This window comes from Streptomyces sp. NPDC002133 (genome assembly GCF_040296405.1).
GTDB lineage: Bacteria > Actinomycetota > Actinomycetes > Streptomycetales > Streptomycetaceae > Streptomyces.
Genome location: NZ_JBEOXF010000010.1, coordinates 1 through 57359 on the forward strand (window position 1 = coordinate 1; position 57359 = coordinate 57359).

General features: G+C 70.6%; 50 protein-coding genes and 4 pseudogenes (1 of these 54 running past the window's edge). 25 read left to right on the forward strand and 29 right to left on the reverse strand.

The annotated features are described in order from the left end of the window. Window positions 1-645: 645 nt before the first annotated feature. From ABT078_RS13670 to ABT078_RS42670, 14 genes and pseudogenes are all read right to left on the reverse strand, one after another. On the reverse strand, window positions 646-3189 hold the full coding sequence (locus tag ABT078_RS13670) for a polysaccharide lyase family 8 super-sandwich domain-containing protein (RefSeq protein ID WP_351227442.1): 2544 nt from the start codon (window positions 3187-3189) through the stop codon (window positions 646-648). A gap of 100 nt (window positions 3190-3289) precedes the next feature. Next, window positions 3290-4267 carry a sugar kinase gene (locus ABT078_RS13675; protein WP_351227142.1) on the reverse strand — a complete coding sequence of 326 codons (978 nt, stop codon included), beginning with the start codon at window positions 4265-4267 and terminating at the stop codon, window positions 3290-3292. Between the two features lie 9 nt (window positions 4268-4276). Continuing rightward, on the reverse strand, window positions 4277-5218 hold the full coding sequence (locus tag ABT078_RS13680; RefSeq protein ID WP_351227144.1) for an SMP-30/gluconolactonase/LRE family protein: 942 nt from the start codon (window positions 5216-5218) through the stop codon (window positions 4277-4279). After that, a complete protein-coding gene (locus tag ABT078_RS13685) occupies window positions 5215-5850 on the reverse strand; it encodes a bifunctional 4-hydroxy-2-oxoglutarate aldolase/2-dehydro-3-deoxy-phosphogluconate aldolase (protein ID WP_351227146.1) in 636 nt (211 codons plus the stop codon). The genes ABT078_RS13680 and ABT078_RS13685 overlap by 4 nt, the downstream gene beginning before the upstream one ends. A 29-nt stretch (window positions 5851-5879) precedes the next feature. Continuing rightward, on the reverse strand, window positions 5880-6677 hold the full coding sequence (locus tag ABT078_RS13690) for a hypothetical protein (protein ID WP_351227148.1): 798 nt from the start codon (window positions 6675-6677) through the stop codon (window positions 5880-5882). Further along, the gene (gene dgoD / locus ABT078_RS13695; protein ID WP_351227150.1) at window positions 6671-7816 is read right to left on the reverse strand and encodes a galactonate dehydratase; all 1146 of its coding nucleotides are present in this window, start codon (window positions 7814-7816) and stop codon (window positions 6671-6673) included. The genes ABT078_RS13690 and dgoD overlap by 7 nt, the downstream gene beginning before the upstream one ends. After that, on the reverse strand, window positions 7813-8574 hold the full coding sequence (locus tag ABT078_RS13700; RefSeq protein WP_351227152.1) for a FadR/GntR family transcriptional regulator: 762 nt from the start codon (window positions 8572-8574) through the stop codon (window positions 7813-7815). The genes dgoD and ABT078_RS13700 overlap by 4 nt, the downstream gene beginning before the upstream one ends. A gap of 49 nt (window positions 8575-8623) precedes the next feature. After that, window positions 8624-9382, reverse strand: a complete 759-nt coding sequence (locus ABT078_RS13705; RefSeq protein WP_351227154.1) for an SDR family NAD(P)-dependent oxidoreductase — start codon at window positions 9380-9382, stop codon at window positions 8624-8626. Between the two features lie 53 nt (window positions 9383-9435). Further along, window positions 9436-11547 carry an alpha-galactosidase gene (locus ABT078_RS13710; protein WP_351227156.1) on the reverse strand — a complete coding sequence of 704 codons (2112 nt, stop codon included), beginning with the start codon at window positions 11545-11547 and terminating at the stop codon, window positions 9436-9438. After that, on the reverse strand, window positions 11544-12470 hold the full coding sequence (locus ABT078_RS13715; RefSeq protein ID WP_351227158.1) for a carbohydrate ABC transporter permease: 927 nt from the start codon (window positions 12468-12470) through the stop codon (window positions 11544-11546). The genes ABT078_RS13710 and ABT078_RS13715 overlap by 4 nt, the downstream gene beginning before the upstream one ends. Continuing rightward, window positions 12470-13366: a carbohydrate ABC transporter permease gene (locus tag ABT078_RS13720; protein WP_351227160.1), complete on the reverse strand. Its 897-nt coding sequence runs from the start codon at window positions 13364-13366 to the stop codon at window positions 12470-12472. The genes ABT078_RS13715 and ABT078_RS13720 overlap by 1 nt, the downstream gene beginning before the upstream one ends. Before the next feature lie 2 nt (window positions 13367-13368). Further along, on the reverse strand, window positions 13369-14661 hold the full coding sequence (locus ABT078_RS13725; protein ID WP_351227162.1) for an ABC transporter substrate-binding protein: 1293 nt from the start codon (window positions 14659-14661) through the stop codon (window positions 13369-13371). Between the two features lie 209 nt (window positions 14662-14870). Next, on the reverse strand, window positions 14871-15365 hold the full coding sequence (locus ABT078_RS42665) for an alpha-amylase family protein (RefSeq protein WP_502981213.1): 495 nt from the start codon (window positions 15363-15365) through the stop codon (window positions 14871-14873). 56 nt (window positions 15366-15421) lie between these two features. Then, window positions 15422-15646 (reverse strand): annotated as a pseudogene (locus ABT078_RS42670) (glycoside hydrolase family 27 protein); the annotation flags it as partial. Window positions 15647-16210: 564 nt separating this feature from the next. Between ABT078_RS42670 and ABT078_RS13735 the strand changes: the two are divergent. From ABT078_RS13735 to ABT078_RS13745, 3 genes are read left to right on the forward strand one after another with little or no spacing between them, the layout of a single operon-like run. Beyond that, window positions 16211-16810, forward strand: coding sequence for a molybdopterin-dependent oxidoreductase (locus ABT078_RS13735; RefSeq protein ID WP_351227164.1), 600 nt, complete (start codon window positions 16211-16213; stop codon window positions 16808-16810). After that, complete coding sequence (locus tag ABT078_RS13740) at window positions 16780-17535, forward strand: ferredoxin reductase (RefSeq protein ID WP_351227166.1); 756 nt, start codon at window positions 16780-16782, stop codon at window positions 17533-17535. The genes ABT078_RS13735 and ABT078_RS13740 overlap by 31 nt, the downstream gene beginning before the upstream one ends. A 1-nt stretch (window position 17536) precedes the next feature. Beyond that, a complete protein-coding gene (locus ABT078_RS13745; protein ID WP_351227168.1) occupies window positions 17537-17839 on the forward strand; it encodes a DUF6510 family protein in 303 nt (100 codons plus the stop codon). A 76-nt stretch (window positions 17840-17915) separates the two neighbouring features. On the opposite strand, the gene ABT078_RS13750 is transcribed toward ABT078_RS13745, so the two are convergent. After that, a complete protein-coding gene (locus tag ABT078_RS13750; protein ID WP_351227170.1) occupies window positions 17916-18866 on the reverse strand; it encodes an AraC family transcriptional regulator in 951 nt (316 codons plus the stop codon). 876 nt (window positions 18867-19742) lie between these two features. Between ABT078_RS13750 and ABT078_RS13755 the strand changes: the two genes are divergently transcribed. Then, a complete protein-coding gene (locus tag ABT078_RS13755) occupies window positions 19743-20648 on the forward strand; it encodes an SDR family NAD(P)-dependent oxidoreductase (RefSeq protein WP_351227444.1) in 906 nt (301 codons plus the stop codon). 91 nt (window positions 20649-20739) lie between these two features. Here the strand turns inward: ABT078_RS13755 and ABT078_RS13760 are convergent, their stop codons facing one another. Then, on the reverse strand, window positions 20740-21258 hold the full coding sequence (locus ABT078_RS13760; RefSeq protein ID WP_351227172.1) for a hypothetical protein: 519 nt from the start codon (window positions 21256-21258) through the stop codon (window positions 20740-20742). A gap of 728 nt (window positions 21259-21986) precedes the next feature. Between ABT078_RS13760 and ABT078_RS13765 the strand changes: the two genes are divergently transcribed. Next, window positions 21987-22415, forward strand: a complete 429-nt coding sequence (locus ABT078_RS13765) for a TIGR03668 family PPOX class F420-dependent oxidoreductase (protein ID WP_351227174.1) — start codon at window positions 21987-21989, stop codon at window positions 22413-22415. Between the two features lie 812 nt (window positions 22416-23227). Here ABT078_RS13765 and ABT078_RS13770 read toward each other — a convergent pair. The 4 genes and pseudogenes from ABT078_RS13770 to ABT078_RS13785 all read right to left on the reverse strand — a co-directional run. Further along, a complete protein-coding gene (locus ABT078_RS13770) occupies window positions 23228-25105 on the reverse strand; it encodes a LamG-like jellyroll fold domain-containing protein (protein WP_351227176.1) in 1878 nt (625 codons plus the stop codon). Window positions 25106-25510: 405 nt separating this feature from the next. Further along, complete coding sequence (locus tag ABT078_RS13775) at window positions 25511-26404, reverse strand: S1 family peptidase (protein WP_351227178.1); 894 nt, start codon at window positions 26402-26404, stop codon at window positions 25511-25513. A 1207-nt stretch (window positions 26405-27611) separates the two neighbouring features. After that, a complete protein-coding gene (locus ABT078_RS13780; protein ID WP_351227180.1) occupies window positions 27612-28313 on the reverse strand; it encodes a type 1 glutamine amidotransferase domain-containing protein in 702 nt (233 codons plus the stop codon). 529 nt (window positions 28314-28842) lie between these two features. Then, window positions 28843-29130, reverse strand: a pseudogene (locus ABT078_RS13785) (flavoprotein); the annotation flags it as partial. A 195-nt stretch (window positions 29131-29325) separates the two neighbouring features. Here ABT078_RS13785 and ABT078_RS13790 point away from each other — a divergent pair. Beyond that, a complete protein-coding gene (locus ABT078_RS13790) occupies window positions 29326-29706 on the forward strand; it encodes an ArsR/SmtB family transcription factor (RefSeq protein ID WP_351227182.1) in 381 nt (126 codons plus the stop codon). A gap of 358 nt (window positions 29707-30064) precedes the next feature. Then, the gene (gene pstS, locus ABT078_RS13795; RefSeq protein ID WP_351227184.1) at window positions 30065-31210 is read left to right on the forward strand and encodes a phosphate ABC transporter substrate-binding protein PstS; all 1146 of its coding nucleotides are present in this window, start codon (window positions 30065-30067) and stop codon (window positions 31208-31210) included. Between the two features lie 177 nt (window positions 31211-31387). Here the strand turns inward: pstS and ABT078_RS13800 are convergent. Both ABT078_RS13800 and ABT078_RS13805 read right to left on the reverse strand, forming a co-directional pair. Further along, window positions 31388-31621, reverse strand: a pseudogene (locus ABT078_RS13800) (aquaporin family protein); the annotation flags it as partial. Window positions 31622-31706: 85 nt separating this feature from the next. Then, a complete protein-coding gene (locus ABT078_RS13805; RefSeq protein WP_351227446.1) occupies window positions 31707-32693 on the reverse strand; it encodes a LacI family DNA-binding transcriptional regulator in 987 nt (328 codons plus the stop codon). Window positions 32694-32913: 220 nt separating this feature from the next. Between ABT078_RS13805 and iolC the strand changes: the two genes are divergently transcribed. From iolC to ABT078_RS42675, 12 genes and pseudogenes are all read left to right on the forward strand, one after another. Then, window positions 32914-33858 carry a 5-dehydro-2-deoxygluconokinase gene (gene iolC, locus ABT078_RS13810; protein WP_351227186.1) on the forward strand — a complete coding sequence of 315 codons (945 nt, stop codon included), beginning with the start codon at window positions 32914-32916 and terminating at the stop codon, window positions 33856-33858. Beyond that, the gene (locus tag ABT078_RS13815; protein WP_351227188.1) at window positions 33852-34733 is read left to right on the forward strand and encodes a Cgl0159 family (beta/alpha)8-fold protein; all 882 of its coding nucleotides are present in this window, start codon (window positions 33852-33854) and stop codon (window positions 34731-34733) included. The genes iolC and ABT078_RS13815 overlap by 7 nt, the downstream gene beginning before the upstream one ends. Beyond that, window positions 34730-35587 (forward strand): 5-deoxy-glucuronate isomerase, encoded by an 858-nt coding sequence (iolB, locus tag ABT078_RS13820; RefSeq protein WP_351227190.1) that lies wholly within the window; start codon window positions 34730-34732, stop codon window positions 35585-35587. Before ABT078_RS13815 ends, iolB begins: the two co-directional genes overlap by 4 nt. 16 nt (window positions 35588-35603) lie before the next feature. Beyond that, window positions 35604-37460 (forward strand): 3D-(3,5/4)-trihydroxycyclohexane-1,2-dione acylhydrolase (decyclizing), encoded by a 1857-nt coding sequence (gene iolD, locus ABT078_RS13825; RefSeq protein ID WP_351227192.1) that lies wholly within the window; start codon window positions 35604-35606, stop codon window positions 37458-37460. Between the two features lie 60 nt (window positions 37461-37520). Next, entirely contained in the window at window positions 37521-38462 is a 942-nt protein-coding gene (locus tag ABT078_RS13830; RefSeq protein ID WP_351227194.1) for a TIM barrel protein, read from the forward strand. Window positions 38463-38499: 37 nt separating this feature from the next. After that, window positions 38500-39507, forward strand: a complete 1008-nt coding sequence (locus tag ABT078_RS13835) for a Gfo/Idh/MocA family protein (RefSeq protein WP_351227196.1) — start codon at window positions 38500-38502, stop codon at window positions 39505-39507. 47 nt (window positions 39508-39554) lie between these two features. Beyond that, a pseudogene (locus ABT078_RS13840) lies at window positions 39555-39797 on the forward strand (chitinase); the annotation flags it as partial. Between the two features lie 279 nt (window positions 39798-40076). Beyond that, window positions 40077-40565 (forward strand): hypothetical protein, encoded by a 489-nt coding sequence (locus ABT078_RS13845; protein WP_351227198.1) that lies wholly within the window; start codon window positions 40077-40079, stop codon window positions 40563-40565. Between the two features lie 142 nt (window positions 40566-40707). Then, entirely contained in the window at window positions 40708-40914 is a 207-nt protein-coding gene (locus ABT078_RS13850) for a hypothetical protein (RefSeq protein WP_351227200.1), read from the forward strand. After that, window positions 40898-41422, forward strand: a complete 525-nt coding sequence (locus tag ABT078_RS13855) for a DUF6879 family protein (protein ID WP_351227202.1) — start codon at window positions 40898-40900, stop codon at window positions 41420-41422. Before ABT078_RS13850 ends, ABT078_RS13855 begins: the two co-directional genes overlap by 17 nt. Continuing rightward, window positions 41412-42254: a helix-turn-helix domain-containing protein gene (locus ABT078_RS13860; protein WP_351227204.1), complete on the forward strand. Its 843-nt coding sequence runs from the start codon at window positions 41412-41414 to the stop codon at window positions 42252-42254. The genes ABT078_RS13855 and ABT078_RS13860 overlap by 11 nt, the downstream gene beginning before the upstream one ends. Before the next feature lie 278 nt (window positions 42255-42532). Then, window positions 42533-42760, forward strand: coding sequence for a DUF7848 domain-containing protein (locus ABT078_RS42675; protein WP_502981214.1), 228 nt, complete (start codon window positions 42533-42535; stop codon window positions 42758-42760). 42 nt (window positions 42761-42802) lie between these two features. Here the strand turns inward: ABT078_RS42675 and ABT078_RS13865 are convergent, their stop codons facing one another. Then, the gene (locus tag ABT078_RS13865; protein WP_351227206.1) at window positions 42803-43255 is read right to left on the reverse strand and encodes a hypothetical protein; all 453 of its coding nucleotides are present in this window, start codon (window positions 43253-43255) and stop codon (window positions 42803-42805) included. Window positions 43256-43451: 196 nt separating this feature from the next. Here ABT078_RS13865 and ABT078_RS13870 point away from each other — a divergent pair, with 196 nt between their 5' ends. The 3 genes from ABT078_RS13870 to ABT078_RS13880 all read left to right on the forward strand — a co-directional run bounded on the left by ABT078_RS13870 (window position 43452) and on the right by ABT078_RS13880 (window position 45218). Further along, the gene (locus ABT078_RS13870) at window positions 43452-44240 is read left to right on the forward strand and encodes a hypothetical protein (RefSeq protein ID WP_351227208.1); all 789 of its coding nucleotides are present in this window, start codon (window positions 43452-43454) and stop codon (window positions 44238-44240) included. Window positions 44241-44411: 171 nt separating this feature from the next. Then, window positions 44412-44723, forward strand: a complete 312-nt coding sequence (locus ABT078_RS13875) for a site-specific integrase (protein ID WP_351227209.1) — start codon at window positions 44412-44414, stop codon at window positions 44721-44723. Between the two features lie 6 nt (window positions 44724-44729). Continuing rightward, window positions 44730-45218 carry a site-specific integrase gene (locus ABT078_RS13880; protein WP_351227211.1) on the forward strand — a complete coding sequence of 163 codons (489 nt, stop codon included), beginning with the start codon at window positions 44730-44732 and terminating at the stop codon, window positions 45216-45218. Between the two features lie 36 nt (window positions 45219-45254). On the opposite strand, the gene ABT078_RS13885 is transcribed toward ABT078_RS13880, so the two are convergent. From ABT078_RS13885 to ABT078_RS13910, 6 genes are all read right to left on the reverse strand, one after another. Further along, the gene (locus tag ABT078_RS13885; protein WP_351227213.1) at window positions 45255-46523 is read right to left on the reverse strand and encodes an alpha-L-fucosidase; all 1269 of its coding nucleotides are present in this window, start codon (window positions 46521-46523) and stop codon (window positions 45255-45257) included. Between the two features lie 18 nt (window positions 46524-46541). Next, window positions 46542-49538 carry a glycoside hydrolase family 2 TIM barrel-domain containing protein gene (locus ABT078_RS13890; protein WP_351227215.1) on the reverse strand — a complete coding sequence of 999 codons (2997 nt, stop codon included), beginning with the start codon at window positions 49536-49538 and terminating at the stop codon, window positions 46542-46544. Further along, window positions 49538-50389 (reverse strand): carbohydrate ABC transporter permease, encoded by an 852-nt coding sequence (locus ABT078_RS13895; protein WP_502981215.1) that lies wholly within the window; start codon window positions 50387-50389, stop codon window positions 49538-49540. The genes ABT078_RS13890 and ABT078_RS13895 overlap by 1 nt, the downstream gene beginning before the upstream one ends. Window positions 50390-50398: 9 nt before the next feature. Further along, window positions 50399-51370, reverse strand: coding sequence for a carbohydrate ABC transporter permease (locus tag ABT078_RS13900; protein ID WP_351227217.1), 972 nt, complete (start codon window positions 51368-51370; stop codon window positions 50399-50401). 3 nt (window positions 51371-51373) lie between these two features. Beyond that, window positions 51374-52654 carry an ABC transporter substrate-binding protein gene (locus tag ABT078_RS13905; protein WP_351227450.1) on the reverse strand — a complete coding sequence of 427 codons (1281 nt, stop codon included), beginning with the start codon at window positions 52652-52654 and terminating at the stop codon, window positions 51374-51376. A 94-nt stretch (window positions 52655-52748) separates the two neighbouring features. After that, on the reverse strand, window positions 52749-53834 hold the full coding sequence (locus ABT078_RS13910) for a carbohydrate kinase family protein (RefSeq protein ID WP_351227219.1): 1086 nt from the start codon (window positions 53832-53834) through the stop codon (window positions 52749-52751). A gap of 125 nt (window positions 53835-53959) precedes the next feature. Between ABT078_RS13910 and ABT078_RS13915 the strand changes: the two genes are divergently transcribed. The 3 genes from ABT078_RS13915 to ABT078_RS13925 form a co-directional block, all read left to right on the forward strand. Further along, window positions 53960-54709: a DeoR/GlpR family DNA-binding transcription regulator gene (locus tag ABT078_RS13915; protein ID WP_351227221.1), complete on the forward strand. Its 750-nt coding sequence runs from the start codon at window positions 53960-53962 to the stop codon at window positions 54707-54709. Further along, window positions 54706-56052: a 6-phospho-beta-glucosidase gene (locus ABT078_RS13920; RefSeq protein WP_351227223.1), complete on the forward strand. Its 1347-nt coding sequence runs from the start codon at window positions 54706-54708 to the stop codon at window positions 56050-56052. The genes ABT078_RS13915 and ABT078_RS13920 overlap by 4 nt, the downstream gene beginning before the upstream one ends. 65 nt (window positions 56053-56117) lie before the next feature. Then, window positions 56118-57359: the beginning of an alpha-mannosidase gene (locus ABT078_RS13925; RefSeq protein WP_351227225.1), read on the forward strand. It continues 1866 nt past the right edge of the window; 1242 of the gene's 3108 nt are visible here — the first part of the coding sequence; it begins with the start codon at window positions 56118-56120; its stop codon lies beyond the right edge, outside the window.

Here is a 57359-nt window from a genome sequence, read left to right on the forward strand (position 1 = left end):
GCAACACGCACACCAAGACCGTGTACCGGCCAAACCGGCTGGCAATGTGCCCACGCCCCCCCGCGGGAACCCCGGGGCGCCACCGGCCGGACCATCGCGGCGGGTGCCGGGGGACAACCCCCGGCACCCGCCGTTTCGTCGCATGCCCATCCAACCCCTCCGGGCTCCGCCCTCCAGGGCCGACTCCCACACACGCCTGGTCAGCTGCCGAAGAATGCTTCCGGGGCGGCCGTGCCGGCCACCGCGGCAGACGGCGCCCAGCGCTGGATTCCTCGGAATCAGTACCCGTACCCGTGGCGTAGGCGCCGGTGAGCGGTGCTGGTCCGCCCCGAATCCATGGGTGGGCGCGGGCGTTGAGCTGAGATGTTGCGAGTCGTGTGGGTTGGCCGATCTCGGGGGTGCGGCGCCCGCGGGAGCAGTCAAGCTCGGCCTTGATGCGATGTCCGTCCTCCAGGACTGGTTCGCCGTGAGGGGCGGCTTCACGTACAGCACCCAGGCGTGCTGGTCGCCGTGCTCGCGGTCGGCAGGCCCGGGACCTGGCCCAGGGACGCAGGCTCATCGAGACCGGCGCGCGGCTCGACCTGTCGACCAGCCGGACGCCGGCGGGAACGTCCGTGGGATCACGGGCGAAACCGTACTGGAGTGCTAGCCGCGCAAGGTGACCGTGAAGCTCCGGCCGTACGCGCGCCGGGTGTCGAACTCCAGCCGGGTTCCGCCGTGGACCGAGCTCACGCGGACCCCTTCGACCGACGTGACCTCCCGCAGCGACCGGCCGCGGAGCAGGACGACCACCGTGTCCCGGTCCATGGTCGGGTCGGACACGGCGATCGTGGTCAGATCGCGTCGTTCGCGCTGCACGATCACCGAGGCGGGCCCGTCGATGCGTATCCCAGCGGCTTCGTGGCGGCCGGGTGTGAAGCTGTTGGCGGCCGTCAGGTCCAGGCCCGTGTGGGTGACGGCCTGCAGGCGCGGGGTGTTCGCCAGGACCTTCAGTGGCCCGGATCGACAGGAGCGCAGTCGGGCTTCCCTCGCGTTCGGCACCAAAGCATAGGCGAGGCGGAGGGGTTCGGCGCCGGTGGCCTGGTCGACCGTCACACCGAAGACGCTCCGGGTGACGGTGGTGTTCGGGTTCGAGGTGCGCACGACCCGGCGGCTGCGGGTGACCGTGTCCAGGGCGACCCTCACCTGTGGAGTGTCGAGGAAGACATAGCCGACGGCGGTCCCCTGCGTGGCATTCGCGTAGCGCAGCCAGTGCAGGTCACCGGTGCCGGTGCCGGTCCAGGGACGGCCGTCGCGGAGCATCCCGACGAGGGAGACCTGATCGTCCGGTGCGGCGGTACGGGCGTCGATGGTCGTGGTCACGGCCCGCCCGGCGCTGTCGCCGACCCCCGCCGCGAGCACCACGATCTCGTCGTCGAGAAGGAACCACGACTTCGTCGCCGTCGCGTTGTGGTAGGCCACGAAGTCGTCCGGCAGGAGTCCTGCGCCCTTGTCGCGTGAGGCGACGTCGTCGGACTGCACCATCCCGGCCGCGCCGTACGCCCCGAGGACGGCGCCGCCGGAGTGCCGGTTGGTGCCGCGCGGGAAGTAGACGTAGGTGTTCTGCGACTCGGACGACGAGGTGAAGTTCAGCGGGTGGCCGGGGTTGTCGTAGTACGGCTTCCCGTACAACTCGGGGATCGTGCGCCGCTGCTGAACCGGCGCGGTGACACCGGCGAGGCCGTACGGCGCGACCGTGGTGAAGTAGTCGACACCGTACGCCTGGGTCTGGTCCTGTCCGGAGAGGTAGAGGTAGTACGCCCCGTCGCCCTGGAACCACGGCATGAGGTTCTCGCCGTTCATGTACTCGTACTTGCTGATCCGGTCGGAGCTGCGCGCGAGCGCGAAGGCGTAACCGGGCCTGCGGTGCACGGTCTTGTCCATGGCGTTGAAGGCGACGCTGCGCGAGGCCGGGTTGAGGTCCGCGGGAGGGACGGTGGCATCGCCGATGATGTCGGCGTACCGCACGATGCTGACCGGGGAGACGAAGCCGGCCGGGTCGAGGGCGGTGCGCGAGGTCGACCGGATGTGTTTGACGTAGCTCTTCAGGGTGGTGGCGTCGGTGCCGCTCGCGAGCGAGGAGAGGTCGACGACGGCCTCGACGACCGCCGCGACATCGGTGTAGCCGGTGTCGGTCCGCGAGACCGCCCTCCCCTTGACGATCTCCATCATCCAGCCCTCGAAGATCAGCGGCGCGAAGCCGTTCCCCACCCAGCCCTGGACGGTCGGCACCAGTTCCCCGCCGTGCGCGAAGCCCGTACCGTCGAGGATCTTCAGGGTCTGGACGACACGGATCAGCAGACCCTTGCCGTACGAGCCCGTGTACGCGACGGATGCGTGCTGGATGAAGGAGCCGTCGGCGTAACAGCCGTCCGTGACACCGTGGTTGAGGTGGTACGGGTCGACGGTCGCGAAGACCGTCAGCTGGTCGGTGAGGGCCTTGCGGATGCGCGCGTCGTCGCCGAGGAGAGCGCCCTGCAGGATCCGGTTGGTCGTGATGTCGGCGAGGTTGGCGCCGGTGTGGAACCGCGAGTCGAGGTTCACGTCCCCGTCGATGCCGTTGCGGAGATAGGCGTCCATCGAGGCGACGTAGGTGCGCAGGACGTCCGGGCGGTACGCCTGCACCTCGTCGGAGAGGAACGCGAGCGTCTTGCTGACGTGCTGGGAGATCCCGATCTCCCAGTGGAACCAGTTGCCGTAGTAGCCCTGGGACTGGTCGCCGTAGTGGCGTGCGTGCAGCCAGACGAGACCGTCGATCACCCGTCGCTGCACAGCGGTGTTCTCGTACAGGTCCGAGGATGCGCCGCCGGGTGTCCGGGTGGCGAGCGCGATCTCGTACAGCCGCCGGAAGGCGGTGTTGAGGTTGGCCTCGTTGGTGCCGAGCACCAGGCCGGCGAACAGTTCGTCCGCCCCCGCGGCATCCATCGACTGCAGATGGGTCCGCGCGGCCCTGTCGACGGCGGCCAGCTTGGCGGCCGTCTCCGGCCGGGCGTTGGTCTCGGCCGTCCCGGCGAAGACGGCCACGGTGTTGGCCAGAAGTCGTGCGCTGCCCGCGGCCACCTCGGCGGCGCTCGCCGGCCGCGGGGGAATCACCGCCAGAAGACCGGCGGCTGACAGAGCGGACAACAGGCGTCTGCGGGTGATCTCCATGGCGTCCTCCGCCGGCGAATTGGCGTTCTGGCGGGCGGAGTCAAGCAGATGCACCCACCAACGACAAGGCTTCGGGCCCGCTGGCCGTCGAGCGTCCGGTTCAGTCGATCCTGGCGGCCCGCCATGTCTCGTCGTCGGCGGCGAGCAGCGTGGCGACGACGTCGAGGGCGGGCAGGGGGCCGTGGTCGCCGGGGACCCGCAGGGCCGAGGCAGCGGTCAGATGGCCCAGCCGCAGTGCGCCTGCCACGGACAGCTCCCGCAGCAGGCCGCTGAGGAATCCGGCGGCGAAGGCGTCACCGGCACCGACGGGTTCGGCCACGCGGACGGCGAGGGCGGGCACGGTGTGGGCGTCCGCGCCGAGGAAGGCCGTGGCCGCGTGGGCCCCGTCCTTGACGACGAGCACGCCGGGACCGGGGAGGAGTTCGCGGACCGCGCGGGCGTCGGTGAGCCCGTCCCCCCACAGTGCCTGGGCCTCGTCGAGGCCGACGAGGACGATGTCGGCCCGGTCGGCGAGCGGCCGCAGGACGTCGGCGGCGGGGCGGCCGGTCCACAGGGCGGGGCGGTAATTGACGTCGAAGCTGACGGGACAGGGGCGATCGGGGCGCAGCGCCCGCTCGACGAGGGCGTGGCAGCCGGGAGAGAGGGCCGGGGTGATACCGCTGAGATGGAGGAGTGCGGCGCCTGCCACGGCGGGGTCGTCGAGGAGTTCGGGGGTGAGGGCCGAGGCGGCGGATCCACGGCGGTGGTAGTGGACGCGCGTGCCGTTCGCACCGGGGTCCTTCAGGAGCAGTCCGGTGGGCCGGTCCGGGTCGGTACGGGCGCCGCTGACGTCGACTCCGCCCGCGGCGATCCGGTCGCGGACGCGCCGGCCGAAGGGGTCGTCGCCGACCGCGGAGACCCAGCGGGTGGGGATGCCGTGGTCGGCGAGGTAGAGGGCGACGTTCGACTCGGCGCCCGCGATGTCGACGCGCAGCAGGTCGGCGTCGTCCAGCGGCCCGAGGGGCTCGGGGGCGAGGGCGGCCATGGTCTCGCCGACGCAGACCACGGGGCCGGGGCGCAGGGGCCGGGGGGTGCTCATGGTGGAGTCCTAGGGTGTGTCGGCACGGACCGCGGGTTCGCGGGCGGCGTCGGGGTCCGCGGGGGTCGGGCCCTTGGTGTGCTCCGGGCGGTACGGCGCGGCCGGCGTCCCGGGTACGTCGACACGGAGCGCGAAGACGGCGCCGTCCAGCGGGCCCGGCCGGGACAGGCCGATGCGGGCGCTGGTGACGAGGAGGGTGCGGCCGTCGGGACCGCCGAGGCAGAGCCCGGCGGGCTGGGCGGCGGGCAGCTCCACGATCCGGTCGAGGGTGCCGTCGGGGTGATAGCGGTGGACCTGACCGGTGCCCCAGACCGCGGTCCAGAGGCCGCCCTCCGTGTCGGTCGTCATACCGTCGGGACTGCCCGTGGACAGGGTGACGTGGGTGTCCGGCTCGCCCAGGTCGCCGGTGACCGGGTCGACGGGGTAGCGCCGGACGAGGCCCCGGGCGCTGTCGGCGAGATACATGACGGTGCCGTCCGCGCTGAAGGCCGGTCCGTTGGGCACCGTGATGTCCCGCAGCACGCGGGTGACGCGGCCGTCGCGGTCCACGCGGTAGAGGGAGCCCGCGTCCTCGGTCGCCTCGTACGCCATGCTGCCCGCCCAGAAACGGCCCTGTGGGTCGGCGACGCCGTCGTTCATCCGCATCGGCACCTCGGCACCGTCCTCGGGGTGGGCGATCCAGTCGACGCTCCCGGCGTCGTCGATGCGGCAGATGCCGGTGCCCGCCGCCGCGATCCAGTGGCCGGGCCGGCCCTCGACCGGGGCCACCGCGCCCAACGGGCAGGGAAGTCGGGTGATGTGGGCGAGCGGTGCGCCAGGGTCGTCGGGGGCGGACAGAAGACGGCCGGAGAGGATGTCCGTCAGCACGGCGCGGCCGTCCGTCCACCGGATGCCCTCGCCGAGTTCGAGGCGGTCGGTCCCGTGAACCGCCGGGGGCACGGCCGCGGTCACGGACGGGCCTCCTCGCGCACGACGTCGAGGAACTCCCGGGCCCGCTCGCGCAGGGCGGTGAGACTGCCGCCCGAGGCGGCGTCGCCGATCAGCGGTGAGCCGACACCGACGGCCGTGGCGCCGGCCCGCAGATAGTCGGCGGCGGCGCGGGCGTCCACTCCCCCGACGGGCACGAAGGGCAGGTCGGGGAAGGGGCCGCGCAGGTCGCGCAGATAGCCGGGGCCCCCGGCGCTGCCGGCCGGGAAGAGTTTGAGTGCCTCGGCGCCGAGCCGGCGTGCCTGGAGGACGTCGGTGGGGGTCATCACGCCCGCGAGCACCGGGAGTCCGAGCTCCCGGCCGGTGGCTATGCCGTCGCTGACCGCCGGGGTGACGAGGAAGGCGGCTCCGGCCTTGTGCGCGGCCCGCGCGTCGTCGGCGGTCAGGACGGTGCCGGCGCCGAGGGGCGTGTCCGGGCCGAGTGCGGCGCGGGCCTGGGCGATGACGTCGAGCGCGTCGCGTCCGGTGAGGGAGACCTCGACGAGGGTGACGCCTTCCTCGGCGAGGGTGAGCACGGTGGTCAGCGCGGCGACCGGGTCGGTGCCCCGGACGATGGCGAGCAGCCGGTGGGCGCGCAGCGCGGCGAGCAGGTCCATCCGACATCCCTTCTGGTGGTGGGGGTGGTTCAGGCGCGGCGGGTCGCGATGACGGTGAGCCGCCAGGTGACCTCGCCGGCCGCGGGCACGACGGCGGTGTCGTCGTCGGCCGCCGCCGTGCGGTCGAAGACGCGGCCGAGCATCGGCTCGACGCCGACCGAGCGGTACGGCGCGCCCTGCGGGAAGCCGCCGAGGTTGCGCCACAGGGCGACGGAGACCGGCCGGCCGTCGGCCTCCACGGACAGGTGGAGGGTGTCCCGGCCGTCGTGCACGGACACCCGCGGGGCGAGGACGACGGCGCCCACGGCGGTCCCGTCGTCCGGGCCGAGCCGGTCCAGCGGGATGCCGTCGACACGGGGCCAGGTACCGGTGACCCGGCCCGCGCCCTCGTCCGGGTAGAGCCGGGTCACCGCGGGCCCGTCGATGGCGATCCGGGCGGCCGGGGACAGGTCCAGCAGGGCATGGGCGGCCCACACGAAGCGGTAGCCCGGCTCGGCGGTGAGCGTGTAGTCGGCGACGGCCGACCCCGCGTCGTCGCGGATGCGGCGGGTCAGGCGGAAGTCGGGGCAGTCCACGAGGTCCACGTCCCCGTCCCGCCGCCACCGCCGCGACCAGGCGTCCCCGTGGTCGGGGAGCCCGCGCACCGTGGGCACGCACTCCTCCAGTCCCCCGGCGTCGGCGAAGGCGTCGCCGGGCCGGACGTGGGCGCGGCGCGGCTCGTCGCGGTGCCAGAGCCATTCGCGGCCACCGGCGGTCAGCGAGGTCCAGCGGCCGCCCAGTTCCGGGTCGGTGACCACGGACACCGGCAGCCGGCTGCCGGTCACCATTCGGCGAAGGAGCCGTCGGCGTGCCGCCAGACGGGGTTGCGCCAGGCGTGACCGGCACGGTCGGCCGCGCGGACGGCGTCCTCGTCGACGGTGATGCCGAGTCCGGGCACTGCGGTGCGGTGCGCCTGGCCGTCGACGAAACGGAAGGGCTCGGTGTCGACCACGTAGGACAGCAGGTCGGCGTCCTTGTTGTAGTGGATGCCGCGGCTCTGCTCCTGGATCAGGAAGTTGGGCGTGGCGAAGGCGACCTGGAGGCTGGCCGCCAGCGCGATCGGCCCGAGCGGGCAGTGCGGTGCCAGATGGGCCCCGAAGGTCTCGGCGAGCGCGGCGATCCGGGTGACCTCCGATATCCCGCCGGCGTGCGACAGGTCCGGCTGGGCGACGGCGATGCCCGCGGTCAGCACCGGGAGGAAGTCGGCGCGTCCGTAGAGCCGTTCACCGGTGGCGAGCGGGACGGACGAGGCGCCGACCAGCCCCGGGAGCAGGTGTGCCTGGTCGGGCAGGACGGGTTCTTCGACGAACAGCGGGTGCAGCGGGGCGATCTCGTGGAGCACACGGCGCGCGTTGGCGGCGGTGAACCTGCCGTGGAAGTCGACGGCGACGTCGCGGTGCGGACCGAGGGCCTCACGGGCCGCCGCCACCCGCTCGACGACGGCGGCCGTCTCGGCGGGGCTGGTGAGCGGCGGCGTGCGCCCGGCGGCGTTCATCTTGACCGCGGTGAAGCCCGCCTCGACCTGGGCGGTGATCTCGTCCTTGAGGCGCGCGGGTTCGTCGCCGCCGACCCAGGCGTACACGCGGACCGAGTCGCGGACGGGCCCGCCGAGCAGGGTGTGCACCGGGACGCCGAGGGTGCGGCCGGCGATGTCCCACAGGGCCTGGTCGATGCCGGCCACGGCGCTGGAGAGCACCGGACCGCCCCGGTAGAAGCCGCCCTTGCTCAGCACCTGCCAGTGGTCCTGGATGCGCAGCGGGTCCTGGCCCACCAGATGTTCCGCCAGGACGTCGACGGCGGCCCGCACCACCTCGGCCCGGCCCTCGACCACCGGTTCGCCCCAGCCGACGACGCCGTCGTCGGTCTCGATCCGGCAGAACAGCCAGCGGGGCGGGACGAGAAAGGTCTCGACACGCTCGATCTTCACTTTGCCTGGCCGTCCTTCTCCTCGGCGGAGCCGTCCGCGTCCTCGGGCCCGCGCGGGCCGCTGACCTTGTCCAGGTCGCGCATGGCCTGGTCGAGCAGGGCGCGCATGGCGTGCTCGGCGGCATCCGGATCCCGGTCCCGTACGGCGTCGAGGACGGCGCGGTGGCTGGGTACGGGGTCCTCGCTGTGCGGGGCGCTGTGCACGAGTCGGTCACGCTGGGCGAGGCCCGACTCGATGACCATCTCCATGCGTTCCAGCAGTTCGTTGTGGGTGGCCGCGAGCAGGGCCCGGTGGAAGGCGAGGTCGGACTCGACGGCGTGGTTCGCGCCGCCCTCCTGGCCCATGGCCTCGAGTGCGGCCTCCAGGGCCTCCAGGTCCGCGTCGGTGCGGCGGGCCGCGGCCAGCCGCACGGCGGCGGGTTCGATGATGCCGCGGACCTCGCCGAGGTTGCGCAGCAGGGCGGGGTCGGCACCGGTGCCGCTGCTCTCGGCGAACTGCCAGCGCAGGACGTCGGCGTCGAGCAGGTTCCAGTCGCAGCGGGGTCGCACGAAGGTGCCGCGCTTCTGCCGCGCGTCGACCATGCCCTTGGCCGCGAGGACTTTCAGTGATTCGCGCAGAGCCGTCAGGCTGACGTCGAGCTCGCTCTGCAGGGCCGCCATGTCGAGCGTCGCTCCCTCGGGGATCTCGCCGCTGAGCACTCGGCGGGCGAGCGTCTCCACGGTCTGGCCGTGTACTCCGCGGCGCGCGTATGGCGTCATGTGTGTTGCCTTTCTTGCTGATCGGTCGGTGGCTGGAGAGGTCGTGCCGTCAGGCGGATGCCTTGAGGACGCTCCAGCCGCCGTCCACGAGCAGGCTCGATCCGGTGATGTACGAGGCTTCGTCGGCGGCGAGGAAGGCGACGGCCGCGGCAGCCTCCTCGGGCGTGCCGAAGCGGCGGGCCGCGGTCTCGGCGATGCTCAGTTCGCGGTCGTGCTGCGGCACCCGGTCCCAGGCGGCGGTGAGGATCGGCCCGGGCAGCACGGCGTTGACGCGTACGTCAGGTCCGTACTCGACGGCGAGCTGACCGCACAGCGACAGCAGAGCGCCCTTGCTCGCCGCGTACGCCGGGTGGCCGGGGATGCCCCGGTGGGCGTGGACGGAGGAGACGAGCACCACGGCGCCCCGGTGCTCGCGCAGGTCGGGCAGCGCCGCCTTGAAGCCGAGGAAGGCGCCGGTGAGGTTGACCGACAGCTGCCGTTCCCAGGAGGCGAGGCCCGTCTCGTGGGCGGGCGCGACCTCCACCATGAACGCGTTGCTGACCAGGACGCCCACGGGCCCGAAGGTGTGGGCTGCGGCCATCACCCGCTGCCAGTCGTCCTCGTGCGCGACGTCGGCGGCGACGAAGAGGGCGCGCGCGCCGTCCTTGCGCAGTCGCGCGGCGGTCTCCTCGCCGCGGTCGGCGGCGATGTCGGCGAGGACGACGGCCGCGCCCTCGGCGGCGAGGCGTGCCGCCGTGGCCGCACCGATGCCCGACGCGGCGCCGGTGACGACGGCGACGCGGTTGGTGAAGCGGGCCGCTGGGTTCATGGGGTGGGTCGTCTCCTGTCGAGAGGTGGTGGGTTCAGATTCTTGCCCCGTCGTCACTGCCGGGCCAGGACGACCAACTCCGCGTCGTGTGTGGCGGTCCAGGCGAACGGCAGCCCCGAGTGGAGCAGATGAGCACCGCTGTAGCGGGTGCCGGAGTCCTCGTCGGTGTAGACCGCGCCCGGCTCGAGGCCGCGCAGCCGCAGCCGGGCGTCCCGGCCGGGCACGAGCGGCGCGCCGTCGAGCGGGCCGGTGTTCCAGGCGATCACCACCAGGCGTTGCCCGCCGGGTTCCTCGTACTGGACGCCGCAGGTCGGATCGGCCGGGCTGCCCAGCAGGTGGACCTCCCCGCGGTGGACGACGTCGCGGATCCCCTTGTAGCGGGCGATCCACTCGGCGGCCTCGGCGCGCTGCTCCGGGGTCCATTCGCGGATGTCGGCGCCGATGCCGAGGACACCGGCGAGGGAGCTGACGAACCGGAAGGCGAGCGAGCGGGGCCGCGGGTCGAAGACACCCGGGGCGTCGGTGACCCAGGAGCTCATGGTGTGCGGGGCGTGGGCGTGGAGGTAGCCGTACTGGATGCGCAGCCGGTCCATGGGGGCGGTGTTGTCGCTGGGCCACACCACGTCGGTGCGGGCGAGGGTGGCGTGCTCGATGCGCGCGCCGCCGCCGGCGCAGCCCTCGACGGTGACGTGGGGGTGGGCGCTGCGCAGGTGGTCCAGGACGCGCAGGTAGCCGGCGACGTGGGCGGCGTCGAGGTCCTGCCGCTCGGGGTCGTCGCCCGCCGGATGCCCGGGGCGGCCGCGCTCGGTGGGCGGCCGGTTCATGTCCCACTTCAGATAGCTGATGGCGTGGGACCCGAGCAGCCGGTCGAGGGTGCCGATGACGAAGTCCTGGACGTCCTCGCGGCCGAGGTCGAGGAGGAGCTGGTTGCGCACGAGCGTGGCGGGGCGGCCGTCGATCCGGTAGACCCACTCGGGGTGTTCGGCGTAGAGCCGCGAGCGGGGGCTGATGCCCTCGGGCTCGACCCACAGGCCGAAGTCCATGCCGAGCGCCCTGACCTGGTCGATGAAGTGGTCGAATCCGCCGGGGAATTCGGCCGGGTCCGGCTCCCAGTCGCCGAGGCCTCCGGTGTCGTCGTGACGCCCGGTGAACCAGCCGTCGTCGACGACGAAGAGCTCGGCGCCCAGCTCCGCGGCCGTCTTGGCCAGCTCCAGCTGTCCGTCGGCGTCGACGTCGAAGCCGGTGGCCTCCCAGGAGTTGTAGAGCACCTTGCGGGTCCGGTCCATGCGCCCGCCGGTGAGCCGGCGTTCGTAGCGGTGCCACACGCGGGCCAGCCCGTCGAGGCCGTCCGGGCTGAACGCGCAGGCCAGCCGGGGCGTGGTGAGGGTGGCGCCGGGAGCGAGCCGGACCGCGCCCTCGTGCGGCACCCGGCCGGCGCGGACCCGTACGGAGCCGCCGGGCTCGGCGTCGGCGGTGATCCGCCAGTTGCCGGACCACTCCAGTGCGACGCCGTAAGTGGGGGTGGGACCCTCGGCGGGGGTGGCGGCGTCCTGGATCGCGAGCCAGGGGTGGTAGGCGTGACCGGCAGAGCCCTGGGTGCTCTCCATCTCGAAGCGCCCACGGTCCAGCTCCAGGTGATGGAGCTGGAACTCCTGCGACCACTGACCGGCGAGATACGTCAGGCGGGCGCCGCCCTGGACGGGCACGTTGACGGCGGCGGAGTCGAAGCGCTCCAGGCGCAGCTCGCTCTCCCCGGTGCAGGTCAGCTCCGTCCAGCGCAGGACGACGTCGGTGCCGGGGACCGTCTCGTAGCACAGCGTCGTCCGCAGGCCGAGGACGTCGTCGGTGAAGTCCAGACGCAGTGCGCGGTCGCCGTCCGGCGTCGCACCGGTGAACCTCCACCAGGTGCCGCGCTCGCCGCCCGGGTGCTGGGCGATCAGGTCGGCGCCGGTGAACGGCCTCAGCCCGTACGGGATGTACTCGGCGGGAGCCGCGTCGGCGGGGGTGAGGAAGTGGGTGCGCCGCGACCAGTCCATCGGCGACGGGCCCACTTCGACGCCGTGCGGGCCCCAGGCGACGAGCTCGGCCCAGCGGCCGTCCCCGCCGAGGGTGACGGCGTAGGTGGTGGTGTCGGTGCGGAGCAGCCACCGGTCGTGCGGGTTCACTTGACGGCTCCGAGGTTCAGTCCGGCCACGAAGTGGCGCTGGAAGCGGAGGAAGACGGCCACGGTGGGGGCGGCGGCGATCACCGATCCGGCGGCGATCACGTTCCACATGGACACATAGTGGCCCTGCAGTCCGATGAGGGCGGCGGTCATGGGCATCTTCGTGCCGGTGCGCAGCACCGTGATCGCCCACAGCAGGTCGTTGAAGATCCAGGTGAACGACAGGGCGCTGAGGGCGGCCAGTGCCGGGCGGGCCAGCGGCAGGATGATCCGCCAGTAGATCTGCCAGGGGCTCGCGCCGTCGATGACGGCGGCCTGCTGGATCTCACCCGGGATCGCCCGCATGAAGCCGTACAGGACGAATACGTAGAAGCCGACGCCGAAGCCGACCTGCACCCCGATCAGCGCGTACAGCTGGTCGTAGATGCCCAGCACTTCGCTCAACTTCGAGACCGGGATCAGCAGGATCTGCGGGGGCAGGAGGTTGCCGCCGAGCATCAGCAGCAGGAGGACGCGCCGGAACGGCAGCTCGTAGCGGCTGAGCCCGAAGGCCGCCATCGAGGCGAGGCCGAGCGAGAGCAGCACGGTGGGTACCGAGACGACCATGCTGTTGATGAGGGCCTGCTGCTGGCCGCCGTCCACCCAGGCCTGGCGGAAGCCGTCCAGGGTGAAGGAGTGCGGCCAACTGCCGACCCCGTGGGCGGCGATGTCCTCGAAGGTGCGGGTGCTCGTGACCAGGACGAGGGCGATCGGCAGCAGCCACAGCGCGGACAGCAGGCCTGCCGTGAGGTGGAAGCCGGTGGTGCGCAGGGCGCGGCCGCGGACGACGGACCGGCGGGGCGCCGGCTGCGGGGCCGCGTGCTCCGTGCCGGGGTCGTTGCCCGAGTCCTTGCCGACGGGTGCGGAGGCGTGGGTGGCGGTCATCAGTCGGCCTCCCGGAAGGCGCGCACGAGGTAGCTCGCGATGACACCGAAGGCCAGCACGAAGATGACGACGGCGAGTGCGGAGCCGTATCCCAGGCGCAGTGACTGGAACGCGGTGGAGTACATGTAGGTGCTCAGCAGTTCGGAGGAGTGGTACGGGCCGCCGCGGGTGAGCGCCCAGACGACGTCGAACGAGCGCAGCGAGTCGATGACGATGACCGACAGGACGACCGCGTTGACGCTGCGCAGCTGCGGCAGGGTGATGTGACGGAACTGCTGCAGGCGGCTCGCGCCGTCGACCTTGGCCGCCTCGTACAGCACGGGATCGATTCCCTTGAGGCCGGCGAGATAGAGCACCATGACGTAGCCGACCTGGCGCCACAGGGCGGGCACGATCACCGCGTAGAAGGCGGTGTCCTGGTCGGCGAGCCAGGCGTGCCGCCAGCTGTCGAGGCCGACGGCCGACAGCACGTTGTTGATCAGGCCGTCCGGCTGGTAGATGGCCTGCCACACCAGCGCGGTGGCGACCAGCGAGAAGACCACCGGCAGGAAGAGCGCCGCCCGGTAGAACCCGACGCCGCGCCGCTCCTGCTGGAGCAGCAGCGCGGCACCGAGGCCGAGGGCGGCGGAGAGCCCGCCGAAGAGCAGCAGCCACAGCACCGTGTTGATCGCGGCGGTGCGGAAGACCGCGTCGTGCACCATCTCGCTGAAGTTGCCGAGGCCGACGAACGCGGGAGCCGCCAGGCCGTCCCACGAGGTCAGCGACAGGTAGAAGCCCTGGAGGGCCGGCCAGAAGACCCAGAAGGCCTCGACCAGCAGCGGGAGGAGGACGAAGGCCAGGACCACCGGGGGCACCCGCGTGGCCCTGGACCGTCGTGTGGAGCCGATCAGCGCCATTGTCACTGGCTCCAGATCTTCTGTGCGCTGCGCTGCCACGTGGTGAGGATGGAGCCGATCTCCTTGGGCTTGGCCAGGTAGTGCACGAGCGCGGTGTCCGCGGTCGGCTGGAGGGCGTCGCTGGAGTCGCGGTTGAAGAACTGGGTGAGGTCGGCGGCGCCCTCGATGAGCTTCCGGCCCTTGAGCACCAGCGGGGTGCCCGAGTCCTTGGCGTCGGGGTGGGTGGGCAGCGTGGTGCCCGAGCCGCTCTTGAGGTAGAGCTCCTGCGACTCGGCGGTGGCCAGGTAGCGCAGCAGTTCCTTGACACCGTCGGCGCGCTTCGTGCGGGCGCTGGCGAAGAAGCCGTCGGTGGGCGCCTCCTCGGCGACCGGGACCTTCGCGTCGATGATGGGGAACTGGAAGAAGTCCAGGTCGCCCAGGGCGTCCTTCGGGGCCGCGTCGGCGAAGAAGGTGCCGATCAGCATCATGCCCGTACGGCCCTGGAGGAGGGCGGTGGTGGCGTCCTGGAAGGGGATCGCCGTGCCGTTCGGGTCGAAGAACGGGCGCGCCTCGTCCCAGCGGTCGAAGACCCTGCGGACCTCCGGGTCGTCGAAGCGGTGCTTGCCGGCGAGGAGTTCGCGATGGTACGTGGCGCCGTTCACGCGGATGTTGAGGTAGTCGAACCAGGCGGAGGCGACCCACGGGGTGTCGCCGCCGGCGCCGAGGCCGATCGGGGCGACGCCCTTGCTCTTGAGCTTGTCGCACAGGTCGAGGAACTCGTCCCAGGTCTTCGGCTCCTGAACGCCCCACTTGGCGAAGTTGGACTTCCGGTAGAACATGCCCCACCAGTAGTAGCTGGTGGGCACGAAGACCTTCGTCCCGCTGGAGGCGGAGGTGCACAGCCTCTTCAGCGCGTCGGAGTAGCCGGCGAGCTCGGGCTTCTCCCAGATGTCGTCGAGGTCGAGGAGCAGGTCCTTCTTCGCGTACGACTCGGCGACGGAGCCGGGGTACCAGGTGTAGGCGTCCGGCGGGTTGGCCGAGGTGAGGTAGGTCGGCAGCTGGGTGCGGAAGGTCTCCGACGCGACGGTGTTGAGCTTCGCCCTGGTGTCCCCGCGCTTGTCGAAGGCGGCGACGACGGCCTCTATCGCGCTCTTGGCCTGCGGGGAGGAGAGGTTGGACTGCAAGGTCACCGGGCCGCCGGACTCTCCTCCTGTGGCGGACGGGCTCTGGGTGACGCAGCTGCTGAGCAGCGCGCCGGCGCCGACTGCGCCTGTTCCTACGAGGAATCTGCGGCGGGTGGCGTTGAAGGCGGTCATCTGTGCACTCCCTTGTGCCCGTTGAAACGGAGCTGAGGTCCCCTGACGGCCCGGCTCTGGGTGCGGCAGGCACAGCCTGTCGCAGAGGTCTCGGCACCGTCAAGATTAATTAGTAATTTATTTCTCGGAGGATGTGCCTTCGGGCCGTACCAGGCCCGGAGGCACCCGGGGTGAAGCGATTGGAGCTGGTGGAGCAGGGTGAGCGGAGCTCAGAGCGCGGCCTGGTGGACGCGACCGCCCACCCCGCGGAAGGCGGCCGGCACGCCGCCGTCCGCCGCGGCGACGGCACCGAGCGCGCCGTCGAAGACACCGCCGACGAAACCGGTGTTCTTGGTCCAGCCGGCAGCGTTGGCGTCCATGTTGCGCAGGACGTTGGGCCACTCCCCCGCGGTCGGGGTGCCCCAGGCGATGTCCGTGCCGGTGCGCCAGGAGTCGGCGGTGGTCGGCCCGTACACGTAGGCGTTGTGCGCGTCCTGCTCCGGGGTGTGCGGCAGACCCCGGTCGCCGGTGAGCGGGTTGCACAGGTTGAGCAGCATCTTCCGCCCCGACTTGGCGACGGCGTCACTGAACTCCTGGAACGCCGGGCCGGGATCGAGCTTCTCACCGATCCCGCAGAGGAAGTCCACCTTGATCGCGTCGATCTTCCAGTCGGCGAACTGGCGGGCGTCCTCCTCGTAGTGGCGCGGCTGCCCGGCCCGCACCACTTGCCGCCGTCGTAGGTGCCGGCGTCGGTGTGGATACCGGCCTTGAGGCCGCGCCGGTGAAGGTAGGTCACCAGCGCCGGAATCCCGGACGGGAAGCGCGTCGGGTTGGCCACGAGCCGCCCTGTCGCGGCATCGCACGGACTGTCCGCCTGCCGGCCACCGTCCAGCCGGACGACGTCGTAGCCGCTGTCCCTCGGCCCGCTCCGGACCAAGTGGTCCGCAGCGCCCCTGACCTGATCCTCCGTCGGGGCACCGAGCCCGTAGTACGTGTTCCATCCCATGTACGGCGTGGCGGCGAGGCCGCTGTCGCAGTACTGCGGCGCACCCTGGTCGTCCGCGGCGTGTGCCGCGGGAACTGCCGACCCGACCAGTACCACAGCGCCGAGCACCACCGCGGTACGCCGCACACGCCATCACTGCACGATGCGAAGCCACCGAAATCTCCCAAGAGTTGGGGTCCACGAGGCAACCCCGCCCGAGATCGCGCCGGGCGGCGGTGCCACGGCGGAAACTGTGTCCGGGCGCCCGAAACCTGTCAACATTAATTGCTAATTAACTTAAAAATACTTCCCGAGGAGGCCCGGCTCCCCCGGCCGGCCGCGGCGGCCGGCCATCCATCCCCTCGGACACCCGTCACGGAACGCAACGCCACCCGACCGGGAGTCACACCCCTGACGGGACGGGAATCGTCGCGCCTCACGATGGGACTGGACGAGGCGGCAGGGAATGGCGGCCCCCGGTGGACCAAATGCCCGCAATGTGGGCATTCTGGAAACAGAGGTCCGGACGGCACCATGCGTCCCGTCCTCGGAGCATGCCCACGCCCACGAAAGGGGACGGCACGCATGCCCATCATCTCGCGAGGCTTCCACGGCCGACGGCCCGCCGACGACCGGAAGCTGCCGCCCGGCCAGTTCGAGACCTTCGACTTCCCGGTCCTCTCGGCAGGCCCTACTCCGCTCGTCTCCCGGGAGGACTGGGAGCTCACCGTCACCACCGAGGGCGGCGCCCGGCACACCTGGGACTGGGCGGCGTTCATGGCACTGCCCGCGGAGACACCCACGGTCGACCTGCACTGCGTGACCAGGTGGTCCAAGTTCGGCACGGAGTGGCAAGGCGTGTCCCTGGACGTGCTGATGGAGGACGTGGAGACGGCGGCGGAGTTCGCGCTCGTCCACTCCTACGGCGGGTACACCACCAATCTGCCGCTGGAGGACCTCCTCGACGGACAGGCCTGGATCGTCCACCGCTACGACGGCGAGGACCTGACTCCCGAGCACGGCGGCCCGGCCCGGCTCCTCGTCCCGCACCTGTACCTGTGGAAGTCCGCCAAGTGGGTGCGCGGCATCGAGCTTCGCCCGGACGACGAACCGGGGTTCTGGGAGACCGCCGGCTACCACGACTACGGAGACCCATGGCGCGAGCAGCGGCACCAGGGCGACTAGGCGATCGTCTGCGCTGGCGGACCGGCGAGGTCGTGGACCGGCGTGCGGAGTCGGCGACGGCAACGACGGTCGTCCTGAACGTGCCCGACTGGCCAGGTCACCTGGCGGGCCAGCACCTCGACATCCGTCTGACGGCGGAGGACGGGTACCGGGCGCATCGCAGCTACTCGGTCGCGTCCGCACCGGACGGCGAGCGGATCGAGCTGACCGTGCAGCGCCTGGCGGACGGCGAGGTGTCGCCGTACCTCGTGGACGACGTCCAGACCGGGGACCTCCTGGAGCTCCGCGGCCCCGTCGGCGGCTATTTCGTATGGCGCCCCGAGCAGACGGAACCGGTCCTGCTCGTGGCCGGCGGCTCGGGACTCGTACCGCTGATGTCCATGATCCGGACCCGGGGCGCGGCGGGCAGTCGCGTCCCGTTCAGGCTGATCTACTCGGCGAGGGGGCCGGAGGACCGACTTTACGGAACCGAACTGCGCGAGGGCTCGCCGGGGCTGGACATGTCGTACGTCTACACGCGCACGCCGCCCGACAACTGGCCACGCCCGGCGGGCCGGGTGACTCCCGAGGATCTGGTGCGCGACGGATGGCCGCCGGACTTCGAACCGTCCTGCTACGTCTGCGGACCCACCGGGTTCGTCGAGAAGACCGCCGCACACCTGGTGCTCCTCGGCCACGCTCCCGAGCGCATCAGGACGGAGCGGTTCGGCCCCAGTGGAGGATGACATGACGACTCCGGCAGACAGCTCCCCCGCCGAGTACGCGTACATGGACGGCAATGCCCTGGCAGGGCCGTTCTCCGAGGTCTTCGCGGCCGACCTGACCGCCGCCACCAGCCGCTGCACGCAGTGCGGCCACACGGGACCGGTCGCCGGGCTGCACGTGTACACACATGCTCCCGGCCTGGTGGCGCGCTGCCAGGGATGTGATCACGTGGTGCTGCGCTTGGTCCGCAGCAGAGACGCGGTCTGGCTCGACATGCGGGGCACCGTGGCCCTTGTCGTTCCCGTGAACGGGGACAGCCCGTAAAGGACGGCGCGGTACCGGAAAGGTCGTTCGTACGTTCGCCGCGGATCGCGCACGCGAGCACGAGCGTCGACGCCGATCACTCCTCGCCGCGGTGCGCGCCGCGGTGGTCGCCACGGTCTCTCAGGGTCTCCCTGTAGCGCCCCGGCGAAGAGCCCATGACGCGCTTGAAGGCGTGGCTGAAGGAGCTCTCGGAGCCATAGCCCCAGCGTGCCGCGATCGCCGCGACGGTGCGGTCCCCGGTCCTCAGATCCCGTGCCGCGGAGCGGATGCGCCAGCCGAGGAGGTACTCCAGGGGCGGCACGCCGACGCTCTCCGTGAACCTGGCGGCGAACTGGGACCTCGACATTCCGGCCTTCGCAGCCAGCTCCGCGACGGTCCAGCGGTGCGCCGGCATGTCGTGCATGGCCGCCAGCGCGGCCCCGATCCGGCGGTCGGCGAGAGCGGTGAGCCAGACACCGCCGGCGGCGCCGCGTTCCTCGACATGGGCCCGGAGCAGATGGACCAGCAGGACGTGCGCCAGCCGCTCCGTGACGAACGGGGTGCCAAGCCCGGGTGCGTCGGTCTCCGCACGGAGCATTTCGAGCGCCGCCCGGATGGCGTCGGCAGTGCTGGCTCCGGCGCCGACGTGGACGAGCGGCGGAAGGACGTCGACGAGCACCGCGGCGTTGGCCTCGTCGAGGTCGAATCCGCAGCCCACCACGACCGCGTCGCGGGCCGCGCCGATCCTGACGGTGGATCCCTCGGTGTACTGAGCGAAAACGGTGGTGCTCGGCACCGCCGGCACCGCACGGCCGCCGGACAGTTCGTAGGCCCGGCCGTGGCCGATCAGGTAGCAGTCGCCCTCGGCGAGCGTCACCGGCTCCGGGAGCCCGGCCACCACGACCCGGCACGTGCCCTGCAGCACGGCGCCGAACTTGATGTGCCGGTAGCCCGAGAAGCCGACGGCCCACGGCTCCTCCGCCTCGAGCCGCGCGAACTGGGCGGTGCGCAGATCGAGCAGGCCCAGCACGTCGGTCAGCGGATCCATCGACCGACCTCCGGTCGGCGCTGCCCGCGCCGTGCCGCCCGTGTGCCGCCCTCGAGTCGGGAGCGACACGCCTTGCCACCCTGGAACGCACCCTCGGACACCTGCCGCCGCGCGGCGGAAGTGGACCGCGAAGAGGGCTCGGACACGGGTGGCAGCGTCATCGGGACGGCTTTCGAGAGGTGGCTACGGTCGCCGAGCGGGCGGTTGCGCGCAACTGGCCTGCCGCGTCGCGGAAGGCTTCCCTCCACTGTCGTGCGAACACCGTGCCTGCTCTCTCCTCATCCTGCTCCCTGCTCGAGGCCGGCGCCGCCGCTCGGCTGCGGCCGCCGGCGCGGTCACCTGGTCGGGCCGACGTGCCGGAGGGACACGTGCCGCTCCTCGGCGACACGATCGATGACAGGCACCCACCCCGTCGAGGAAAGCTAGTCGACGCCCCGGCGGCGGGAAATGTCCCATCGTCCGCTCCTCTTGTCCGATCGTCCGGGCCTGCCCTCCCGGACGTTCACCCCGGGACGATGACGCCTTCGCAAGAAGCCCGGACAGCCGCGCATGGCCTGCTCCTCCGCGGCGCCCGCAGCGTCGTCACCGGGCAGCGAGTTCGATCGCTGCGTGCACGAGCTCGGTCCCGGGCACCTCGAGATGCGCGATGATCTCGGCCGGCGGGCGAGGGAACCCGCGACGCGACCACGGGTCCTGCCTACGAACGGTCGACGACGGATCGGACAATGGCTGAAGTATTCAGGATGATCGATCATAGATCGTCCCGGATCACCACCATAAGGTCGGGTAGTAACCACGATTCCCCGCCCTGAGAGGCACTCCGTGAACACTCGCCCGGCCACTCCCTTCCCCTCCCACGCCACCGCTGCCGAGGTCATGGACGGCGTGGATCTCACCGGCCGTCGCGCCGTGGTCACCGGCGGCGGCTCGGGCATCGGCGCCGAGACCGTCCGGGCCCTGGCCACCGCCGGAGCCGAGGTCACCGTCGCAGCACGTCGTCCCGCGATCGCCGAGCCCCTCGTCCGGGAACTCGCCGCCGTCCCCGGCGCGGGACCCGTGCGGGTCGCCGCACTCGACCTGGCGGACCTCGCGTCGGTCGACTCCTTCGCCCGGGCCTGGCGAGGCCCGCTCGACATCCTCGTCGCCAACGCCGGGATCATGGCGCTTCCTGACCGGACCGTCACCGCCCAGGGCTGGGAGATGCAACTGGCCACCAACTACCTCGGGCACTTCGCCCTGGCCACCGCGCTGCACGCGCCCCTGCGTGAGGCGGGCTCGGCCCGCATCGTGGCCGTCAGCTCGGGCGCGCATCTCTGGGCGCCCTTCGACTTCGACGACCCGCACTTCGAACGGCGCGCGTACGACCCCTGGGTGGCCTACGGACAGTCCAAGACCGCCGACGTCCTGTTCGCCGTGGGCGTCGCCCGCCGCTGGGCGGCCGACGGGATCACGGCCAATGCGCTCAACCCCGGATTCATCCTCACCAACCTCCAGCGCCATCTGGACAACGACACCATGCGCGCCTTCGGAGTGATGGACGACGAAGGGAACCTCACTCCCCTGCCGTACTACAAGAGCCCGGACCAGGGGGCCGCGACGCCCGTGCTGCTCGCCGCCTCACCGCTGCTGGACGGCGTGACCGGCCGCTACTTCGAGGACAACCAGGAAGCACCGGTCGTCCAGGGCGGCAAGGACCGGCCCGGCGGTGTCGCGGCCCACGCCCTCGACCCGCAGGCGGCGGACAGGCTCTGGGAGCACGCCGAGCGGGCCGTTCGCGTCTAGGAAGCCGTCGCCGTTCGCACGTGCTCGCCGCGCTCTCGCCGGTGGAGGTGTGGGTTCTGCCTCTGCAGGTCCTCGCCGAACCGCCGGGACTCTACGTTCCGGAGTCGTCGAACCGGGCGTCCAGAACCGTGTCGAGTTCCGCGGCCCATTCCTTCAGGACCGCTCGGGACGGTGCTTCGACATCGTTCCGGAACCAGCGCCGGTCCGAAACGTAGACCGTGACACCGAACCGCCGCCCGAACCGCGGGGTGTCGATCTCCACCGCACCGATCTCGTCCCAGCCGAACTCGGCCGCCTCGTCGTCCAGTCGGAAGGTGACACCCCCGCGGCCGGCCACGATGGCACCCCGCCGATCCGACACCTCGAAAGCCGGCCCGTCGTCGTCACCGCCGACAGGATCCACCCGCGACCGCGCGCCGGAGGACTCCTCGGCCGGCGCCGCATCGACCGGCACGGCCGCGCCGCCCTCCTCCGACGCCGTGTCGTCCGCCCGACTCGACACCTCGGGACGCGAGGACACAAGTCCGGGAATGAACGCCGGATCGAGACCGGCGGCCGACACCGGCCGGATGTTGGTACCTGTCTGTGTGCCTGCCTGTTCCTGATCCACGGGGAGGAGTATGGCCGACGAAGCCGCGCGAACCCCAGCGGGGGCGCACGAAGCACACGCGACTGGCGCAGTTGTCGCGAGCGGAGGTCCGCACTGGGCAGGACCTCCGTCGTGGATGCGTGCCGGCGCACGGGCTCGCTGTCGGCTCGGATGCCCACGGTCATCCCGATGCCCACGCGCCGACTTCGCCGCGTGCCGCGACGGCGCCACGCTCGGGCCGAGACGGCCATGCCACCGTCGGGGCCCACGGACACTGCCCACCCGGGACACCTTCTCCTGTCGTCGGTGCGGGCTCGCTGGCCCCGCCGACCACGTCGCCGGGGTCAACGTACGCAACCGTGCACGCTCGGCGTGGGTTCTCGTCAACGGACCCGTACCACAAAGGACCTGAACACCTCCTTTCGCTGGTAGATGCGACCCGTGACCGCCCTGCCGTAGGGGGCAGTCGGGAGCGCGACAAGGCGCAAACGACAGAGCCAACACGCTCGGTCGTTTACGGCCGAGCAGTTGACTCGGGATGTCGACATAGGCGTAGCGACCGCTGTTCCAGGTGCCGACGGTGGCGGAACGGGAGACCCTGGAGCAAGGGCACCGGCGGGCGAAGTCGCGGCCCGGTACCGCTGAGCTGTCGGACAACCGATGCGCTCACGCGGCGACGGTCTTGACCGCGTTGACGGCCCTCTCCGCCTTGACGGCGTTGACCGCCCTGGCTGCCCGAAAGGGGTGCGATGCCGGCTCTGGCAAGCGCCGAGGCAAGGAAGCGGTTCGCCGCGGCCCGCGTCGCCCACCTCGCGACGGCCGACACGGCGGCCCGCCCGCACCTGGTGCCGGTGGTGTTCGCCGTGGACGGCGACACGGTGTGGCTGGCAGTGGACCGCAAGCCGAAGCGGACGACGCGGCTGAGACGCCTGGCCAACATCGCTGCCAACCCGTCGGTCTGCCTGCTCATCGACCACTACGAAGAGGACTGGGACCGCCTGTGGTGGGTCCGGGCCGACGGCGAAGCCCGAGTGCTCCCGGCAGCGGACCGGTCACCCGAGGCCGCCCGCTGCATCGACCTGCTCGGGGCGAAATACCAGCAGTACGCCGACGAGCCACCCGTCGGGCCGGTGGTCGGGGTCTCGGTCCTGCGCTGGAGCGGCTGGCGCGCGTCGTGAGCCGTGCCCGGCCCCGCACAGGCAGTACATCCGCCCGAAGCGACAAGTCCGGACGATCGGCTGTCCGCACCAGGCGCGGCCACTACGGTGACGCGCATGAGCGACGCCGACGCCATCAGCCCCGCCGGCCAGTGGCCGCTGCCCCCGGCCTGCATGTTCACCTGTGCCGACGGTGTTCGCCTCTGCACGGCGATGAAGGAGATCCGGGCTGTCACACGGACGAGCTTCGGCTCACCGGGGAACGCGGAGTGGACTGGGATCCCTTCGACAGCGCGGTGGGGCGCAGATCCGCCTCGCCCGCCATCTCGCATCCGCCCACCGAGACCTCCTGCCGGACCCGGATCCGCCCTGCCCCCGGTGCACGGAACACCAGGACGACCTGGCCGAACGGTCAGGGTCGGGCCCGCGGCCGGGAGTGGCAGAAGCCACTCGCGAGCATCGCGCCCACCACCTCTTCGCACCGCCGCACGCGGTGAAGTTCCTCTGAGCGACGGGCTCGGCGGAACGGGCCCCTGTTCCGGATCCGGCACAGACCTGCCACCCTTCAACGGCCGGGCGTTGCGCTCGGCGGGTGACGGTCGGGCCTCTCATCAGCGGTCAGACAGTGCCCCGGACCCGGTGACACCACCCCCCGGGTCATCGTTTCGACAGGGGGCAACAGTCATGCCGGGCCCGGAGGCCAGGAGCCCCGTTTCAGGGCCACGAAGACAGTAACGGGGGCGAGCAGGCGCTGCCCCGCCCTATGGCGGAGCGGGACAGCGCCCAGGTCCCGGCCAGCGTTCACCGGGTCACGGCACCGGAGCCCGGGCAGCTCACTCGAAGGATGTGAGGAAGTGCCTCGGCGACAGGGCGCGGTTGACGATGCGGGTGTCGCCGATCCAGCCGTAGAAGCCCTGCCCGAATCGCTCGTCGAACTGCGTGGCGCCGATGACGAACGGCTTGCCGAGCGTGGCGATGCCGGTCGACGGCTGCGACGGATTACGGGCGATCTTCGAGCCGTCCACGTACATGACCGTCCGGCGCCCGTCGTTGACGACGGCTATGTGCATCCAGCGGCCGACCGGCACGGCATGGCTCCACGACGTCGGATCGGCGTCCTGCCGGTGCGGATAGACGACGAACTGGAGGAACCGCTCCGGCGACAGATTGAGGCTGCACGTCGGCTCCAGAGGCGACCAGCCGGTGGTCTTGCCGGCGTCGCCGTTGCGCCCCTCCCAGCTCAGGATGCCCATCCAGTTGTGGTCGCCCTCGAAGGGCTCCGGCAGCATGACGAAGGTCTCGATGGTGTAGCCGTGCGGGAACTTCTCACTGTTGAGGGCGGCGCCGGGACCGGTCCTCAGTACCGCTCCGCGGTTCGGGCTCTTGCCTCCGTCGAAGCGGAGGCTGGCGTGTGCAGGCTGGCCGGGGTGGTGGTCCTGCGACCAGGTGAGCGCGTCCGCTCCGCTGGAGTGCAGGCGGCTCACGGACAGATCGTTGCCGTTGCCGCTCAGGTCACGCGCCACCGCACCGTCGGCCACGGGGGCGCCAGGCGTTCCCGCCGCGGGGATCCCGGAAGCGTCGAAGCGCCAGTACGCGACCGTGCCGCGCGGCATCACCGCGGAGGCGGGACGCGGTGCCGGGGGCACGACCGGCGCGAAGCCCTTGAAGCGCTCCTCGAAGTCGATGCTCATGCTGAACCGGTCGGTGGGCCCGGTCAGTTCGATGGTCTCCGCCGCCAGTGGCGCCCGCTTCTCCGGGGCGCGGTCCAGGAACCACGGCGAGAAGGTCTCCACGTCGATGACCTTGCGGACCAGGTCGAAGCCGTAGAGGCGGATCATGCCGGCGCCGCCGTAGTAGCGGTCCTGATAGTTGGTGATGTGGACGTGGACATCGTTGTCGGCGTCGTTGGTCAGGACGGTGCGGCCGGGCGGCCAGTAGTGGCCGCCCAGTGCGAGGAAGATCTGGTCGTTGCCGCGGATCAGCCCGTCCCACAGACGTCGGCCGTTGTCCGAAAGCTGCGCCGTGCCGTCGTCGTCCGACCAGGCGATGTCGTGCGTGGTCAGGATCGCCGGCAGGGTCGGGTGCGCGTCGAGCACCCCCTGTGCCCATCGCATTCCCTTGTCCGACACCCGCCAGTCGAGGGCAAGGATCAGCCAGTCGCGGCCGGCGGCGCGCAGTACGTGGTAGCTGTTGTAGCCGTCGGGCGAGGCGCCCCGGAAGGTCGGCATCGAGGCGTAGCGCTTCGGCCCGAAGGCCTGGAGGTAGGCGGAGTCGCCGCGCTGGTCGTCCGTCGATGAGCGGATGTCGTGGTTGCCCGCCAGGACGCTGTACGGGACGGTGCCGTGGAGGGTGCGGAAGGTGTCGGCGGCGAGCTCGATCTCCTGCTCGGTGCCGTGCTCGGTGACATCACCCAGGTGCGTCATGAAGGCGATGTTCGCCTCGTCCCGCTCGGCGGTGAGATACCGGAACGTCGCACGCAGCGGCTCGGGGTCGGAGCTGTCGGCGTCGAAGAGATACTGCGTGTCGGGCAGGACGGCGAGGGCGAAGCGCGGGCTCACCGTGTCGAACCCACGGCCACCTCGGGCCGCCTCTGCGGCTCGGGCCGGGGCCGCATCGAAGGCCGCAGCCGCCGCACCGGCCGCCGGTATGACGACCGCGGCCTGCAGCAACGCGCGTCTGTCCAGTCGGTTCTGATCCCCAGCCGTACTCATGTGCACTCTCCTAGCGGTCGTTCTGTCACGACCGAACGCTCATGACCTGCCATGGCCGAGTGATGACGGCGAGCTGAATGGCAGCTTGTATTCGCCGCACGATCGGCCGGAACGGGAGTCATGGACTGCCGACTGCACCTCCGGCAGCTGTCGGAGAGCGGGGAGGTGAGGGATGACACGGGCGGCGGTCGGTCCGTGTCCTCGGTGGCCGGCGCGGTGCTCGCGGCCGTCGACGACCAGGACGCGGTGGGGCGGCCGTCCACCGAACGATGAGCGGCCCGCCACTGCCGGCGACCCACCGGTTCTCCGGGGCGGTGCCTCGGCCACGGCAGCGAGGTGCGGCGCCGTGGCCGAGGCCGTCGCATGGAGCGGAGCGGAAGTCCCGATCCGTGGATGTCTGTCGGGTCAGCGGCCGCGGCCGAGCTTCTCCTTCACCCGCTTGCCCTCGGGAGACTCGGACAGCGTGTTCCACAGCTTCGACGAGCTGAGGGAGGTGTACACGCCCGGGGCGCCCTGTGCGGCGCAGCCGTCACCGTAGGAGACGATGCCGATCTGGATGGGCTGGCGGCGCCCGGGGACTTCGCGGAAGAGCGGGCCGCCGCTGTCGCCCTGGCAGGAGTCCTTCCCCTCGACCCCGGCGCAGATGTTGACCTTGGAGTTGTAGCTGTTGTAGCTGACCTTGCACTCGTCGTGCGAGACCAACGGCACCTTGACCTTGCGCAGCCGGTCGGGGGTGTGGGGCATGTCGGTGTCGGTGTTGCCCCACCCGGTCACCACGGCCTTCGCGCCGGGGCGGATCAGCGCGTCCGTGCCCGGGGTGGGCAGCTTGACGGGGGCAACGCCGGTGACCGGTCTGGCGAGTTCGACGAACGCCAGGTCGTAGGCCTCGTTGCCCCTGGTGTAGCGGGGGTGCACGACGATACCGCCTGGATCGCCCTCCCCCAGCGACGGCCGGGCGTTGCGGATCTGGCCCTGCTGCGCGTTGGACAGCACCGTACGGCCGACGACGATCTGAAGTTCCTTCGCCTCCATGCCCACGACACAGTGGGCGGCGGTCATGACGACGTCCTGGCTGATCAGGCTGCCACCGCAGAACTGGCGCTCGAGGGCGTTACCGGGGCCCTTGGTGAGCAAGGCCGCCATGAAGGGGTACGCGTCGTTGGACACGTCCGTGCCGCCGATGATGCGCGCGCCCGGCTTCGTGCTCCGCTCCTCGTCGGCCTGAGCCGCGGGAGCGGCTGCCGCGACCATGGTGACGGCCGCGCTCGACGCCAGAGTGGCGGCGGCTATCCGCCTCACACGACGACGGGAAAAGGACAATTGCATGGGGGGTTGTCTCCACTTCTGCGGGAATCTGCTCCGACAGGCATGAAAGGGCCCGGAGCACGCAACGCGCACGCAGGCACGTACACATTCACGTGGGCGTGCCTGTACGCGTACATGCATACGCGTACAGGCATACGCCAAGCCCAACTCGCCCGGCAGGAAGGGGCGTTGGAGACATTAGGGGAAATTGCCCGGCCGCGTCAAAGACTCTCACACGAATAGGAGTAGTGCAGGACTGAACAATTGATTGCGCATTCCTCTCGCCAATTCGTCAGACGTGAAATCCGGCCGCGAGGTTCAGCCCTCCGTCAATATTTTCTCCGGGTGAACGGGCAACCCCCTTGAGGAGGAGGTCGGTCCACTTCGGCGACCGCCCCGGTCGTCCACCCCATGGCTCGTGGACCGCCGGTCGTACGCCGCTTCGCCGATGGGCGGCAGCCGCGAGATCCAGGTGCGCGCCGGCCCCGCCGGCCTGGCGCCGCCCCACTGACCTCAACCCCTCCGCGGCGACATCAGGGCGCCCCCAGTGGATGCCGTCGTCCTGCTGCTCCTCTCCGGTGCAGCCCTGATGCGTCAACGGTGGTGTTCCGCTTGGACTCCCCCGCTCGTGCGTCCCTTCGTCCGGCACGTTGCCGTTGTCGTGCCGACGGCGCCACAGGCCGTGCTGCCGCCCGCCCACGAAGGCACGCGGTTGCACCCACCTCACCGGCGACGAGTTCCACGAGGGCCTTCAGCGGCCGGCAGCGGCCGCCCGGGCCGAACCGCTCACCGGGCCCGCGCCGGTCACCGAGCGCCCACGACGTGACTGTGCTGACCGTTGTCCGAGAACAGGGGCGGGCGCGGGCGCCGAGCCCGGTCGGCGCCGTCCGGCCGTGCGCCCGAGGCGACGAGCGCGGGGCGCTGCGGTTCCGGCACACCGCACGATCGCCGTGAGGGACCTGCTGACCTTCACGTTCGGGCTCGGGATGCTCATGGCGGCGCCCGACGCCCACCCGATCCGGGCAGCGGTGCACGCGTCGGGGCTCTGCAGCGGCGGCACCTTCCGCCTGCGACCCCGACGAGTGGATGCGACGCCGACGAGTGGATGCGACGCCGCGGCTCATGCCGCTGTCCGGCGGTCGGACCGCCATATCAGGTACGCCCCGTGGCGTAAGGGCCGCCGGACACGGCCCCGCGGCCCTCAGACAGTGCTCAGCCGCTTGACGACCGCCTGGGCCACCGCACGTGCGCTGCCGGGGTTCTGACCGGTTATCAGGCGCCCGTCCTCGACCACATAGGTTTCGAAGGGCTTCGACGCCGTGCTGTACTCGGCCCCGAGCTTCCCGAGCTCCTCCTGAAGGTTGTAGGGCACCGCCTCCGCCCTCTTCGCCAACTCCTCCTCGGGCCAGGAGAAACCGGTGACTCGCTTGCCCTTCACCAGGGGCTCCCCGTTGCTCAGGACCACGTTCAGCAGTCCGGTTGCGCCGTGGCAGACCGTCGAGACGACGCGGCCGGTCTCGTAGAATCTGGCCATCAGGTCTTCCAGCTCCTGGCTCTGCGGGAAGTCGAACATCACCCCGTGGCCGCCGGTGAGGTAGATGGCGTCATAGTCATCGAGGTCCACGTCCGAGATCTTCATCGTGTCCTCGAGAAGATCCATGTACTGCCGGTCGGCATAGCGCTTCTCGGTGCCGAGTTCCGCGAGCACCTCATGGGACAGGCTCTCCGGGTCGAGCGGCACCTTGCCGCCGGACGGGCTCGCGATGTCCATACTGAATCCGCCGTGTTCCGCGACGTCCCAGAAGTGGGTCAGCTCTCCGAGCCAGAGGCCCGTGCGCATGCCGACCTTCTTGTACTCGTCGACATTGGTCACGATCACCAGGATTTTCTTCGTTGCAGACATGCCACTGCCCTTTTCGGAGAAGATTTCACGGCGGCTGCTGCCGACTTCTGCGCCTGCCCCGTGCCCTCGGCCGTCTGCCCGAGGCGGCAGCAAGGCATACGTCGCCCATGTCAATTCGACCCTAGACCCGTCATGTTCGGCCGGCAACGCGGAGCGGACGTACTCGTCGACGGCCGGCCGGGAGACACGCGGAGTGAGAGCACATGCACAACGCGGCGTTGAATGTACCCCTATTGCCCGGCTCCGATCACGAGGCGTACGGGGACCCCTGACGGCAGCGACCCGAGACCCGATACGGGTCCCGGCCCGAGCTACGCCCTCACGGGCAGCTCCCGGTGAGTGACGAGCGGCCGGCCGGCGAGTGCGGAGAGGGTGCAGGCCGCGAGGATGACGGCCAGAACTGGGCAGGCACAGCGCGGGGCGTACGGCGCGAGGCCGCGACCGGCCCCTGGCATCGGCCGTGGCCTCGAGGGCGTCTGTGCGGGCGCCGGTGCGGGTGTCGACGTTCGTCGCGGTGGTCAGGTCGGCGACCGGAAGTGACGGGGATGCCTACGCCGATCTGGAGAGTCGCCGGGGTGGCGCAGCAGCCGCTGTCACCGGCCGGGCCGGCTTCGGGCTCGTCGAACAGGCCCGCGCCACCGCATACGTCCGTCTCGGGAAGGGCCAACTCCACACGCTCGGCGGCCTCCTGGTCACCTGCCGGCGCGGCGGCGACGGAGCGGACCTGCTCATGGCCCGTCATGGCCAGGAAGGTCGGGGCGCGGCGGTAGGACTTCATACCGACCGGATAGATCTCCTTCTCCGGGTGGGACAGCTCGGCCGATGACGACGACGGGCAGCTCGGTGGCGGCGGGCGTGGTCACGACGACGCCTCGTTGTTTCGATGCCTGTCGATGGCATGCGCCGGACAGCAAGGCAGCTGTTTCGATAACCGTCAACATAGACATACATCGAATCAATCTCCCGGCACACCGCACCACGAGCTTGAATTGACATGTGTCAACATAGATGCATGCCGAATACCGAGGCGTTGCCGCTGCTGGAGCCCGAGGTCACGGATGCCCCCGAGGCCGTGGCGCCGTGCTGCCCGCCGCTGACCGAGCGCCCGCTGACGGCGGAGGAGGCCGTGCGCACAGCCGCGATGTTCAAGGCGCTGGGCGACCCGGTCAGACTGCGCCTGTTCTCTCTCGTTGCCGCGCACGAGGGCGGCGAGGCGTGCGTCTGCGACATCTCCGACGTCGGCGTCTCCCAGCCCACCGTCTCCCACCACCTGAAGAAGCTGAAGGAGGCGGGCCTGCTCACGTCCGAGCGGCGGGGCACCTGGGTGTACTACCGCGTCGAGCCCTCCGTGCCGGCCGCGATGGGTCAGCTGCTGCGCCACTACAGCGCCTGACACCACCCCCACCGCACCGGCTGCGGACTCAGGGCCGGGAGCCGGGATCTGCCCCGACGTCGGGCGGGTCAGTTCGAGCTGTGCCTGCCGACCGCAGGAGGGGAGGGCTTGCACGCACTCCCCGCCGAGCGGGGAGTGCGTCGATCTGCCCGGGCCGCTCCCTCCACGCTGTCGCGTCGTGGCCCGCAATCGCCACCACAAGGACGGCGACACGACACCAACCGTTCGCACAGACTTCGCCCTTGCACCCGGAATATCGCTGATCATCTATATGTCTGGCGAAGAGGTGCCGCCAAACCCTCGGGCCGACGCCTCGGCATGCGCCTCCGCATGCCGCGCAGAAGACCGGGAGAGCAGAGTGCAGCATCGGCACAAGGGCCGCAGACGTTTCCTTCCCGTCGGGGCGGCGGTGGCCGCGACCGCGTTCGCGGTGACCGGCGCAGCGATCATCGCGATCGGTCAGTCCCGCGACTCCCAGGGCAGCGATGATCGTGCCGACGCCCTGCCGCCCCCGGCTCGGATCGCCTGCGCCGAGGACGGCAAGTTGCCCGGCTCCGGTTCGACGGCACAGAAGAACGCGATGGAGCACTGGATCAAGGAGTACCAGCGGGCGTGCCCCGGGGTGCAGATCGCTTACAACCCGGTGGGCTCCGGCGCCGGGGTGGCCCAATTCTTGCGGCAGGCAACAGTTTTCAGCGGCACCGACAGCGCTCTGAAGCCCCAGGACGTCGAACGGTCGAGGAACGTCTGCCCGGGCGGGCGGGCGATCGACCTGCCGATGGTCGGCGGTCCCATCGCCATCGGCTACAACCTCCGCGGCGTGGACAACCTCGTCCTCGACGCCGAGACCCTTGCGAAGATCTTCGACTCGGAGATCACCAACTGGGCCCATCCCGCGATCCGCAAACTGAACCCGGACGTCAACCTCCCCGAGCTGGCGATTCAGGCGATCCACCGGTCCGACGACTCCGGTACGACGCAGAACCTCAACGCCTATCTCTCCGGTGCCGCCTCAAAAGAGTGGCCGTATCCGAAGGAGAAGGACTGGCAGGGCAAGGGCGGCCATTCGGCGGCCGGCTCCGACGGGGTGGCAACCAGTGTGCGCAACAGCGAGGGAGCGATCGGCTATTTCGAGCTCTCCTTCGCCGCCGGCCTGAAGATCCCCACCGTCAAGATCGACACTGGAGCCTCGCAGCCGGTGGAGGCCAGCCCTGAAACGGCGTCGGCCGGTATCGCCAGCGCCGAAGTGGTCGGCAAGGACGACGACCTGACGCTGAAGTTCAACTACGCGACGAAGGCCGAGGGCGCCTACCCGATCGTCCTGGTCACCTACGAGGTCGTCTGCGACGGGGGCAACCAGCCCGAGATGCTTCCCGCGTTGAAGTCCTTCCTCGCTTACACGGCCAGCGAGGAGGGGCAGGAGGTCCTTCCGGGCATGCACTACGCACCGCTGCCCGACAAGGTGGCCGTTCAGGTGCGACAGGTCATCGACACGCTGTACTGAGACGGAGAGAACGGGCGTGACCAGGTGCCGGTCACGCCGATGACTCCGCTCGCGCGCCGTCTCCCCAGTCGGCTTCGCGGCTCGGAAACGGGCCGGGACTGCGAAGGCGGCGGTCGGTGGCGACTCCAGCCTGACCGCCGCCGACCCGCACCACAGCCGCCGCTCGAGTCGTGTTGGTCATGCCTCGCGCTCAGGGCCGGTCTTGCCCCGCATGAAAACGACTGCCACCAGCGCCAGTCCGACGACGGCCCCCAGAAGCCGGGCGGCGATGAAGCCGGGCAGCGAGCCCGGGACCAACCCCGCGAAGGTGTCGGTGAACGCCCGGCCGATGCTCACCGCCGGGTTTGCGAAGGAGGTCGAGGAGGTGAACCAGTAGGCCGCGCCGATGTACGAGGCGACCGCGACCAGCGCGGCGGTGCCGACCAGTTCGGCAGCGGCCCGGCCTGCCGCCTCCGTAGGCCGGCGGGGGCCTGGCCGTCCGGCGGGAGGGCATCCCTCACGCCCCCGGCGGCGGTCCCGTCGTCCCGCGCACCACCAGCCGTGGTTCCAGCACCAGTTCGCGCGGCTCCTGCTCCGCGTCCTCCAGCCGGTCCACCGCGAAACGCACCGCGTGCGCGGCCTGGGCGGCGGCGTCCTGGCGGACCGTGGTCAGGTCGATGTGCGACAGATGGGAGAGGTGGCTGTCGTCGAAGCCCGCGACCGAGATGTCCCCCGGCACCTCCAGCCCCGCCCCGGCGAGGCTGTGCAGCAGGCCGACGGCGCAGCGGTCGTTGGCCGCGAGGACCGCGGTGGGGCGGGCGTCCTCCTTGGCCAGCAGCCGCCCGGCCGCGATGCCCGCCTCCTCGGTGTGCGCGCCGGGGATGACCCGGATCTCGTCCGCCAGGCCGTGCCGGCGCATCGCGGCGCGGTAGGCGCGGCGGCGCTCCGCGGAACCGGCGCCCCGGCCGCCGTCGATGTGGGCGATACGGCGGTGGCCGAGGGTGACGAAGTGGTCGATGACCTGGCGTACGCCCTTGCCCTCCGCCGTACGGACGCTGTCCGCGCCGCCGCCCGGCGCATCGGCGCCCACCACGACCAGGGAGGAGCTGCGCCGCGCCAGTTCGCCGAGGTAGGCGGCGTCCGATTCGGGCCCGAGCAGGATCAGCGCCTCGCAGCGGTGGCTGAGCAGCGCCTCGGCCGCCCTGCGCTCGTCGCGCCCGGGGGCGCGGGCCGACAGCAGCACGTCGTAGGCCAGGCGCTCCGCCTCCGGGTAGATCGCCTCCACCAGGTCGGCGTGGAAGGGATGGTGCAGGGTCAGCAGTACGCCGATGGTGCGGCTGCGGCCGCGGGCCAGCAGCCTTGCGGCGCTGTCCGGCTGGTAGCCCAGCTCGTCGGCTGCCCTCAGGACGCGCTGCCGGGTCTGCTCGCTGGCGCCCGGCTGGTTGCGGAAGACCAGGGAGACCAGGGCGCGCGACACGCCCGCCCGGGCGGCCACGTCCGCCATGGTGGGTCGCTTCTGGTCGGTTCCTGCCAACGCTCCACTCCTGTCCTGTCGCGCTCTCCCGCGGTCCTGCAGACGCGCTCCTTCGCGGCTGCTCACCTGCGGGGCCGCGAGGAAGCGTGCTCCCCCGTCCGGCCGCCGCCCGCACTCTTGACATCCCGGCGCGACGGGATCATCGTACTCGCATCTAGCGCGCTCTAGTAGAGCGCGACAGGAGGGATTCATGGCACTGGATGTGCTGACGATGGGGCGGGGCGGCGTGGACATCTACCCGCTGCAGAGCGGCGTGGGTCTGGCGGAGGTCACCTCGTTCGCCAAATACCTCGGCGGCAGCCCGACGAACGTAGCCGTGGCGGCGGCCCGCTACGGGCGCGCCGCCGCTGTCGTCACGAAGACGGGGGCCGACCCCTTCGGCACGTTCATCCGCACGGCACTCACGGGCTACGGCGTCGACACCGCCCATGTGGGCGTCTCCCCGGGGCTGCCGACGCCGGTGACGTTCTGCGAGATCTTCCCTCCGGACCACTTCCCGTTGTACTTCTACCGCTTCCCCAAGGCGCCGGATCTGGACATCACTCCCGAGGAGCTGGACCTGGACGCGGTCCGCTCGGCGAAGGTGTTCTGGATGACCGGCACCGGACTGTGCGAGGAGCCGAGCCGCTCCGCCACGCTGGCGGCCCTGCGGGTGCGCGGGCGGAGGGCGCACACGGTCTTCGACCTGGACTGGCGCCCGATGTTCTGGAGCACTCCGGCCCGGACCTGGTACGAGGAGGCCCTGGCGCACGCGACCGTCGCCGTCGGCAACATCGACGAATGCGAGGTCGCCACAGGCGAGCGCGACCCGCATGCCGCGGCCCGAGCACTGCTGGCCGCCGGCGTGGAGCTGGCCGTCGTCAAGCAGGGCCCGCGCGGTGTGCTCGCCGTGCACCAGGACGGCACCACGGTGGAGCGGCCGCCGGTACCGGTGGAGGTGGTCAACGGCCTCGGCGCAGGAGACGCGTTCGGCGGCGCGCTGGTGCACGGCCTGCTGGCGGGCTGGGAACTGGACCGCATCATCGCGTTCGCCAACGCGGCCGGCGCTCATGTGGCCGGACAGCTGGCCTGCTCGGACGCCATGCCCACCGAGGCCGAGGTGGCCGAGCGGCTGAAGGCGGCCGGCACATGGTGACGGAGCGGATCCAGGAGCTGACCTCGCTGCGGGTGCGCGATCCGGAGGCGGTGGCCGCTGCGGCCGCTGCCCGGACACGTGCCAAGTCGCCGCTGGGCGACACCGGACGGGCGATGATCATCGCCGCCGACCATCCGGCACGCGGGGCGACAGCGGTGGGAGGTGACAAGTTGGCGATGGCGGACCGCGCCGAGCTGCTGCGGCGGCTGTGCCTCGCGCTGGAGCGGCCCGGGGTGACAGGGGTGCTGGGCACCGCCGACATCCTGGAGGACCTGCTGCTGCTCGGCGTGCTGGACGGCAAGTGCGTGGTCGGGTCGATGAACCGGGGCGGGCTGGCCGGTTCGGTATTCGAGATCGACGACCGGTTCACCGGCTACGACGCGCACACCATCGCCGAGCTACGCTTCGACGGCGGCAAGATGCTCACCCGCATCGCCCTCGACGATCCGGCCACCGCCGGCGTCCTGCAGAACTCGGCCCGGGCGGTCGACGAGCTGGCCGAGCGGCGGCTGCTGGCCATGGTGGAGCCGTTCCTGTCCCGCTGGGAGGACGGCAGGGTGCGCAACGACCTGTCGCCCGACGCGGTCGTCCGCTCGGTGGCCGTCGCCTCCGGACTCGGCCGGCGCAGCGCCTACACATGGCTGAAGCTGCCGGTGGTCGACGACATGGAGCGGGTCCTGGCAGCGACCACGCTGCCGGTGCTGCTGCTCGGCGGCGATCCGGGCGACGCGGCCGCGGAGCGGGAGGCGCTCATCAAGTGGCGGCGGGCGCTGCGGCTCCCCGGGGTGCAGGGGCTGGTCGTGGGCCGTTCGCTGCTGTATCCGGCGGACGGCGATGTGGCGGGAGCCGTGGACAGGGCGGTGGGACTGCTGTGAGCGAGAGACATCTGCGAGCGGATACGGCGGCCTCCGGGCCGTACCGGACGGTGATCACACCGGGGTCGGCGGGCTGGGTCCACTCGGGCCTGCGGATCCTCGAACTGGCCCCCGGCCGGGAGCACGTCCTCGGCACCGGCGACGCGGAGCATCTGGTGCTGCCCCTGTCCGGCGGCTGCACGGTGACCGTCGACGGCACGTCGTACGAACTGAAGGGCCGCGACGGCGTGTTCGGCGCACCCACCGACTTCCTCTACCTGCCCCGCGACTGCGAGGCCCGCGTGACCAGCCCCGGCGGCGGCCGTTTCGCGCTCCCGTCCGCCCGCTGCGAGCGGCGCCTCGCGGTGCGCTACGGACCCGCGGATGAGGTGCCCGTGGAGCTGCGCGGGGCAGGCAGCTGCAGCAGGCAGGTGCACAACTACTGCCTGCCTCAGACCTTCGAGGCCGACCGGCTGCTGGTGTGCGAGGTGCTGACGCCGGGCGGCAACTGGTCGTCGTATCCCCCGCACAAGCACGACGAGGCGCGGCCGGGCGAGGAGAGCGAGCTCGAGGAGATCTACTACTTCGAGGTGGCGGACGGGGGCATGGCCTATCAGCGGGTGTACGGCACCCCCGAGCGCCCCGTCGACGTCCTCGAGGAGGTCCGCAGCGGCGACTCGGTGCTGATTCCGCACGGGTGGCACGGGCCGTCCATGGCCGTGCCCGGCTACGACCTGTACTACCTCAACGTGATGGCGGGGCCCGGCCCCGAACGCGCCTGGCTGATCTGCGACGACCCGGCGCACGGCTGGATCCGCACCACCTGGGACGACCAGCCCACCGATCCCCGGCTGCCCTTCGGAGGGGCGCGATGACCTTTGGAGGGCCGCGATGAGACTGACCACCGGCCAGGCGCTCGTGCGTTTCCTGGCGAACCAGTACAGCGAGCGCGACGGCCACGAGCGGCGGCTGATCGACGGCGTCTGGGGGATCTTCGGCCACGGCAACGTGGCCGGGATCGGGCAGGCGCTCGTGCAGTACCCCGACGAGCTGCCGTACTTCCTGGCCCGCAACGAGCAGGCCATGGTGCACACGGCCGCCGCCTACGCCAAGATGAACAACCGTCTGGCGACCTACGCCTGCACTTCCTCGGTGGGCCCCGGCGCCACCAACATGGTCACCGGCGCCGCCCTGGCCACCACCAATCGGCTCCCGGTCCTGCTGCTGCCCGGCGACACCTTCGCCACCCGCGTCGCCGACCCGGTGCTGCAGCAGCTGGAGGATCCCCGGCAGGGCGACGTATCGGTGAACGACGCACTGCGGGCCGTGTCCAAGTACTTCGACCGGATCGAGCGCCCCGAACAGCTGATCCCCGCTGCCCTCGCGGCGATGCGGGTGCTCACCGACCCGGTGGAGACGGGGGCGGTGACGTTGTGCCTGCCGCAGGACGTGCAGGCGGAGGCATTCGACTGGCCTGGGGAGTTCTTCCGCCGCCGGGTCTGGCACGTCGGCCGGCCGCAGCCCGAGCCCGACGCGCTGGAGCGCGCGGTGGCGCTGCTCCGCCAGGCGCGGCGGCCGCTGATCGTCGCCGGCGGTGGTGCGGTGTACGCCGAGGCCTGGCCGCAGCTGCGGGAGTTCGCATCGGCGACGGGCATCCCGGTGGCCGACACGCACGCCGGGAAGGGCGCGATCCCCTGGGACCACGAGTGTGCGGTGGGCGGGCTCGGCGCCACCGGCTCCAGCGCCGCCAACGCCCTCGCCGCCGAGGCGGATGTGGTGCTCGGCATCGGCACCCGCTACAGCGACTTCACCACCGCGAGCCGGACGGTCTTCGCCGATCCGCAGGTGCGGTTCATCAACCTCAACGTGGCGCGGCTGGACGCCGTGAAGCACTCCGCCGAGCCCCTGGTCGCCGACGCCCGGGCGGGTTTGGAGGCCCTGGCCCGCGAGCTGTCGCAGTGGCGGACCGGCGAGGCGTACCGGGCGCGGGTACGGGAGCTGGCGGCGGACTGGCGGCGGGCGACCGACCGCGCCTACCGGCTGAACCACGGCCCGCTCCCCGCCCAGACCGAGGTGCTGGGCGCGTTGAACGAACTGCTCGACGACCGGGACGTGGTGATCAACGCGGCCGGCTCGATGCCCGGTGATCTGCAGGCGCTGTGGCGGGCACGCGATCCGAAGGCGTACCACGTCGAGTACGCATACTCCTGCATGGGTTACGAGATCGCCGCCGGGGTCGGGGCGAAGCTGGCCGCGCCCGACCGCGAGGTGGTGGTCCTGGTCGGCGACGGCTCGTATCTGATGATGTGCCAGGAGCTGGTCACCGCCGTCTCCGAGGGGCTGAAGCTGACGGTGGTGCTGGTCGACAACGGCGGCTTCGCCTCGATCGGGGCGCTGTCGGAGTCCATCGGCTCACAGCGCTTCGGCACCCGCTACCGCTACCGCGACGAGAAGTCCGGGCTCCTGGACGGCCGCATGCTGCCGGTGGATCTCGCGGCCAACGCGGCGAGCCTGGGCGCGCGGGTGCTTCGAGCCGCCACGGTGGAGGAGTTCCGTGGCGCCCTCGCGGAGGCCAAGGCCGCCGACCGGACGACCGTCGTGCACGTCACCACCGACCACCTCAGCCCCGGCCCGCCGAGCTCCGCCTGGTGGGACGTGCCCGTGGCCGAGGTCGCGGAGATCGACTCCACCCGGCAGGCCTACGCGTCGTACGAGGCCGCCAAGCGGGCGCAGCGGCCGTATCTGTGAACCACCGCACCGACCGCACCGAGAGCCGTGACAACCCCTGAACCCGAGAGGCCGCACACCATGACGACCACCCCCGCCGCCCGTCTGACCGCCGGCAACCTCTGCCTCGGCTCCGCTCCCGACTCCTGGGGAGTGTGGTTCGCCGAGGACGACCGGCAGGTGCCGTACACCCACTTCCTCGACGAGCTGGCCGAGGCCGGCTACCGCTGGCTGGAGCTCGGCCCGTACGGCTATCTGCCGGTCGAGCCGGAGCGCCTGGCCGACGAGCTCGCCGCGCGCGGTCTGAAGGTCTCCGGCGGCACCGTCTTCGGCGCCCTGCACCGGCCCGAGCAGTGGGACGACATGCTCGCCCACACTCGACGCGTGGCCGCGCTGACCGCCGCCGCCGGGGCGCACCACCTGGTGTTCATCCCGCCGCTGTACCGGGACGAGAAGACCGGTGCCTTCACCGAGCCGCCGGAGCTGGACGCCGCGCAGTGGGCCGCCGTGGGGCAGGCCGCGGACCGTCTCGGCCGGATTCTGCTCGACGAGTACGATGTGCGCCTGGTCGTCCACCCGCACGCGGACAGCCATGTCCAGACCCAGCCGGAGATCGAGCGCTTCCTGAACGCCACCGACTCCCGCTACGCCAACCTGTGCCTCGACACCGGCCATGTCGCCTACGGCGGCGGCGACAACGTGGACCTGATCCGCCGCTTCGGCGAGCGCATCGGGTACGTCCACATCAAGCAGATGGACCCGGCGATTCTGGCCCAGGTCGCGGCTGAGGACCTGTCCTTCGGCGAGGCGGTCAAGCGCGGTGTCTGCGTGGAGCCGCCGGCGGGTGTGCCGAACCCCGCGGACATCGTGGAGGCGCTCTCCGGGCTGGAGGCCGAGCTGTTCGTGATCGTGGAGCAGGACCTCTATCCCTGTGCGCCCGAGGTGCCGCTGCCCATCGCGGTGCGGACACGCGAGTACCTCAACGGCGTCGGTCTGAGCGGCATTCGCCGCCCCGTGCACTGACCTCGACCATCAGCCGGACAAGGAGGACACGCCCCGCATGACGATACGTATCGGAGTCATCGGCACCGGCGCCATCGGCCGGGAGCACATCGAGCGCATCACCCGGACCATCAGCGGCGCAGAGATCGGCGTCGTCACCGATATCGACACCGCCCTCGCGGAGAAGGCCGCCTCGGAAGCCGGCGGCGCGCGTATCGCCGCCGACGGCGCCGAGCTGACCGGCGCCGATGACGTGGACGCCGTCATGGTCACCTCCTGGGGCCCGACCCACGCGGAGCACGTGCTGGGCGCCATCGCCGCCGGCAAGCCGGTGTTCTGCGAGAAGCCACTGGCCACCACCGCGGAGGACTGCCTGCGCATCATGGCCGCCGAACAGGCCCACGGCCGGCGGCTGGTGCAGGTCGGCTTCATGCGCCGCTACGACGCGGGTTACCGGGAGCTGAAGCGCATCATCGACGACGGCGGCATCGGCCACCCGCTGATGATGCACTGCGCCCACCGCAACCGGGCGGTCCCGGAGGCCTACACCACGGACATGGCCGTCCTGGACTCCGGTGTGCACGAGATCGACGCCGCTCGCTGGCTGCTGTCCGACGAGATCGTCTCCACACAGGTGGTGCTGCCCCGCTCCACCAGCAGGCGCCATCCGCACCTGAAGGACCCGCAGTTCTTCCTCTTCGAGACGGCCGGCGGGGTGCGGATCGACCTGGAGGTGTTCGTCAACTGCCATTACGGCTACGACATCCAGTGCGAGACGGTGGGTGAGACGGGCCTGATCCGCCTTCCCGACCCGGCGCGCGTCCAACTGCGCGGGAGCGCCCGTATCGGCACGGCGATCGACCAGGAGTGGGACGACCGCTTCTCGGCCGCGTTCGACACGGAGATCCAGGCCTGGGTGGACTCCGTCACCGCCGGAACGGCCACCGGCCCGTCCGCCTGGGACGGCTACGCGGCCACGGCGGTGGCGTCGGCGACGGTCGAGGCACAGCGCACGGGGGCGGTCGTGCGGGTCGAGATGGTGGAGAAGCCGTCGTTCTACGCGTGAGCGGAGTGCGGGTGCGCCCCTGAACGCCGTTATGGTCCGGACCTATTGGCTTCGTCGCGCAGACGGACTGCCTGAACCAGGGCCTGGTGGTGCAGGGCACCACGATCCGGATCCCCTACGACCAGCAGGCCCCCGGTCTGCCGGCACAACCGGGCGCCGGGGGCGGCCATATGTCGCCCGCCCTCGTGGCCCAGGCCTGGCGGCACTGCAACGGCGCCCTGAAGGGCCTGATGCCCTGGTCCGTCAACTGGGACGGGTCGAAGAACTGGACGTTCGGCGACAACGTGTAGTGCCTGATTTCTTGATCGGCCGAAGTGGTTGGTCAGGGTAAGAAACCCCAGGTCAGGGGCCAGATCTTCAGGTCTGGCCCCTTCCTTTTGTCTCCGGCTTGACCAGCCTGCTTCCTGGCCCTGTGCTGACTTGGTGCTGACTCTCCGGACGGGTCCGTACGTACTCTGACCTGGAGCTTCGAGATGCCGTGCCGGGCCGGAGAGAACGGGGGGCGCACCTGGGACCGGGCATGGGAAACCCGGTACGCATGCGGAAGGGTCGCCGGGCAGGATGAGGGAGTGGCTGACCTGCTGTGGGGTGACGTCAGAGGGTTCTTCGACCCCGATCTGATGGGCGCGCTGCCGGACGTGCTCGTTCCCGGGGCCTCGGTCGAGGACTGGCAAGCTGTCCTCGACGTTGTTGACGTGAGCGGATGGAAGTGCCAGTACTCCGAAGGAGAGTCGGTGCTTCCCATACCTCGGGCAGGGGCAGTTCTGTCCCGCCAGGCTGACGCGGAATGTCCGCAGCTTAGGGTCTGGCTGACACCCGAGGTGCTGGTGATCTTCCGCTTCTACTCGGCAGACGAGATCGACTTTGATGTCGACCTGCGGGAACTCCAGGGGCAGGAGCGCCTGGACTTGTTCTGCGGATTTCTCACGGCTATTGGACGGCGGTTCGGGAAGCCGGTGCTGATGGATGCCGAGGGCGGCGACGGCAGCCATCCCGTACTCGGGTTCGAGGTCGAGAGCGATCGGGTCGTGCTGTTGGCGGAGCCGTTCGTTCCCTGACCGCTGTTGGCTCGCGCCTCCTGGAACGACCCCTCTTTATGCGACAACGCGAATATTCGCGTTGTCGCATGGACGGCGACGACTCCCCCTCCGTACGGTCGTGATGCCGCCCCACGAGGGGCGCGAGACAGGGGGTTTCACCATGGCCAGTGAGGAACTGACTCGGCTGACCGGCAACGGGAACGGCGAGTGCGGCAAGGACGACTGCCCGAACATCTACCGGACCGTGTCCGGCTCGTTCGTCGTCCAGGGTGACGTGTCCCACGCGTTCACCGCTCCTGACGGGGAAGGGCTCGTGGAGATCCCGGAGGAGACGTTGAGGGAGGCTTTCCGTGCTCTTGGCTGGTGAGGCGTGGGCGGTGCGCTTCGATCGCTTCACACGGGAGGCGTGGCGCCTTGAGACACTGCCGCAGTACCTCATGCCGCAGGAGGAAGAGGAGTTCGCAGCGTTCCGTGCTGGAGCCCGCATCGCTCCGGAGACCGTGGCGAACGAGTACACCGTTCGGCTACGCCGACAGGTTGCGGAAGGGCGTACACAGGGCCGCGTTCACGTTGTCACTCTCCCTCTCTCGGATTACCTGCGTTTCGAGTTCCACCACTACTACAAGGCCCACGCCTTGGCCGGCGAGCAGATCCGCATTCTCGACGTCACGGAAAGGCCCAACCCGCTTGAGGGCGTGCAGGACTTCTGGATGTTCGACCACTCCGAAGTGGTTCTCATGAACTACCACCCGGACGGCAGGCAGATCAGTCGAGAAGTACACATCGGCGATACAGCGCCGTTCGTCGAGTACCAGCGGATCGCGGTATCCGAGTCGGTTCCCTTCGAGGAGTATGTGAAGGGCCTTGACCTTTGAGCCAGAGGCCCTAGGTCAATCCAGGTCAGACCTAGCGGCGGTCCTGAAGAACGAGCGCAAGCGGGCCGGATGGACTCAAGTCCGGCTCGCGAAGCGCTGCAACATGAGCCAGACAAAGATCAGCAATATTGAGAGCGGGAAACTCACCCCTGCCATAGTCGACGTAGAGCTGATCCTTGATGCCCTCGGTGCAGAGGGGCCGCTGGCTGCCGAGATCCTCGCCCTTGCCCGCTCCGCGAACACCGAGTGGCAGGACCACTGGAGCTCGCGCCGCAGGGGGCTGGACAAGAAACAGAACGAACTGGCCAGGCTTGAGGCAGTCTCCACAGAGTTCCGCTACTTCATGCTCTCCATGATTACCGGCCTTCTCGCCACACCTGAGTACGTGCGTGCGAGCATCGCTGACGTTCCTGGAGACCAGTCCAAGACCATCGCGAAGAAGCTGGAGCGGCAAAGCGTCCTGGTCAATCCGGAGAAGTGGTTCACGTTCCTGCTGACGGAACAGGCCGTCAGGTGGCCACTGCTTCCACCCCTGGAAATGGCCATGCAGATGGACCGGCTCGTGTCTGTGTCCCGTATCCCGAATGTGCGGTTGGGCGTGATCCCCTTGGGAGGACACATTCCAGAGCGCCCCCTTACCACGTTCACCGTTTATGACCGTCGCCTGGCCACTGTGGAGACAGGAACAGGGGCCTTGATGCTCCGGGACCACCGGGACGTGAACGTGTACCGGGAGGACTTCGAACGGTACGAGGGATACGCCGTGTGGGGTGACGATTGCCGCTCGCTCCTGAACGACTGGGCCGTGATCTTTACCCGACCACGCCAATAAACGTGGGCGCAGCCGACTCGCCCGATGAAACTGGTTGCTCGCTCGGGACATTCGGTCGGGGAGGCGGTAAGCGTGAGTAATCCGAGAACGACGATGAGCGGCCCGGTGCATTTGTCTCTGCCCCGGACTCCGCCTGACCCTGCGCCCGGCTGTGGGGTGTGCGCGGCGTTGGTCTCGCAGCGCCAGTCGGCGCGCGACAGGGGTGACCTGTCGGCGGCGACAGACGCGGACGTGGAGATCCGCAACCACCCGCACCGGACACGTGGTCGGGGGCGGCCGTGAGCCGCTCTGTCCTGCGCTATGTAGAGCACCGGATCACGCAGCACCCGGGCACGGACGTGACGTTCGAGGCGGAGTGCCTGGCCTACGAGTGCGGGTGGTCGGCGCAGCCGTCGGCTGACGGTGGTGCCGTGGACGTGGAGTGCATGAGCCATACCGGTCGGACAGGGCACGGGAGCTTCCGGCGCGTGTGCACGTCGTTCGCCTTTGTGGTGCGGACCGAATAGGGGCACACCACCTTGGTGTGCTGGGAATCTTGACCGGTGCGGCTACGAGCCGTGCGGTGGCTTGGCGTCCCAATCGACGCGGGTCTGAAGCGTGACTGGGAGAATTTCGAGTTCGTCGTCCGCCAGAAGCAGCTCGGAGGTCTGTGCCGAGCAACCAACGTAGGTCGACAGCAAGTCGTAGTCGGTAGCGACCACCCAGCTGCGATCTTGCGGCCACCAGAATTCTGGGCCGCTCTCTCCCACCAGGTCCCTCACCGATTCTCTTACGTCCTCCAGGTCGGCCAGGGAGCTGTGACGGACGAGAGGTTCGTCGTTGTCGCCCCAGAGCATGGCCGCCAGGTCGTAGGCGAAATACACGGCCTGCTTCCCGGAAACCATGCCGAGCAGGCGAGCAAGCGCCCGTCGGCTCCGCTCGTCGAGAGCCCCATCATCGGCCACCCACAGAGGTTGTCCCGTGCTGAGCTCCTGGCGCCGCAACCACCGTTCGTGCCACATGGCAGCACCTTTGGGGCGTGAAGCCGGGGGCCCTGTCAGGTCAGGTCACGTGACGGGCGACGCGCATGCCAAGAGCGGCCCGGCAACGTTGCTCCACGACTCGCCTCGCGCGAGAGCGGCTGCCCCCTCCGTACGCAGTGACTCGACCACGGGCGCGAGGAAGTGCGTCCGCCAGTGCCGCGCGCTCTCCGGATTCATGCCGCTCGACTCGACTGCCGATGCGGAGTCGTCTCCGGCTGCCTCAGGGCGGTTAGATGCTCAGGTGGTGAACTGGGCACGGATGTACGACTGCCACGGGGACATCGATCGCGTCCCCGAACTCCTGGCGCGCGTCGAGCGCGAGGACGACGCAGAGGCATGGGATGAGCTGGGTTACCGGCTGGTCCTTGAGTGCGACTTGGTGTTCCCCGCCAGTTTCGCCGCACTGCCGCGTCTGGTGCGTCTCGCGTTGCGGAGCGCGCGGGCGCGCGGGCTGGCCGGGACGATCGTGCGGTGCGCGGCAGGGGGCCACGGGTGCGACGATCTGCTGGCGGGCTGCGCCGACGCGATCGCGGAGTTCCGTGAGCTGCTGGATCGGCACCTGCGGTCGCGGCCAGACGACTACTTCGCGACTTTCCTCTACTTGCTCGCGGCGGAAGAGCAGTACCACTGGAGTGCGGTCCTCGGGGATTTCTCGGATGACTTCTACCAGGTCACCTGCCCTCACTGCGCTGCGGAGGTGACGATCGCCATCGGCGATTACGGGCGCTACTCAGCGATCCGGGACTGGCACCTCGGTGACGTGGACCGACGCGGACTCAGGCCGGCGTCCCCAGAAGGCCTTTCCGGCGTCGGTCGATGGATGCACGAGACCGCCGTCCGTGATGGGGAAGCCGTGCTCGCAGACGGGATCACCCATCTCTTCGGCCATGCGGGCTGTCCGCGCTGTGGCAGCGTCTTCAACATCGCGGATGAGTACGCGTCTTCCAATCGCCCCGTCATGTGAGCGGTGTGTCGGGAGCGAGCGGCTCTCGGCGCGCTCCCGACTGGTTGTGCAGGATCAGCCATATGCGGGTGGGAGCCCGTGTGACGCAGTGCCGACGATCAAGACGGCGGGCGGGGCCGTCGACCCGACGAGATACCGACGCTGGCGGAGGTGTGCGCCATCGCAGCCGCCATGTCCGATCAGTACCGGCTCACGGTGTGGCTCCGGTCGGGCGCTGGGCTGCGTATCAGCGAGGCGCTGGGGCTCACCTCCGACTGCCAGCGAGAAGGCTTCCTGCGGCTGCGTAGGCAGATCAGCGCCAAGGCGAACGAGGGCGACTGCGTGACGCGGTTCGTGCCGCTCAAGCACCGCACGGCGGACGAGTACCGGAACGTACCCACGCCCGCCATCCTTGGCCAGGAGATCGGCAACCACCTGAAGCGCTGGGGGACGGTCGAAGTCGACGGCGTGGAAGCGCTGTTCCCGCCGCGCGATAAGGCCTAGGGGAAGATGCCTACGGCCTCGACGTACGGCTACCACTGGCGGAAGGCGTGCGCGGCGGCGGGCGTGGTCACCCCGGACGGCAAGCCGAAGTACACCCCTCACTCGCTGATCCACTTCTTCGACTCGGCGGCGCTCGCGAACGGCGTTCCGATCCACGAAGTGAGCCGCTGGCCCGGTCACCGGAACATCAAGACCACCCTCGACACGTACGGGCATCTGGTGCCGGAGGCATGGGACCGGTGCCGGGATCACCTCGCGCAGGGAAGGCGGCAGCGGATCCAGGGCGTTCAAGGGAAGGTCCTCCTCGGGCGCTTCGGGCTGCGAGTGTCACGGGGCTTCGGGTCGGGCCGTCATGTCCACGAACACCGGGTCGGTGTGGAACCGCGTGTCGATCCACGGGGTGCCGGCGCACGGCTGGGGTGCACAGGGGCATGGCTCCAGGATCGACAGGGAGGCGCACGTCGCATGGACGGCCCCACGCCCTCCGCCAGGTGAAGCGGTGAGGGGGCGGCGTGCGGCATGGCGGGACTGTCAGAAGCGCCCGGCGCCCCGGTACAGATCCAGCTCCCCGTCCAGTTCGACGGCGATCACGGTCGCGTGCTCATCGAGGTCCGCGGCCGCAGGAGCGTCGATCCACAGCACGCCGGGAACCTCGTGGAGGCCGCCGATGACCTGGTGGCCGAGCTCGGTGCCGGTGCCGAGCACCCTGACCCGGCGGACCGGAGTACGCACACCCCGTACGCCGATGGAGCCGCGGGGGATGTCGAACACCGTCAGATAGAGGGTGCGGCGGTCGGCGGACAGGGTGCTGGGACCGTAGTGGTGGCCCGCGGGCAGGCCCCGGGAGGTGCCGTGGACGGCATCGGCGTGCCGGGAGATCCAGGCGCCCATGCCCTCCAGCCGCTCGACCTGTTCCGCCGGGATGGTGCCGTCCTCCTTCGGTCCCACGGACAGAAGGAGGTTCCCGCCGCCGCCGATGGTCTCCGCGAAGTACCGGATCAACTGGGCCGTCGACTTGTAGTGGTGGTCGTGGTGCCGGTAGCCCCACGAGTCGTTGAAGGTCAGGCACAGCTCCCACGGCCCGGCCGGCGGCTCGATCGGCACCCCCTGCTCGGGGGTGGCGTAGTCGCCCTCGCTCAGCATCCGCGCGTTGAGTACGCACCGCGGGACCTCGGACCGGATCAGCTCGGCCAGCTCCCGGATCCGCCACTGCTCCTCGGTGCGCTCCCACTCGCCGTCGAACCAAAGCAGGTCGGGCCGGAAGCGGGTGACGAGCTCGCGCACCTGCCCGTCCCGGTAGGCGAGATAGCGCGCCCAGGCCGCCAGGTCCTCCTCTTCCTTCGGCACCTCGGCGTAGGGGTTGTTCTCCTGCTCGGGCGGCCGGCCCTCGTAGCGGGTGGAGGCGTAGTCGGGATGGTTCCAGTCGTTGTGCGCGTAGTAGAGGCCGACCTTCAGCCCCCTCTCCCGGATCGCGTCCGCGTACGGGCCGACCAGGTCGCGGCCGGCCGGGGTGTGCCGGACGACGTTCAGGTCGCCCTCGGCGGTGTCCCAGAGGGAGACGCCGTCGTGGTGGCGCGAGGTCAGCACCGCGTAGCGGGCGCCGGCCCGGGCGAAGAGGTCCGCCCATGCCCGCGGGTCGTAGTGCTTCGCGGTGAAGCCGTCGAGCTGTGCCATGTACTGCTCGTGGGGCACGTCGCCCTCGAAGAACGACCAGGACTCCTGGACGCCGTCGACGGCGTAGATGCCCCAGTGGATGAAGATGCCGAACTTGGCGTCGGGGAACCAGGGCTGCATGGCCATGGCGTGGTGCTCCCTTGTCTAGCGGGCGGAAAGCGTCCAGGACCAGCGGTACGTGCCCGGGCCGACGCGGTACTGCGGCAGGGTGTCGGGCCCGCACGAGGCCGTGCCGACGCCGCGGTGGACGGCGTCGATGTGCACCACGCAGGTGTCGCGCGGGACCAGTTCGTCGTGATGTGCGGCGGCGGCCAGATCCGCGGAGCGGTACCGGGTGACGGAGACCTGGCGCGGGGTGTCGAGGGTGAAACGCAGCCTGCCGTCGAGGCCGAAGCGGCGCACCCCATGCCGTCCGCCGCTCTCCTGCGGGCGCAGATACGGGGTGAACAGCTCGTCGACGGCCGCCCGGTGGTGCCCCACCTGCCCGCCCGCGCATCGGTCGGGATAGGTCTCCCAGGGCCCCTGCCCGTACCAGTCGAGCCGGTCATGGCGGGCCGCCGTCTCGAAGACCGTGCCGACGCGCGGCACATCGGCCAGCCCTGCCGGCAGCTCGGCGGTCTCCTCGACGAGGATCCCGTCCGGCAGCGGACGCAGCACCTGCAGGTGCCGTACCGGCCCCATGGGCGTGTCGTACTCCGCCCGTACGGTCACCCGGCCGGCGGCGTCCCGTTCCACCGACACCGGCCTGCGTACCAGCGAGTCGAGCCCCCAGGCCCGCCACCGTTCGCCGAGGCCGCCCAGCTCGTCGTTGTCGGTCGGCGCCCGCCACAGGGAGAGCACCGGCGGCGCGGCCAGCGCCGGGTGGATGAGCAGCCCGCTGTCGTCGACCACGACGGCGTGGGCCTGCGGCCCGCTGTCGTCGACCTCCAGCGGCCCCTCGCCCCGAGCGGCCCCGTCGATCGGGGTCGCCTCACCGGTCTCGCGCAGCCGGACCGCCGGGGTGCAGACCTCGAAGCCGGCCGGGGCCCACGCCTCCTGCCCCGCCGTGGTGACCCGCAGCGTCAGCCACGCCTCCTCGGCGCCGGGCAGGGACCCGTGCTCCAGCCCGGCGACCACCTCCGGCGGCAGCTGTACGGCAGCACTCTTACCCGGTGCAAGCTGCGGCAGCCGTACCGGGACCGGCGCGAGGTCCTCTCCGGCGCCGTCGACGGACAGCACCCACTGCCCCGCCAGCCACGAAAGGTCGCGGAAGTGCTGGCGGTTGTGGATCCGCAGCCCCTGCTCGTCGTACGTCAGCCGCACGGGGGCGGCGAGCTCCCGGTGCTCGTACATGACGGGCTTCGGTGTGCGGTCGGGGAAGACGACTCCGTCGGCGATGAAGGCGCCGTCGTTCGGCTGGTCGCCGAAGTCGCCGCCGTACGCCCAACGGTGGCCGGGCCCGGCGATCCCGCGACCGTACATCCCGGCGCCCGCCGTCCCGGCCGGGCCGCCGTCGGCCAGGCGCTGCAGGATGCCGTGGTCCCAGAACTCCCAGATGAAACCGCCCTGCAGGCCCGGAGTGGACTCGATCGCCGCCCAGTAGTCGGCGAGGCTGCCATTGCTGTTGCCCATGGCGTGCGAGTACTCGCACAGGATGAGCGGCTTGGTCTGCTCGCCGGAGTTCGCGTGCGCGGTGATCTCGTCGATGGAGGCGTACATCGGGCAGACGATGTCCGTGACGATCCCCTGCCGGGTCCAGCCGCGGTGCAGCGCGCCCTCGTACTGAACGGGCCGCGTCGGGTCGTGGCGGCGCACCCAGCCGGCGGCGGCGTCGTGGTTGGCGCCGTAGTCGCTCTCGTTGCCGAGCGACCAGACGATGACGGACGGGTGGTTCTTGTCGCGCAGCACCATCCGTGAGACGCGGTCGACGAACGCGGGCAGGTAGCGCGGGTCGTCGGCGATCTCGTGGGCGTGGTCGTGGCTCTCGATGTCGGCCTCGTCGACGACGTACAGGCCGAGCTCGTCGCAGAGGTCGAGAAAGGCGGGGTCGTTGGGGTAGTGCGAGGTGCGCACCGCGTTGAAGCCGAAGCGCTTCATGGTCACCAGATCGGCGCGCATGTCGTCGTACGTCACCACGCGGCCGGTCAGGGGGTGGAAGTCGTGGCGGTTGGCACCGCGTATGTACACGCGCTCGCCGTTGACCAGCAGGTCCCGGCCGCGGATCGCCACATCGCGGAAGCCCACGCGGTGGTGGGAGGTGTCCGCCACCGAGCCGTCCGCGCGGTGCAGCCGGACCGTGAAGCCGTACAGCTGCGGGGTCTCCGCGGACCACTGCCGTACGTCCGGTACAACCGCATGCAGCCGGGCCTCGCCGAGGAAGTCGGAGACACGGTGCTCGGCGGCGCACCAGGCGGCGTACTCCTCGTCCTGCCGGAGCTCACCGACGCCCTCCAGCACCCCGGTGACGTACCACCCCTCGGGCAGCGCGCCGGGCGCCGACCGCACCTGCACCTCGGCGCGCAGCTCCCCGTCCGCCGGCGCGGCGATCTTCACGTCCGCCAGATACAGCGGGTCGGTGGCATAGAGGTACACGGATCGTGTGATCCCCCCGTGCCACCACTGGTCCTGGTCCTCGATGTGCGAGGCGTCGGACCACTTGACCACCGTCAGCCGTACGGTCGTCCGCTCTCCCGGCCGTACGGCGTCGGTGATGTCGAACTCGCTCGCCAGATGCGAGTCCTTGCCCATGCCCACCGCCCGGCCTCCGGCCTCCGCGAGCAGCACGCTCTCGAAGGCCCCGACGTGCAGCACGATGCGCCTGCCCGCCCACTCCGCGGGGATCTCGGCCTCCCGCTCGTACACCCCGGTCGGGTTGTCCGCCGGTGATGCCGGGGGGAAGTGCGGCCACGGCATCGTGGCATTGGTGTAGTGCGGCAGGTCGCCGGTGCCCTGCATGGTCCAGCAGCCGGGCACCCGGGCCGTCCCCCACTGGTCGGCGAGCGGCTCGTCCGGTGCCGTCAGCAGCTGGAAGCGCCAGTCGCCGTCGAGCGGGAGCCGGCCGGTGCCGGCGGCGGTACGGACCACCGCGTGCAGCGGCAGCCGGCGCCAGGAGGTGAGCTCCGGCGACTCCCAGGGGCGGGCGGGCAGGGGCGGGCGGTGCATCAGCGGACGGCTCCCTTGGCCAGGTCGGCGATGAAGTGGCGGGCCCCGAAGACGAACACGATGAGCAGCGGGATCAGGGCCAGGAGGGCGCCGGCCATGACCATGCCGTAGTCCGTCATGCTGTGCACGCCGTTGAGCTGGGACAGCGCCACCTGGAGGGTGACGTTGTCCGGGTCGGTGAGGGCGATGAGGGGCCAGGCGTAGTCGTTCCACTGACCCATGAAGGTGAAGATGCCGAGGAACGCCAGGCCCGGGCGGACCACGGGCAGCGCCACGTGCCAGTACTGGCGGAGGAAGCTGCAGCCGTCGAGTCGGGAGGCGTCCATCAGCTCGTCGTGGATGGCACCCTTCATGTACTGGCGCATCCAGAAGATGCCGAACGCGTTGGCCGCCGCAGGGACGATCAGCGCGGTGAGCGAGCCGATCCAGCCCAGTTTCGCCATGATCACGAACTGCGGGATGGCGGCCAGCTGGGCGGGCAGCATGAAGATGGCCATCATCAGCCCGAACAGCACCTTGCGCCCCGGGAACTCGAACTTGGCGAAGACGAACGCCGCGAGCGAGTCGAAGAACAGCACCAGCACCGTGACGCTGACTGCGACGATCAGCGAGTTCAGCATCGACCCGAAGAAGTCGACGTTGTCGAGGAGGTTCCTGACGTTCTCGCCGAAGTGCGAGCCGGGCAGCAGCTTCGGGGGGTACGAGAAGATCTCGCTGGTCGTCCGGGTGGCCATGACGACGGCCAGATAGAACGGGAAGACCGACAGCACGACGCCCGCGATGAGCGCGGCGTGCAGGGAGACGCCGCGGGCCAGGGCACCCTTGGTCTTGGGTATGAAGGTCTTGGGCACGGCGGCCACCTAGTCCCTTTCCCGGCGCTGGACCAGGCGCCAGTTGATGATGGAGAAGACGGCCACGATCAGGAAGATCGCCCAGGCGATGGCCGCTCCGTAGCCGAAGTCGTTGTTGTCGAAGGTCTGCTGGAAGAAGTAGAGGACCACCGTCTGGCCGGCGTGCTCGGGGCCGCCCGAGAATGTCGAGCCGCCGTTGTTGGCGCCGAGCAGCACCTGGGACTCGGAGAAGGACTGCAGACCGGTGATCGTGGACACCACCACGGTGAACAGGATGACCGGGCGCATCATCGGAACGGTGATCTTGAAGAAGGTCTTGACCGGACCGGCTCCGTCGACCCGCGCGGCCTCGTACAGCTCGCTGGGGATGGTCTGCAGACCGGCGAGATAGATGATCGCGTTGTAGCCGGTCCACTGCCAGGTCATCAGCGCGGCGACGGCGACCTTGATGCCCCACGGCTCGTTCAGCCAGGCGACCTCGCCGACCCCGATGACCCTGAGCGCGGCGTTCATCAGGCCGAAGCTGGTGGAGAAGATGGAGCCGAAGATGATCGCGACGGCGACCACCGAGGTGACCGACGGCACGAAGTAGGCGAACCGGTAGACGCCCTTCAGCCGCACCGCCGAGTTCAGCATCACGGCACTGATCAGGGCGATGAAGAGCATCGGAAGGGTGCCCATGGCCCAGATCACTAGGGTGTTGCCCACCGCGTCCCAGAACAGGGTGTCGGTGAGCAGATAGCGGAACTGCGACAGTCCCGCGTACTCCATCTCGCCCAGGCCGTCCCAGCGCTGGAAGGCCAGGAAGAGCGAGAAGCCGACCGGGATCAGTCCGAAGCAGAGGAAGAGGAGATAGAACGGCGAGATCGCGGCGTACAGGCGCCAGTGGCGCCGGATGCCGCCCTTCGGGCGGGGCTCGGCGACGGCCGGCCGGGGCCCGTCCACGGCCGCTGCGGCTGGTGCGGTCTTCAGATCGGCCATGGCTCAGCTCACCCCCAGGTGGTCTGCGATACGTCGGCACTGGGCCATGGCGTCGCGCCAGGCCCGCTTGCGGTTCTTGCCGGAGATGTAGACGGAGGTCAGCTCGTCCCTGATGGGCTGGACGAGGGCCACGTCGTACGGGCTGTTGTAGGCGACCGGGACCTGCTGGGCGGCCGGACCGAAAACGTCCATGGTGATCTGGCCGCCGAAGAACTCGTCCGGCGTGCGAAGGTCCGGCGACGCGAAGGAGGCCGGGGTGGAGGGGAAGAGGGAGGCCTCCAGGAAGCCGCGGGACTGGTTCTCCGGGCCGAGCAGCCAGGTGATGATCTCGAAGGCGAGCTCGGGCTCACGGCAGTACCTGGTGATGCCGAGGAAGGAGCCGCCGTCGTTGGCCGGACGCTCCGGCATCGCGGCGACGCGCCACTTCCCCTTGGACTTCGTCAGCTGCGACTTGAAGTCGCCGGCCACCCAGGAGGCGCCGATCTGGCTCGGCAGTTTGCCGTCCTCCAGCGCCGCGTTGATGTCCACGGTGCCGGACTTGAAAGGGGAGTCGATGCCCCGGTCCATGCATTCCAGCGCGAGGTTCCAGGCACGGACGATGTGTTCCTGGTCACCGATGAAGTGCCGGTCCTTGTCGACGTAGCGTTTCGTCGACTGGCCCACGGCCATGCCGAAGACCGCCAGCGGGTCGCTCACCATGTAGGAGCCCTTGGCCTTCTTCACCAGCTGCTCACCGGCGGCGAAGTAGTCGTCCCAGGTGCCCATCCGTGCCGCCACGTCCTCGGGCTCGGTGGGCAGGCCAGCCTTGTCGAAGATGTCGGGGCGGTAGTAGTGCACGCAGGGGCCGGTGTCGATCGGGAAGCCGATCTGGCGGCCGTCGTCGGCCGTGCCCTGGCTCCACTTCCAGTCCAGGTACCGGCTCCTCAGCTTGTCCGCGCCGAGGGTGTTGAGGTCGATGAACTGGTCGGCGTTGGGCAGCAGGGAGGCTATGTCCTCGCCCTTCAGGCCGGTGATGTCGGGCGCATGGGCGCGGGCGGTCAGGGTCGTCAGCAGCTTCGAGCGGAAGTAGCCGCCGATCTGAGTGGCCTTGAGGTCGACCTGGGTGAAGCGCTTGACGGCGTCCTCCACCAGCTTGTCGCTCAGTCCGCCGCCCCAGTACCAGAGCGTCATGTCGCGCCCGGTGGATCCGGCCGGGACCGAGCAGCCGGCGGCCGTGCCGCCCAGCAGAGCGGCCGAGGTGGTTGCCAGGCCCGCGCGAAGCAGTCCTCTGCGCGAGAGATGCACTGCTCCCACCGCCTTTCGGTTTCTCGTCGTTGAGGAATCAGGGGGTGTTACGGAGAGGTCTTACGGATGAGCGGGTCTTACGGATGAGCGGGTCTTACGGGGGTGTGACCGGCGCCCTCGGTGGGGGCGGACCGGGGTCGGTGGGGATCCGGTCGGCGAGGAACCCGAACTCACGGCGCAGCGCCTCGGCGCCGGGATCGGCGGCGACACCGCGCCACCACTCCGCGACGCCGCCCCAGCCCGGCGCCGCCAGCGCCCCGCCGTGCCGGCGTACGGACAGCCCGGCTGCGAGCGCTGCGAAGCGCAGCCGTTCGGCCAGCGGCCAGCCGGCCAGGGACGCGGCGACGAAGCTCGCCCCGAAGACATCCCCGGCGCCGGTCGCATCCAGGACATCGATGTCGAGCGCGCCGGCCTCGGCGAACTCACCCGTGCTCTGGTCCACGGCGATCGCGCCGTCCCGCCCCCGGGTGACCACCGCGACCGGCACCAGGTCCGACAGCGCGTGCAGCGCCGCCGTCGGCGTGTCGGTGCGGGTGTACGCCATGGCCTCGCCCTCGTTGGGCAGGAAGGCGTGGCACAGGGAGAGCTGGTCGAGCACGTCGGACGACCACTGCCGGGAGGGGTCCCAGCCGACGTCGGCGAAGATCTTGGTGCCCGAAGCGGCGGCCTTGGCGAGCCACTGCTGAGGCTCGGAGCCTATGTGCACCAGAGCGGAGCGGGCGGCCAGGGGGTACCCCCTGCTCGAAGAGCTCGGGGGAGGGTCAAGGATGAGCTCGTCCTGGCTGTACGGCGGCTCGTGGCCGTTGGTGACCAGCGCCCGGTCCTCCCCCAGCGCGAGGGAGACGGTGACGGGCGTGTGCCAGCCGGCAGGGGCCGTACGGGACAGGGAGAGATCGATACCCTCCTGCCCGGCAAGCACCCCGCGGCAGTAGCGGCCGTAGAAGTCGTCACCGAACACGGTGGCCAGCGAGGTGCGCAGGCCGAAGCGGGCGGCGGCGACCGCGAGGTTCGCGATGCCGCCGGGACCGCTGCCCATCCCCTGGGTCCAGATCTCCTCGCCCGGCACGGGCGGCTGCCCGAGGCCGGTGAAAACCAGGTCGTAGAAGAGCAGACCGGTGAGCAGGAGGTCCGGCGCATCATCGTCCGGCGTCCCGTCCGGGGTGGGGAGCGGCTCGCTCACGAGCGCGTCCTCTCGTCAAGAGCGTGCAAGTTCGACCCGCTGATCGTGGGACAAGTGCGCAAACTTTTCAAGACTTCTTCAATACCAAGCAGTGATTTGATTGAAATTGAAGTAGTGTGCATCGCATGCTGGCAGAGCGACGACATCAACTCATCTTGCGGGCACTGCGCTCCGGGGGTCCCGCGTCTGTGGCCGATCTCTCCTCCGAGCTGGGTGTAAGCGCCGCAACGGTCCGCCGCGACCTGATCAGACTCGAGGAGGACGGGCTGCTCACCCGCGTCCACGGGGGCGCGGTGGTGGAGGAGGGCGATCAGCCCTTCGCCGAGGTCGCCGAGGTCCGGGTCTCCGACAAGGACGTCCTGGCGGAGCGCGCCGCAGCGATGATCAAGGACGGCCAGACGGTGCTGCTGGACATCGGCACCACCGCCTACCGCCTGGCCCGGCACCTGCACGGCCGCCGGCTCACCGTGATCACCAGCAATCTGGTGGTGTACGAGGAGCTGGCCGAGGACACCGGCATCGAGCTGGTGCTCCCCGGAGGTGTGGTGCGCCGCGAGTACCGCTCGCTGGTGGGCTTCCTCACCGAGGACAGCCTGCGCCAGCTGCACGCCGACTGGCTGTTCCTGGGCACGAGCGGCGTCCGGCCCGGCGGCCAGGTGATGGACACCACCGTGGTCGAAGTGCCGGTGAAGCGGGCCATGATGGCCGCCGCCGACAAGGTGGTGCTGCTCGCCGACGCCGGGAAGTTCCCCGGCCATGGGATGGCCAAGGTGTGCGGTCCGGCGGACCTCGACGTAGTAGTGACCAACGCGTCCGCGGACCCGGCGACCCTCGCCGCGCTCGCGGAGGCCGGCGTAGAGGTGATCACAGCATGAAACTGACCATTCTGGGCGGCGGGGGATTCCGGGTGCCGCTGGTGTACGGGGCGCTGCTCGGCGACCACGCGGAGGGCCGGGTCACCAGCGTGACCCTGCACGACCTCGACGCCGGCCGGCTGTCCGCGATCGCCCGGGTGCTGGCCGAGCAGGCCGCCGGGCACCCGGACGCCCCGTCGGTGTCCGTCACCACGGATCTGGACGAGGCGCTGAAGGGGGCCGACTTCGTCTTCTCCGCGATCCGCGTCGGCGGCCTGGAGGGCCGGGCGGCGGACGAGCGGGTCGCGCTCGCCGAGGGCGTGCTGGGCCAGGAGACGGTCGGCGCCGGCGGCATCGCGTACGGACTGCGCACGCTGCCGGTCGTGGACCACGTCGCCCGGCGGGTGGCCGCGCTGGCCCCGGACGCCTGGTTCATCAACTTCACCAACCCGGCGGGCCTGGTCACCGAGGCCATGTCCCGGCATCTGGGCGACCGGGTGATCGGCATCTGCGACTCCCCGGTGGGCCTGGGCCGCCGGGTGGCCCGCGCGCTGGGCGCCGCACGCCCCCAGGACGCCTGGATCGACTACGTCGGGCTGAACCATCTGGGGTGGCTGCGCGGCCTGCACATCGACGGCCACGACCAGCTGCCGCGGCTGCTCGCGGACCGGCAACTGCTGGGCAGCTTCGAGGAGGGCAAGCTCTTCGGCCCGGAGTGGATCCAGTCGCTGGGCGCCGTACCGAACGAGTACCTGCACTACTACTACTTCAACCGGGAAGCGGTGAAGGCGTACCGGGAGGCGCGGCAGACCCGCGGCGCCTTCCTCCGCGACCAGCAGGCCCGCTTCTACGACTGCATGCGCGACCCGGCCGCGCCCGCGCTGCGCACCTGGGACGCCACCCGGGCCGAGCGCGAGGCGACCTACATGTCGGAGAACCGCGAGGCGGCCGGCGCCGGCGAGCGGGACGAGGCGTCGCTCACCGAGTCCGGCGGCTACGAGAAGGTCGCCCTCGCCCTGATGCGGGCCATCGCCCGCGACGAGCGCACCACGCTGATCCTCAACGTGCGCAACCGGACAACGCTGTCAGTCCTCGACGAGGACGCCGTCATCGAGGTCCCCTGCCTGGTCGACGGCAACGGCGCCCACCCGGTGGCCGTCTCCCCGCTGCCGGGTCACGCCACCGGGCTGGTCTGCGCCGTCAAGGCCGTGGAGCGCGAGGTGCTGGCCGCGGCCGCCTCCGGCTCCCGGACCGCCGCGGTCAAGGCCTTCGCGCTGCATCCGCTCATCGACTCCGTGGAGGTGGCGCGGCGGCTGGTCGACGACTACCGCGGGGTGCACCCGGGCCTCGCGTACCTGAAGTAGCGCCTCCCCTCCACTGCCGAACAGCTCCCGAAGAGACTTCCCAAGAGCTTGTGAAAAGAGACCCCATGCACGACGAACGCCGCCGGATCGAGGAGCGCGTCGAGCGCATCCACGACCAGCGCATCAAGCCGGCCGTCTACTCCGCCTCCGTCCCCCTGACGGTCGAGGCATGGCAGGCGCCCGGCGAGCCGGTGCCCTTCGCCGAGGCCTCGGCTGCCGCGTACGAGCCCTTCGCGATGGGTACCCCGTGGGGCCCGCCGTGGGGCACCACCTGGTTCCGGATGCGCGGCCGCGTGCCCGCGGAGTGGGCGGGCAAGCGCGTCGAGACGGTGATCGACCTGGGCTTCGTCGGCGACTGGCCGGGCAACCAGGCCGAGGCGCTGGTGCACGTGCCGGACGGCAGCCCGCTGAAGGCCGTCAACCCGCAGAACCAGTACGTCCCGGTCGCCAACCCGGCCGTCGGCGGCGAGGAGATCCACTACTTGGTGGAGGCAGCCTCCAACCCGGACATCCTCGCAGGCGACTTCATCGGCCCCACCCCGCTCGGCGACCGGCTCACCGCCGGCGACAAGCCGCTGTACAACTTCAGGCGCGCCGACCTCGCCGTACTCGACGAGAACGTCTGGCACCTGTCGCTGGACCTGCAGGTGCTGCGCGAACTGATGCTGGAACTGGACGCGCACGACCCGCGCCGGCACGAGATCATGCACTGCCTGGACCGCGCCCTGGACGCGCTGGACCTGGACGACATCTCCGGCACCGCCGCCGACGCCCGCGCGGTGCTCAAGACCGCGCTGGACAAGCCCGCGCATGCCAGCGCGCACCGGATGTCGGCCGTCGGGCACGCGCACATCGACTCCGCGTGGCTGTGGCCGATCCGCGAGACCAAGCGCAAGACCTCCCGCACCTTCTCCAATGTCACCGCGCTGGCCGAGGAGTACGACGAGTTCGTCTTCGCCTGCTCGCAGGCCCAGCAGTACGAGTGGGTGCGCGACAACTACCCGCATGTGTGGGCCCGGATCCAGCAGGCCGTGAAGAACGGGCAGTGGGCACCGGTCGGCGGAATGTGGGTGGAGTCGGACGGCAATCTGCCGGGCGGCGAGGCCATCGCCCGCCAGCTGATCCACGGCAAGCGCTTCTTCATCGAGCACTTCGGCATCGAGACCAAGGGCGTGTGGCTGCCGGACTCCTTCGGCTACAACGCGGCCTATCCGCAGCTGGCGAAGCTGGCCGGGAACGAGTGGTTCCTCACCCAGAAGCTGTCGTGGAACCAGACCAACAAGCTGCCCCACCACTCGATGTGGTGG

Bases quoted from the DNA above. Each gene is read 5' to 3' on its own strand.
- ABT078_RS13670 (WP_351227442.1), bottom strand. From the start codon at position 3,189: ATGGAGATCACCCGCAGACGCCTGTTGTCCGCTCTGTCAGCCGCCGGT.
- ABT078_RS13675 (WP_351227142.1), bottom strand. From the start codon at position 4,267: ATGAGCACCCCCCGGCCCCTGCGCCCCGGCCCCGTGGTCTGCGTCGGC.
- ABT078_RS13685 (WP_351227146.1), bottom strand. From the start codon at position 5,850: ATGGACCTGCTCGCCGCGCTGCGCGCCCACCGGCTGCTCGCCATCGTC.
- ABT078_RS13690 (WP_351227148.1), bottom strand. From the start codon at position 6,677: ATGGTGACCGGCAGCCGGCTGCCGGTGTCCGTGGTCACCGACCCGGAA.
- ABT078_RS13700 (WP_351227152.1), bottom strand. From the start codon at position 8,574: ATGACGCCATACGCGCGCCGCGGAGTACACGGCCAGACCGTGGAGACG.
- ABT078_RS13705 (WP_351227154.1), bottom strand. From the start codon at position 9,382: ATGAACCCAGCGGCCCGCTTCACCAACCGCGTCGCCGTCGTCACCGGC.
- ABT078_RS13715 (WP_351227158.1), bottom strand. From the start codon at position 12,470: ATGACCGCCACCCACGCCTCCGCACCCGTCGGCAAGGACTCGGGCAAC.
- ABT078_RS13720 (WP_351227160.1), bottom strand. From the start codon at position 13,366: ATGGCGCTGATCGGCTCCACACGACGGTCCAGGGCCACGCGGGTGCCC.
- ABT078_RS13725 (WP_351227162.1), bottom strand. From the start codon at position 14,661: ATGACCGCCTTCAACGCCACCCGCCGCAGATTCCTCGTAGGAACAGGC.
- ABT078_RS13735 (WP_351227164.1), top strand. From the start codon at position 16,211: ATGCCCATCATCTCGCGAGGCTTCCACGGCCGACGGCCCGCCGACGAC.
- ABT078_RS13740 (WP_351227166.1), top strand. From the start codon at position 16,780: ATGGCGCGAGCAGCGGCACCAGGGCGACTAGGCGATCGTCTGCGCTGG.
- ABT078_RS13745 (WP_351227168.1), top strand. From the start codon at position 17,537: ATGACGACTCCGGCAGACAGCTCCCCCGCCGAGTACGCGTACATGGAC.
- ABT078_RS13750 (WP_351227170.1), bottom strand. From the start codon at position 18,866: ATGGATCCGCTGACCGACGTGCTGGGCCTGCTCGATCTGCGCACCGCC.
- ABT078_RS13755 (WP_351227444.1), top strand. From the start codon at position 19,743: ATGGACGGCGTGGATCTCACCGGCCGTCGCGCCGTGGTCACCGGCGGC.
- ABT078_RS13765 (WP_351227174.1), top strand. From the start codon at position 21,987: ATGCCGGCTCTGGCAAGCGCCGAGGCAAGGAAGCGGTTCGCCGCGGCC.
- ABT078_RS13770 (WP_351227176.1), bottom strand. From the start codon at position 25,105: ATGAGTACGGCTGGGGATCAGAACCGACTGGACAGACGCGCGTTGCTG.
- ABT078_RS13780 (WP_351227180.1), bottom strand. From the start codon at position 28,313: ATGTCTGCAACGAAGAAAATCCTGGTGATCGTGACCAATGTCGACGAG.
- ABT078_RS13790 (WP_351227182.1), top strand. From the start codon at position 29,326: ATGCCGAATACCGAGGCGTTGCCGCTGCTGGAGCCCGAGGTCACGGAT.
- ABT078_RS13805 (WP_351227446.1), bottom strand. From the start codon at position 32,693: ATGGCGGACGTGGCCGCCCGGGCGGGCGTGTCGCGCGCCCTGGTCTCC.
- iolC (WP_351227186.1), top strand. From the start codon at position 32,914: ATGGCACTGGATGTGCTGACGATGGGGCGGGGCGGCGTGGACATCTAC.
- ABT078_RS13815 (WP_351227188.1), top strand. From the start codon at position 33,852: ATGGTGACGGAGCGGATCCAGGAGCTGACCTCGCTGCGGGTGCGCGAT.
- iolD (WP_351227192.1), top strand. From the start codon at position 35,604: ATGAGACTGACCACCGGCCAGGCGCTCGTGCGTTTCCTGGCGAACCAG.
- ABT078_RS13830 (WP_351227194.1), top strand. From the start codon at position 37,521: ATGACGACCACCCCCGCCGCCCGTCTGACCGCCGGCAACCTCTGCCTC.
- ABT078_RS13835 (WP_351227196.1), top strand. From the start codon at position 38,500: ATGACGATACGTATCGGAGTCATCGGCACCGGCGCCATCGGCCGGGAG.
- ABT078_RS13850 (WP_351227200.1), top strand. From the start codon at position 40,708: ATGGCCAGTGAGGAACTGACTCGGCTGACCGGCAACGGGAACGGCGAG.
- ABT078_RS13865 (WP_351227206.1), bottom strand. From the start codon at position 43,255: ATGTGGCACGAACGGTGGTTGCGGCGCCAGGAGCTCAGCACGGGACAA.
- ABT078_RS13870 (WP_351227208.1), top strand. From the start codon at position 43,452: ATGCCGCTCGACTCGACTGCCGATGCGGAGTCGTCTCCGGCTGCCTCA.
- ABT078_RS13875 (WP_351227209.1), top strand. From the start codon at position 44,412: ATGTCCGATCAGTACCGGCTCACGGTGTGGCTCCGGTCGGGCGCTGGG.
- ABT078_RS13880 (WP_351227211.1), top strand. From the start codon at position 44,730: ATGCCTACGGCCTCGACGTACGGCTACCACTGGCGGAAGGCGTGCGCG.
- ABT078_RS13885 (WP_351227213.1), bottom strand. From the start codon at position 46,523: ATGGCCATGCAGCCCTGGTTCCCCGACGCCAAGTTCGGCATCTTCATC.
- ABT078_RS13890 (WP_351227215.1), bottom strand. From the start codon at position 49,538: ATGCACCGCCCGCCCCTGCCCGCCCGCCCCTGGGAGTCGCCGGAGCTC.
- ABT078_RS13900 (WP_351227217.1), bottom strand. From the start codon at position 51,370: ATGGCCGATCTGAAGACCGCACCAGCCGCAGCGGCCGTGGACGGGCCC.
- ABT078_RS13915 (WP_351227221.1), top strand. From the start codon at position 53,960: ATGCTGGCAGAGCGACGACATCAACTCATCTTGCGGGCACTGCGCTCC.
- ABT078_RS13920 (WP_351227223.1), top strand. From the start codon at position 54,706: ATGAAACTGACCATTCTGGGCGGCGGGGGATTCCGGGTGCCGCTGGTG.